The sequence below is a fragment of the Alkalinema sp. FACHB-956 genome, from assembly GCF_014697025.1.
Classification (GTDB): domain Bacteria; phylum Cyanobacteriota; class Cyanobacteriia; order Leptolyngbyales; family Leptolyngbyaceae; genus Alkalinema.
This window is the reverse complement of sequence record NZ_JACJRC010000009.1, coordinates 115344-172837: the sequence shown is the minus strand read 5'-3', so window position 1 is coordinate 172837 and position 57494 is coordinate 115344. Positions and strand designations below refer to the sequence as shown.

Annotated in this window: 56 protein-coding genes (1 of these 56 only partly in view); 19 read left to right on the top strand and 37 right to left on the bottom strand. The window is 50.9% G+C overall.

Annotated elements, in window-relative coordinates:
- Positions 1-113 precede the first annotated feature (113 nt).
- Positions 114-1379 carry a dicarboxylate/amino acid:cation symporter gene (locus H6G21_RS12520; protein ID WP_190573742.1) on the top strand — a complete coding sequence of 422 codons (1266 nt, stop codon included), beginning with the start codon at positions 114-116 and terminating at the stop codon, positions 1377-1379.
- 163 nt (positions 1380-1542) lie between these two features.
- Complete coding sequence (locus H6G21_RS12515; protein WP_190573741.1) at positions 1543-2850, top strand: dicarboxylate/amino acid:cation symporter; 1308 nt, start codon at positions 1543-1545, stop codon at positions 2848-2850.
- Between the two features lie 40 nt (positions 2851-2890).
- Here H6G21_RS12515 and H6G21_RS12510 read toward each other — a convergent pair whose 3' ends face one another.
- The 8 genes from H6G21_RS12510 to H6G21_RS26230 all read right to left on the bottom strand — a co-directional run bounded on the left by H6G21_RS12510 (position 2891) and on the right by H6G21_RS26230 (position 8960).
- On the bottom strand, positions 2891-3661 hold the full coding sequence (locus H6G21_RS12510) for an HAD family hydrolase (RefSeq protein WP_190573773.1): 771 nt from the start codon (positions 3659-3661) through the stop codon (positions 2891-2893).
- A 298-nt stretch (positions 3662-3959) separates the two neighbouring features.
- Positions 3960-4388 carry a hypothetical protein gene (locus H6G21_RS12505; protein WP_190573740.1) on the bottom strand — a complete coding sequence of 143 codons (429 nt, stop codon included), beginning with the start codon at positions 4386-4388 and terminating at the stop codon, positions 3960-3962.
- 235 nt (positions 4389-4623) lie between these two features.
- Positions 4624-5586, bottom strand: coding sequence for a DUF1517 domain-containing protein (locus tag H6G21_RS12500; protein WP_190573739.1), 963 nt, complete (start codon positions 5584-5586; stop codon positions 4624-4626).
- Between the two features lie 186 nt (positions 5587-5772).
- A complete protein-coding gene (gene thiS, locus H6G21_RS12495; protein ID WP_190573738.1) occupies positions 5773-5991 on the bottom strand; it encodes a sulfur carrier protein ThiS in 219 nt (72 codons plus the stop codon).
- Positions 5992-6209: 218 nt separating this feature from the next.
- Positions 6210-6962 (bottom strand): phycobilisome rod-core linker polypeptide, encoded by a 753-nt coding sequence (locus H6G21_RS12490; protein ID WP_190573737.1) that lies wholly within the window; start codon positions 6960-6962, stop codon positions 6210-6212.
- Between the two features lie 365 nt (positions 6963-7327).
- The gene (locus tag H6G21_RS12485) at positions 7328-8419 is read right to left on the bottom strand and encodes a thiamine phosphate synthase (RefSeq protein ID WP_190573736.1); all 1092 of its coding nucleotides are present in this window, start codon (positions 8417-8419) and stop codon (positions 7328-7330) included.
- Between the two features lie 59 nt (positions 8420-8478).
- Positions 8479-8787 (bottom strand): element excision factor XisI family protein, encoded by a 309-nt coding sequence (locus H6G21_RS12480; RefSeq protein ID WP_190573735.1) that lies wholly within the window; start codon positions 8785-8787, stop codon positions 8479-8481.
- On the bottom strand, positions 8772-8960 hold the full coding sequence (locus tag H6G21_RS26230) for an element excision factor XisH family protein (RefSeq protein WP_199307180.1): 189 nt from the start codon (positions 8958-8960) through the stop codon (positions 8772-8774). Before H6G21_RS26230 ends, H6G21_RS12480 begins: the two co-directional genes overlap by 16 nt.
- 169 nt (positions 8961-9129) lie before the next feature.
- Here H6G21_RS26230 and H6G21_RS12470 point away from each other — a divergent pair, with 169 nt between their 5' ends.
- Positions 9130-11073 (top strand): DUF1565 domain-containing protein, encoded by a 1944-nt coding sequence (locus H6G21_RS12470; RefSeq protein WP_190573734.1) that lies wholly within the window; start codon positions 9130-9132, stop codon positions 11071-11073.
- Positions 11074-11131: 58 nt separating this feature from the next.
- Entirely contained in the window at positions 11132-12436 is a 1305-nt protein-coding gene (locus H6G21_RS12465; protein WP_190573733.1) for a hemolysin family protein, read from the top strand.
- Positions 12437-12574: 138 nt separating this feature from the next.
- Here H6G21_RS12465 and H6G21_RS12460 read toward each other — a convergent pair whose 3' ends face one another.
- The 3 genes from H6G21_RS12460 to H6G21_RS12450 all read right to left on the bottom strand — a co-directional run bounded on the left by H6G21_RS12460 (position 12575) and on the right by H6G21_RS12450 (position 16308).
- Positions 12575-14452 carry an iron uptake porin gene (locus H6G21_RS12460; RefSeq protein WP_190573732.1) on the bottom strand — a complete coding sequence of 626 codons (1878 nt, stop codon included), beginning with the start codon at positions 14450-14452 and terminating at the stop codon, positions 12575-12577.
- A 260-nt stretch (positions 14453-14712) separates the two neighbouring features.
- Positions 14713-15459, bottom strand: a complete 747-nt coding sequence (gene fabG / locus H6G21_RS12455; RefSeq protein WP_190573731.1) for a 3-oxoacyl-[acyl-carrier-protein] reductase — start codon at positions 15457-15459, stop codon at positions 14713-14715.
- Between the two features lie 126 nt (positions 15460-15585).
- Positions 15586-16308 carry a Uma2 family endonuclease gene (locus H6G21_RS12450; protein ID WP_190573730.1) on the bottom strand — a complete coding sequence of 241 codons (723 nt, stop codon included), beginning with the start codon at positions 16306-16308 and terminating at the stop codon, positions 15586-15588.
- 180 nt (positions 16309-16488) lie between these two features.
- Between H6G21_RS12450 and H6G21_RS12445 the strand changes: the two genes are divergently transcribed.
- Positions 16489-18570, top strand: a complete 2082-nt coding sequence (locus H6G21_RS12445) for a chromosome segregation ATPase (RefSeq protein WP_190573729.1) — start codon at positions 16489-16491, stop codon at positions 18568-18570.
- Positions 18571-18601: 31 nt separating this feature from the next.
- Here H6G21_RS12445 and H6G21_RS12440 read toward each other — a convergent pair whose 3' ends face one another.
- From H6G21_RS12440 to H6G21_RS12430, 3 genes are all read right to left on the bottom strand, one after another.
- The gene (locus tag H6G21_RS12440) at positions 18602-19411 is read right to left on the bottom strand and encodes a hypothetical protein (protein WP_190573728.1); all 810 of its coding nucleotides are present in this window, start codon (positions 19409-19411) and stop codon (positions 18602-18604) included.
- Positions 19412-19877: 466 nt separating this feature from the next.
- A complete protein-coding gene (gene crtD / locus H6G21_RS12435) occupies positions 19878-21386 on the bottom strand; it encodes a C-3',4' desaturase CrtD (protein ID WP_190573727.1) in 1509 nt (502 codons plus the stop codon).
- Between the two features lie 30 nt (positions 21387-21416).
- Positions 21417-21554 carry a hypothetical protein gene (locus H6G21_RS12430; protein WP_190573726.1) on the bottom strand — a complete coding sequence of 46 codons (138 nt, stop codon included), beginning with the start codon at positions 21552-21554 and terminating at the stop codon, positions 21417-21419.
- Positions 21555-21584: 30 nt separating this feature from the next.
- On the opposite strand from H6G21_RS12430, the gene H6G21_RS12425 reads away from it, so the two are divergent.
- The 4 genes from H6G21_RS12425 (at position 21585) to H6G21_RS12410 (ending at position 23778) form a co-directional block, all read left to right on the top strand.
- The gene (locus tag H6G21_RS12425; RefSeq protein WP_190573725.1) at positions 21585-22076 is read left to right on the top strand and encodes an NUDIX domain-containing protein; all 492 of its coding nucleotides are present in this window, start codon (positions 21585-21587) and stop codon (positions 22074-22076) included.
- A gap of 23 nt (positions 22077-22099) precedes the next feature.
- On the top strand, positions 22100-22621 hold the full coding sequence (locus tag H6G21_RS12420; protein WP_190573724.1) for a photosystem I assembly protein Ycf3: 522 nt from the start codon (positions 22100-22102) through the stop codon (positions 22619-22621).
- A gap of 73 nt (positions 22622-22694) precedes the next feature.
- A complete protein-coding gene (gene gatC, locus H6G21_RS12415; RefSeq protein WP_190573723.1) occupies positions 22695-22988 on the top strand; it encodes an Asp-tRNA(Asn)/Glu-tRNA(Gln) amidotransferase subunit GatC in 294 nt (97 codons plus the stop codon).
- Between the two features lie 577 nt (positions 22989-23565).
- A complete protein-coding gene (locus H6G21_RS12410; protein ID WP_190572732.1) occupies positions 23566-23778 on the top strand; it encodes a hypothetical protein in 213 nt (70 codons plus the stop codon).
- Between the two features lie 383 nt (positions 23779-24161).
- Here the strand turns inward: H6G21_RS12410 and folE are convergent, their stop codons facing one another.
- The 6 genes from folE to H6G21_RS12380 form a co-directional block, all read right to left on the bottom strand.
- Complete coding sequence (gene folE / locus H6G21_RS12405; protein ID WP_347278012.1) at positions 24162-24803, bottom strand: GTP cyclohydrolase I FolE; 642 nt, start codon at positions 24801-24803, stop codon at positions 24162-24164.
- A 136-nt stretch (positions 24804-24939) separates the two neighbouring features.
- Positions 24940-25659 carry an SDR family oxidoreductase gene (locus H6G21_RS12400; protein WP_190573721.1) on the bottom strand — a complete coding sequence of 240 codons (720 nt, stop codon included), beginning with the start codon at positions 25657-25659 and terminating at the stop codon, positions 24940-24942.
- Positions 25660-26111: 452 nt separating this feature from the next.
- Positions 26112-27092 carry an acetyl-CoA carboxylase carboxyltransferase subunit alpha gene (locus tag H6G21_RS12395; protein ID WP_190573720.1) on the bottom strand — a complete coding sequence of 327 codons (981 nt, stop codon included), beginning with the start codon at positions 27090-27092 and terminating at the stop codon, positions 26112-26114.
- Positions 27093-27244: 152 nt separating this feature from the next.
- Positions 27245-27526 carry an antibiotic biosynthesis monooxygenase gene (locus tag H6G21_RS12390; protein WP_190573719.1) on the bottom strand — a complete coding sequence of 94 codons (282 nt, stop codon included), beginning with the start codon at positions 27524-27526 and terminating at the stop codon, positions 27245-27247.
- 72 nt (positions 27527-27598) lie between these two features.
- The gene (locus H6G21_RS12385) at positions 27599-28630 is read right to left on the bottom strand and encodes a long-chain acyl-[acyl-carrier-protein] reductase (protein WP_190573718.1); all 1032 of its coding nucleotides are present in this window, start codon (positions 28628-28630) and stop codon (positions 27599-27601) included.
- Positions 28631-28724: 94 nt separating this feature from the next.
- Positions 28725-29420, bottom strand: coding sequence for an aldehyde oxygenase (deformylating) (locus tag H6G21_RS12380; RefSeq protein WP_190573717.1), 696 nt, complete (start codon positions 29418-29420; stop codon positions 28725-28727).
- A gap of 368 nt (positions 29421-29788) precedes the next feature.
- On the opposite strand from H6G21_RS12380, the gene H6G21_RS12375 reads away from it, so the two are divergent.
- The 3 genes from H6G21_RS12375 (at position 29789) to H6G21_RS12365 (ending at position 32351) form a co-directional block, all read left to right on the top strand.
- Positions 29789-30550, top strand: coding sequence for an ABC transporter permease subunit (locus tag H6G21_RS12375; RefSeq protein ID WP_190573771.1), 762 nt, complete (start codon positions 29789-29791; stop codon positions 30548-30550).
- Positions 30551-30752: 202 nt separating this feature from the next.
- Positions 30753-31136, top strand: coding sequence for a transposase (locus tag H6G21_RS26225; RefSeq protein ID WP_190573716.1), 384 nt, complete (start codon positions 30753-30755; stop codon positions 31134-31136).
- Between the two features lie 144 nt (positions 31137-31280).
- Positions 31281-32351 carry a hypothetical protein gene (locus H6G21_RS12365; RefSeq protein ID WP_190573715.1) on the top strand — a complete coding sequence of 357 codons (1071 nt, stop codon included), beginning with the start codon at positions 31281-31283 and terminating at the stop codon, positions 32349-32351.
- A gap of 38 nt (positions 32352-32389) precedes the next feature.
- On the opposite strand, the gene H6G21_RS12360 is transcribed toward H6G21_RS12365, so the two are convergent.
- The 3 genes from H6G21_RS12360 to H6G21_RS26030 form a co-directional block, all read right to left on the bottom strand.
- Complete coding sequence (locus tag H6G21_RS12360) at positions 32390-32716, bottom strand: hypothetical protein (protein ID WP_190573714.1); 327 nt, start codon at positions 32714-32716, stop codon at positions 32390-32392.
- A gap of 176 nt (positions 32717-32892) precedes the next feature.
- Positions 32893-34611, bottom strand: coding sequence for a serine/threonine-protein kinase (locus tag H6G21_RS12355; protein ID WP_190573713.1), 1719 nt, complete (start codon positions 34609-34611; stop codon positions 32893-32895).
- A 131-nt stretch (positions 34612-34742) separates the two neighbouring features.
- On the bottom strand, positions 34743-34970 hold the full coding sequence (locus H6G21_RS26030) for a helix-turn-helix domain-containing protein (protein WP_190573712.1): 228 nt from the start codon (positions 34968-34970) through the stop codon (positions 34743-34745).
- A gap of 130 nt (positions 34971-35100) precedes the next feature.
- Here H6G21_RS26030 and H6G21_RS12345 point away from each other — a divergent pair, with 130 nt between their 5' ends.
- Complete coding sequence (locus tag H6G21_RS12345) at positions 35101-35271, top strand: hypothetical protein (RefSeq protein WP_190573711.1); 171 nt, start codon at positions 35101-35103, stop codon at positions 35269-35271.
- A 131-nt stretch (positions 35272-35402) separates the two neighbouring features.
- Here the strand turns inward: H6G21_RS12345 and H6G21_RS12340 are convergent, their stop codons facing one another.
- The 5 genes from H6G21_RS12340 to H6G21_RS12320 all read right to left on the bottom strand — a co-directional run bounded on the left by H6G21_RS12340 (position 35403) and on the right by H6G21_RS12320 (position 38650).
- Entirely contained in the window at positions 35403-35558 is a 156-nt protein-coding gene (locus H6G21_RS12340; RefSeq protein WP_190573710.1) for a hypothetical protein, read from the bottom strand.
- A gap of 31 nt (positions 35559-35589) precedes the next feature.
- A complete protein-coding gene (locus H6G21_RS12335) occupies positions 35590-36780 on the bottom strand; it encodes a TRC40/GET3/ArsA family transport-energizing ATPase (RefSeq protein WP_190573709.1) in 1191 nt (396 codons plus the stop codon).
- Positions 36781-36923: 143 nt separating this feature from the next.
- Positions 36924-37331: a DUF2358 domain-containing protein gene (locus H6G21_RS12330; protein ID WP_190573708.1), complete on the bottom strand. Its 408-nt coding sequence runs from the start codon at positions 37329-37331 to the stop codon at positions 36924-36926.
- Between the two features lie 71 nt (positions 37332-37402).
- On the bottom strand, positions 37403-37981 hold the full coding sequence (locus H6G21_RS12325; protein WP_190573707.1) for an NUDIX domain-containing protein: 579 nt from the start codon (positions 37979-37981) through the stop codon (positions 37403-37405).
- Positions 37982-38083: 102 nt separating this feature from the next.
- On the bottom strand, positions 38084-38650 hold the full coding sequence (locus H6G21_RS12320) for a hypothetical protein (RefSeq protein ID WP_190573706.1): 567 nt from the start codon (positions 38648-38650) through the stop codon (positions 38084-38086).
- Positions 38651-38868: 218 nt separating this feature from the next.
- Between H6G21_RS12320 and H6G21_RS12315 the strand changes: the two genes are divergently transcribed.
- A complete protein-coding gene (locus tag H6G21_RS12315; RefSeq protein ID WP_190573705.1) occupies positions 38869-39093 on the top strand; it encodes a hypothetical protein in 225 nt (74 codons plus the stop codon).
- Here H6G21_RS12315 and H6G21_RS12310 read toward each other — a convergent pair.
- Together H6G21_RS12310 and H6G21_RS12305 are read right to left on the bottom strand one after the other, a co-directional pair.
- Entirely contained in the window at positions 39090-40565 is a 1476-nt protein-coding gene (locus H6G21_RS12310) for an ABC transporter substrate-binding protein (RefSeq protein ID WP_190573704.1), read from the bottom strand. The two genes, H6G21_RS12315 and H6G21_RS12310, sit on opposite strands and share 4 nt — an antisense overlap.
- A 473-nt stretch (positions 40566-41038) precedes the next feature.
- The gene (locus H6G21_RS12305; RefSeq protein ID WP_190573703.1) at positions 41039-42277 is read right to left on the bottom strand and encodes a DUF4912 domain-containing protein; all 1239 of its coding nucleotides are present in this window, start codon (positions 42275-42277) and stop codon (positions 41039-41041) included.
- Positions 42278-42703: 426 nt separating this feature from the next.
- Here H6G21_RS12305 and H6G21_RS12300 point away from each other — a divergent pair, with 426 nt between their 5' ends.
- Entirely contained in the window at positions 42704-43489 is a 786-nt protein-coding gene (locus H6G21_RS12300) for an MlaE family lipid ABC transporter permease subunit (RefSeq protein WP_190573702.1), read from the top strand.
- 3 nt (positions 43490-43492) lie between these two features.
- Here H6G21_RS12300 and H6G21_RS12295 read toward each other — a convergent pair whose 3' ends face one another.
- Both H6G21_RS12295 and H6G21_RS12290 read right to left on the bottom strand, forming a co-directional pair.
- Positions 43493-43792 (bottom strand): YiaA/YiaB family inner membrane protein, encoded by a 300-nt coding sequence (locus tag H6G21_RS12295; RefSeq protein ID WP_190573701.1) that lies wholly within the window; start codon positions 43790-43792, stop codon positions 43493-43495.
- Between the two features lie 247 nt (positions 43793-44039).
- On the bottom strand, positions 44040-44960 hold the full coding sequence (locus H6G21_RS12290) for a hypothetical protein (RefSeq protein ID WP_190573700.1): 921 nt from the start codon (positions 44958-44960) through the stop codon (positions 44040-44042).
- A 404-nt stretch (positions 44961-45364) separates the two neighbouring features.
- Between H6G21_RS12290 and rnhA the strand changes: the two genes are divergently transcribed.
- Positions 45365-46303 (top strand): ribonuclease HI, encoded by a 939-nt coding sequence (rnhA, locus tag H6G21_RS12285; protein ID WP_190573699.1) that lies wholly within the window; start codon positions 45365-45367, stop codon positions 46301-46303.
- Positions 46304-46339: 36 nt separating this feature from the next.
- On the opposite strand, the gene H6G21_RS12280 is transcribed toward rnhA, so the two are convergent.
- The 3 genes from H6G21_RS12280 to H6G21_RS12270 form a co-directional block, all read right to left on the bottom strand.
- Complete coding sequence (locus H6G21_RS12280) at positions 46340-47659, bottom strand: serpin family protein (RefSeq protein WP_190573698.1); 1320 nt, start codon at positions 47657-47659, stop codon at positions 46340-46342.
- Positions 47660-48031: 372 nt separating this feature from the next.
- Entirely contained in the window at positions 48032-50566 is a 2535-nt protein-coding gene (locus H6G21_RS12275; RefSeq protein WP_190573697.1) for a mannose-1-phosphate guanyltransferase, read from the bottom strand.
- Between the two features lie 169 nt (positions 50567-50735).
- The gene (locus H6G21_RS12270; protein ID WP_190573696.1) at positions 50736-51599 is read right to left on the bottom strand and encodes an Rpn family recombination-promoting nuclease/putative transposase; all 864 of its coding nucleotides are present in this window, start codon (positions 51597-51599) and stop codon (positions 50736-50738) included.
- A gap of 128 nt (positions 51600-51727) precedes the next feature.
- On the opposite strand from H6G21_RS12270, the gene crcB reads away from it, so the two are divergent.
- Positions 51728-52147 carry a fluoride efflux transporter CrcB gene (crcB, locus tag H6G21_RS12265; protein WP_190573695.1) on the top strand — a complete coding sequence of 140 codons (420 nt, stop codon included), beginning with the start codon at positions 51728-51730 and terminating at the stop codon, positions 52145-52147.
- Positions 52148-52353: 206 nt separating this feature from the next.
- On the opposite strand, the gene H6G21_RS12260 is transcribed toward crcB, so the two are convergent.
- Entirely contained in the window at positions 52354-52581 is a 228-nt protein-coding gene (locus H6G21_RS12260; RefSeq protein ID WP_190573694.1) for a hypothetical protein, read from the bottom strand.
- A 1004-nt stretch (positions 52582-53585) separates the two neighbouring features.
- Here H6G21_RS12260 and H6G21_RS12255 point away from each other — a divergent pair.
- The gene (locus H6G21_RS12255) at positions 53586-55247 is read left to right on the top strand and encodes a SulP family inorganic anion transporter (RefSeq protein ID WP_190573693.1); all 1662 of its coding nucleotides are present in this window, start codon (positions 53586-53588) and stop codon (positions 55245-55247) included.
- 164 nt (positions 55248-55411) lie between these two features.
- Positions 55412-56827, top strand: a complete 1416-nt coding sequence (locus H6G21_RS12250; RefSeq protein WP_190573692.1) for a cation:proton antiporter — start codon at positions 55412-55414, stop codon at positions 56825-56827.
- Between the two features lie 352 nt (positions 56828-57179).
- Here the strand turns inward: H6G21_RS12250 and H6G21_RS12245 are convergent, their stop codons facing one another.
- Positions 57180-57494: the 3' portion of a carbon dioxide-concentrating mechanism protein CcmK gene (locus H6G21_RS12245; RefSeq protein ID WP_190573691.1), read on the bottom strand. 21 nt of this gene lie beyond the right edge of the window; only the last 315 of its 336 coding nucleotides appear in the window; the start codon falls outside the window, past its right edge; it ends in the stop codon at positions 57180-57182.

The following is a 57494-nucleotide window of genomic DNA, read 5'->3' as shown; positions in this document are numbered from 1 at the left end:
TCCACCGATCGCGATTGCAAGGTGTCTGTTTGAAAAAATCTGGAAAACTTGCAGTATCTTGAAATCAAGTTCCTCAACGGATCATCCTTCCTGCTCTGCGATCGTAAGTTCCCATGAATCTTTCTACCCTGATCCTATTGGCCATGGGCCTAGGGATTGCCTTTGGTGCAACCCTCCATGAGTTTTTTCCAGCTTGGGTTCTTTCCTTAGATCACTACTGCCTAGCCCCCTTAGGCCAAGCCTTTCTGCGGCTGATTCAATTCGTCGTCGTCCCGATCGTCTTTTCCTCCCTGATCCTCGGCCTCACCCGCGTCCAAAATGCCGCCCAAGTGGGCCGCTATACCGCCAAACTCTTACTGGGTTATCTTCTGACCAGCGCGATCGCCGTTACCCTGGGCATGGGAACCGCTGCTATTTTGCAACCAGGCAGCGGCATGATTGGCTTCACCTTAGAAACGGTGAATACCAGCACCACTGCCCCCGATTTGATTGACTGGATGGTCAGCCTGATTCCCACAAATCCCTTACAGGCCCTCAGCACTAGCAACCTGTTGCAAACCATCATTTCCGGCGCACTAATTGGCATCGGCATCCAACAAGCTGGCGAGAAAGCGAAACCCTTTATCGCCTTTGTGGAAAGTGTCTACAGCATTAGTGAGAAGATTCTATTTTTCATTCTCAACTTTGCTCCCGTTGGTGTGTTCTCGCTCATGAGTTCTGTGATTGCCATTCAAGGTTTCGGCATTTTAACCCGTCTGTTGACCTACATGGTGGGGACTGTGTTCGCGATCGGGTTGATGATTGGAGTCTATGGGCTGTTGTTGGGGTTGATTCAGGGCAAACCGATTCATTTTTTCCGTAGCTTTTTTCCCACCCTATCCCTCGCCTTCGGTACCGCCAGTTCCAACGCCGCCCTACCCATCGCCCTCAAAGACGCCCAGGAAACCTATGGCCTCTCAGCCCCGATCGCCAGTTTTGCCATTCCCCTCGGCACAGCCCTCAAACGCGATGGCATGGCGATCGGGCAGGGATTTAACGCCCTTTTTGTGGCGCAGTTGTACGATGTCCCCATCACGACCAGTTTGCTGTCTGCGATCGCCCTGAGTACCTTACTCGTGTCCTTCAGTACTGCTGGAGTTCCCGGCGCAGGCATTGTTATGATGACGACGGTACTAACCGCTGCGGGGCTGCCCATTGAAGGCGTGGCGATCGTAGCGGGCATCGATCGTTTAATGGATAGCTTTCACACGATCTTGAACGTGGTGGGCAATACGGCCAATGCGGTATTTCTGGAACGCTGGGAACAAGGACAGCCCTCTGGAGAAGCAGCCCAGGAAGCCACCGCCCAAGCACGATCGGAAGAAACCCAACCGCACTAGCCATGATGCTGAGCACGTCGAAACGTCCACCCCCCCAAACAGGACCAAGGCCCCTGGAACGCTGCTTGATCTCTATCAAAACTTATCCATTGGACACAATTAAACCTGTGGAACTTAGATAAATTAGTGGGGTGGTGAATTTTTGGGAGCCCGATCGCAGACCATGACACTTTCAACGCTAATTTTGCTGGCATTGGTGGGAGGATTAGCCTTTGGAACAGCCCTCCATGATCTTTGTCCTGCTTGGGTCGGTTTAATAGACCACTATGGTTTTGATCCCCTAGGCCAAATCTTTCTGCGGTTAATTCAGTTTGTCGTCGTGCCCCTCGTCTTCTCTTCGTTGATTTTGGCGATGGCACGCATCCGCAATGCGGCTCAAATGGGGCGATATACCCTTCAGCTCTTGGGCGGCTATTTACTCACCAGTTCCCTAGCCGTCGCCCTTGGTATGGGCACCGCTATTGTGCTGCGATCGTCTGTCCAGATGACCGAGCTTGCGATCGCGCCTGTCCTAGAAACCCCCCAAGCTCCCGACCTCTTGGCATGGCTGATTAGCCTCGTCCCCACCAATCCCCTCACTGCCCTGGCAACGGGAAATTTATTGCAAACCATTCTCTCCGCAGGATTGATTGGATTGGGGATTCAGCAAGCGGGTAATCGGGCTCAACCCTTTGTGCAGTTTGTAGAGAGTATTTATGCAATTAGTGAAAAGATCTTGTTTCTAGTGCTTTACGCATCTCCGATCGGGGTGTTTGCGTTGATGAGTTCCGTCGTAGCCAATCAAGGTTTAGGCATTATTGCAAAACTATTTAACTATGTTGTAGGGGATGCTATTGCCATTCTCTGGATGATTGCGATTTACATTGCCATTCTCCTTGCATTTAAACTTTCTCCACTGAAGCTCTTTCAAAGCTTCTCTCCTAGCCTATCCCTGGCCTTTGGCACCGCCAGTTCTAATGCAGCCTTACCCGTTGCTCTCCAAGATGCCCACACCCAGTATGGAATGCGCGATGAGATTGCCAGTTTTGCCATTCCCCTGGGTACCGCCCTAAAGCGGGATGGTTCAGCCATTATGCAGGGTTTCAATGCTGTTTTTATTGCCCAATTATTTCATATTCCCCTGACGCCCACTTTGCTATCCGCTATCTTTCTCAGCACTTTTCTCGTCTCCCTCAGTACCGCTGGAGTGCCGGGGGCTGGCATTATCATGATGACAACCGTACTGACGGCTGCGGGCTTACCCGTGGAAGGCGTGGCGATCGTGGCAGGGGTCAACCGCTTGGTAGACGGCCTATCAACAATGCTCAATGTATTGGGAAACATTGTCCATGCAGCAATACTAGACAAGTTGGAAAGGAATTATTTAGAAACAATTGCTGGAGTAACACAGGAAGTAACAACACAAGAAACAGTTGCTATAGCAATGCAAGCGACCGCAGGTTCTTCGCTTAATCAATCCCCTGTAGACTAGGAAGCTTCTAGACTAATGAGCTTCTAGAGCAATGAGCTTCTTATGCAGACTCGCCTATCCATCGATCGCAGGGCTGGTGAAATTGGTCTAAAGACAACAGCTTGAGCCGATCGCTGTGCTGGGCAATCTCGCGATCGCGGGACAGGTTATAGCCCCAGTCTGCCAAAAACAGTTCCACATTGGTCAGCTCAGGATGCTGTTCAATCATTTGCAACGTTTTGAGCCGATCTTCAATAAACCAAATCGTTTCATACTGCGGTTTGAGTTGGCGCAGAATTTCATACTTAGGCCGTTGCTTCTCTTTGCCAAACAGTTGCTCGTCCTGGATATCAATTCCCTGCTGTTGCAGTAATTGGCGGATAAATCGCGCTTCTTTAGTACTAATAATCACAAAATTTTCAGTCGCCTTGAGCCGATCGATCACCCCTGTATAAAACCGATGTTCCCCCAACCAACTGGACAGATCCTGCACAATCCAACGATCGCGAATCCCATCCACGATCGCGCCCACTTCCTTCGGATTAAGGCGGTGGTGATGCAATAGTTCTAACGCTAGATTCGGCCACTCTTGCAAAATTGCGGCTTCACTAAACCCCGACTCTAGGGCATGGATCAACACTGGCATTTCCCAACCCGTTTCCACCACAGGCCGCAAGCGATAGAACGTTTGTGCGAGTTCCTCCGTCGGGGGCGTATTGTCTGGATGCCATAACTGGCAATAGGCTCGCCAAGCGGTTTGGAAATATTCCAACAGCCCATCACAGATCACACCATCAAAATCTAAGGCCAGCAAATTAGGAGTCTGCATAATCAGAGGAAGTTACCACAAGGGAACAGAGGGGACGTTGTTCTAGAGTAGCCTAAGCGGTTCTTCTTGCTGAGTAATTTGGCAATCTCTCCCGCTCGCCTCGCCTTTAATAGGTATTCTCCAGGACCACCCATCCCCCAGAACTGTCTCAGAGACCTAGCACAATAGCACTACATTACCTACACATCACCCTACACATACGTCACCTACACATACGTCACCCTACACAATTAATGGCGCTCCTAATAGTTTAATGGTGCTCCTAATAGTTTAATGGTGCTCCTAATAGTTAATCGTGCTCCTATTTTGCCTGCTTTCGCTGCTTCAGCGCCCTCAAATGCTGTTTTACCAGCTCTGCGGAGGGTCGATCGTCTTGAACTAAATACAACTCCGCTGCCTTCACAAAACTACGGGTTGCTTGATCATCCTGTCGTAGGTTGGCCAGACAGAGGCCACGATCGTGGTAGGCTTCAGCCAAATCCGCCTGGGTTTGCAGTACTTGATTAAACGCATCCAGGGCACGCCGATAATTCCCCGCACAATAGGCACTTACCCCAGTCTGAAATAAATAATGCACCGGATCAGGCAAGTCCGGTGGCGCAGGCATCACTTCTGGAAATAGAACAGCCACACTGCCTGCCCCTTTGTAAGCCCAGAATAGTGATCCTGCACCGATCGTGGCAATTCCACCCAAGGCCAGCAATCCAATTCCCAAATGTGCGTTATCCATAGCGCTTCAGCCTTACTAAGGTCAACTAGCAGATCAATCCATAGATCAGTCAATAGGTTAATAAAAAGTCAATCATTTAAAAACAAAATAGTAATTGATTTATCAACATAGAACAAAGCTGAGGAAAACAGCTAAATTCAAGAAAAACAATTAAAACTAAATTTAATGAATTGTAGTGAACAAAAAAGGATGCGCCATCGACAACGCATCCCCCATACAAGTCCAACAATCTAACCTACACCAGCTTCAACGTAGGATAGCTGACAATCATGTCATCACTGGTGAAGACATCCCCTTCTACCTGCGGCGTCCACAGCACTTCCAAGGCCATCAGCCGATCGCTGGAGACACTTCCCAAGGCGCTCAGAGCCTTGCGCACATCGTCCGCACTGGTAATTTTAGGTAAATCGACTTTACCTTCGGCACCGACCACCAAGGTCACCACGATATATTCCCCCGGTGCTTGGGTCGCGAGGTCTCCCTTCTGAGCAACCGTCAGAGAACTGCTATCGGCTTGCTTCAACTGACCGCTCACATTGGAAAGCGACTCGCCTTTAAACTTGCTGCGTTCCGCCAGGGCAATGCGGTTGAATTCCGCTTCCGCCGCCGTCAGTCCTGCATTTTTGGTTTCTCCACCGGCATAGACCCAGTATTCCGGGTGACGCATCAACGACAGTGTGGATTCCTGTAACACCTGCGCCAAGCCTGCGCTGGAACTGGTATCCGCCCGTTGCGCAATGCGATTCAGGTCAGACTGTAATTCCCGAGCCTGGGCCAATAGCCCCACTTGCAGCTTGGTCACCGAAACCGTGGATGCTCCTAAGCTTTCCCCGTCACCGGACTGGGCATTGCGCAAAGCGCGGAAGGCGAAATTCGCGATCGCGACAAAAATCAACACGGTGAACAGGCCCCCAAAGGCACCACCGCCACCCCAGAAAAACATCCAAGGGGAAGGGAAGAAGAAGAAACTGCTGCCACCGCCGCCATAGTAGCCACCGCCGCCATAGCCACCGCCGTAGGAACGGGGTGCGCTGTAGGTTCGGCTAGGGGCTGATCGAAAAGATCCCCCACCCATCCGTCCCCCATAGCTCGCCGCTTGGGCTTGATCCACCGCACCAAAAAAGAGGGTAAAGATCAGTGCGATCGCGAGAATAGGTTTCAAAAGGGGTTTCAGAAAATGAGTAAATCGAGTTTTCATAGCAGCATCCCGCAGAAGTTAAGTCGCATGGCTCAGGCGGATTGGCCGGATGAGACGACATGCTTCGCTCTTTCTACTTTATCGTTTGCGTCTCCGTTCGGGAATGCGAACCCGGCGTGACTTCAGGTCGGGATTCCCGATCCAACGGGGATTTCGCTTGAATTTCCCTTGAATTTTTCCGTCAATCTAGCCGCCACCCACGATCGTGACCACTTCCAAGCGATCGCCTGCCTGCACCTCCGTGTTCTCCCAAAACTGACGATGCAAAATTTCACCGTTGTATTCCACCGCCACCAAACGCGGATTCATCCCTAAATGTTCTAACAGTTGCGGCAAATTGAGCTGAGAGGGACAGTCTTTAACTTCGCCATTCACGTGTAGAGTAATCGTTTCCATGGGGTTCATACCTTTCGCGTCATTTTCTGCATCATTGCAGATTACAACCTTCGCATTGCAACCTTCGATCGAATCATCTTGCGGGCAATCTTACCAGCCTCAATCCAATAAAAAAGCAACCAGGTGGATAGCGTCTGGTTGCTAGAAGTTGAGAGGGCAAACTTGCTTGAAAAACTTTGAAATTACACAATTGCTGCAAAGCGCAACAATGGCTCGCGAAACATTACCTACCAGCCAAAGATCAACCCTAACAGGGGCAAGGTGAGGAATCCGGCGCTGGCGAGGATGACCCCATACCAAATTTGGGCATAGCGTTGGTCAGCCCCCCGTTGCCAAGCCCAGCGATCGCTCCGACCGATATTGGTCACCCGATAGGTGCTGGCAGAGACGCCGTAGGCACTCGTCTTCGGCAGTTGCGCCAAGTGGAATTCATCGTAGCGAGCCATGCGCGCAAAGGGCAGATCCCCAGTGGTGCGCTGCTGCACCACCCGCCGCCGTTGGAAGGGCACGGTGTGATCTCCAAAGTTCGTCAGATATTCTTCAGACTCCAACAGATCGCTAATAAAGCCATTCAACCCTTTGGTCGCCAGTACCGTAGACCAGGCAAATTTTTCCCGATCGTTGTAGACTTCCCGGCCCAGCAGCCGCTGGATACACATTTGCACAAACCGATAGTTATTGTTTGTGTCGTAATTGCGTGTACGGAAGATCTCGGAAGTGGCCAGACCTCGAATGAACTCTCGAACCGTCATTTGACCCGAACGCAGTTGCGACTCCAAATAGGGAATCCGCGAACTACTCGTCATCTGTTGTTCATTCAAGATTTGGCGATAGGCAGCCTGGATAACCGCATCCATCTCCACAGCACTCAAAATGGCATCCGTACTGAAGGCCCAAGCCTGTTCGTCACCTGGGACTTCAAAGCCTGCAACCCGTTGATTTTGAGAGGAAGGCGCGTACTCAAGCAGAGGAAGAGACATTGTAAAAATTCTCCTAACAGATCATTCACACCATGTTCTATCGCAAGTGAATCTCAACAAAGCAACAAAAATTCACACTGGTTTGTTCCTTTGCTAGTGGCTTGCTAATAGGTAAAAAAGCTTAGTTCGATCCTAGGCTAGGCGATCGGATTACCACTTCCATCATTCAGACATGAACTGTAATATCTTGATCAAGAAACTTCACACTTGACAGTTCGTCTAAATAGATGCAACTCAATCTCAATTACAAGTTCTAGTCGATTGGAAAACGCGGTCTCCCAGCAATTCCAAGCCTATTGCCCCGCCCCGGCGCTTTGATTTTCTAGGCCATTTTTCTAAACCATGACTGTCTAAACCCTGATTTTCTAGGCCATTAATCGAGCCAGAAATTGCTGCGTTACGGCTTGGGGGTTCTCCGCTTCCATCACAGCTCGCACCACAGAAACCCGCCGCGCTCCCGCATCAATGACCGCTTGCACATTACTCAGATCAATCCCCCCGATCGCAAACCAGGGCATCGCACAATTTTCGGTGGCATAGCGCACATAGTCATAGCCTGCGGCGGCCTTGCCTGCTTTCGTGGGCGTTTCATGAACTGGGCCAACCCCGATGTAATCGGCTCCTTCCTGCATCGCTCTCGCAAATTCTTCGGGATTTGTCGTCGATCGACCAATAATTTTGTCCGGCCCTAGGATCTGCCGAGCGACCCCATAGGGTAAGTCCTGCTGGCCCAAATGCACCCCATCCGCATCCACCGACAAAGCCAAATCGACCCGATCGTTGACAATAAACAAAGCACCGTATTGCTGACAGAGGGCTTTTAACTTCTGGGCCCGATCGAACCGGAGTCCATCGTCAGTATTTTTATCGCGATACTGTACCAACGTCAGCCCGCCTTGCAGCGCAGATTCCACCACCTCAATTAAGCGATCGCAGGGTGAAGTCACTAAGTACAGTTGCGCTTGATGGAGGCGATCGTGGCGGGAATGGGTCATGGTTGGCCGTTCTGGTAACGTTTCTATTGTGTAGGTTTGCAACTTAGCGGGGGACTGGCCAGTTTTTGAGTTGGTTTGCAACTGGCTATCTAAGGTGTAGATTTTATAGCGCATTTGCTTCATGGCAGCGCCCATCTCGGCACTATGCACCTTGCCGTATTCCTCCAGCACCCGCAGCGATTCTTCAATCCGACACAAATTCGCCTGCAAAACCTGGGCAATACTATCCCGCTGCGCCTCCTGGGGATGGGTCATTTGGGTACCCAGATCCCCCGGCGTATCTCGCGCTGCCCGAAATTCCGGTAGGTGCCACTTTGCCAATTCCTGCCGCATCGCTTTACAGTGCTCTGTCCATTCCGCCTGATTGAGGCCAAAACGACACCATTCCTCCACCACTCGCAACCCTTCACGGGCGCGATCGAGATTGGCGTCCAGAATGCGATACAGCGCAGCAGAACTCATGGGAACCTTTGAAAAACCTCAATTATCCTAACGTTTCCCTTGAGCAGTGGCTAGAGACTTTATGCTGTAGCCCTAAGATCCTCGTGCCGTATATCCTCATTTCGAACTCCACTCGCAATGAGCAATTGAGTTAAGCTCTCCTCAAAGTTATCTTCCTCAATGAAGATTTGCTGCCCCACTAAACGAGCATGAAACAAGATAGTGTCCATCCAGCGTTGTTTGTCCCAGCCCGTTGCCAGAACCAAAAAATGACCGGACTCAGTGTCACACACAGAATAGAGTTTAATTTCCTGCAATCGGGGTTGATTGACCACCGCTGCTCGCACAGTCTTTTTTAGAATGTCCGCATAACTCAAGGTTTGATCCATTGCAGAATGACCTCCTGGCTAGGTTCATAAACTAGAAGGTTGATCTTATTACGCTGCACAGCTAGCTGAAAAATCGGTTTTTGGAAATGCTTGATGTAGATATCTTGACTCACCGCCCAGAATAACTCGCGCTCTGGCTCCTGTTCTTCCAAAGCCCATTGATAGAGAAACAATTTCAGCGATCGTCCATCTAGTTACTGGTGGATCTGCTGTAATCCTCAACCCCTTGCAAAAATTTTCAGGAACAGGAAAAATTGTTCAGATCCGGTGCATCAGACCAAGAAATTTCGAGTAAGCTACAAGTCCAAGAATCCTATAAGCCGTGAATAGGAGAGTTCTACCGTGACCCCCCAGTTTAGTCGTCACCTCGATCGTCCACTGCGCCAATTTTCTTTGTGCTGTGTTCCTCATCCCACGCAGATTTTACAAATGAGTCTCCTGGCAACCCTGGGGATCAGCGGGCTGAATACGCTACCCGCGATCGCTCAGCCTAGCCAGCCCCAACCCTACCAAATCGCCCAGGCCACCCCAGCGGCAGATTACAATCTTGTCTTCGTCAATCCCCAGGTGGGCAACGATGGCAGCAACGGTAGCGACCAAGCACCCCTGCGCACCATTACCAAGGCGCTGCAACTCGCCCAACCCAACACGATTATTGTTCTCTCCCCTGGCACCTACAGCACCGCCACTGGGGAAGTTTTTCCCCTCAACCTCAAGCCCGGTGTGACCTTGCAAGGCGAACCCCGCGATCGGGGCCAGAACATCGTTATTCGCGGTTCCGGAGTTTTCCTAAGCAAAAGTTTTGGGCGGCAGAATGTGGCGATCGTCGGAGCTAATCGGGCTGGACTGCGCGGCGTCACCGTTTCCAACCCCACCCCCCAAGGCTACGGCGTTTGGATTGAGTCCAGCAGCCCCGTCCTCAGCGACAATACCTTCACAGGCAGTGATCACGATGGCGTGTCGATCGTCGGCAACAGCGCTCCCGTTTTGAAAAATAACTATTTCTACGAAAACGGAGCCAATGGCGTCACGATCTACGGCACCTCTCGACCTGAATTGCGGGAAAACATTTTTGAGAAAACCGGATTTGGCGTCAACATTGCCCAAAATGCCGCTCCTCGCCTGATTGGCAACCGCATCACCCAAAACCAAGATGGAGTCGTCGTTCAGGGCAATGCTCGCCCCATTTTGCGGGGCAATGTGATCGACGGTAACGTGCGGGATGGCCTCGTCGCGATCGCCAATACCCAACCGGACTTAGGCACCGTGGGCGACTTGGGCAACAATACCTTCCTCAGCAATGGCCAGTCCGATGTCAACGCTAAAACCAGCAGCCAAATCATTCCCGCAGCGGGGAATCAGTTTTCCACCAGCAGTGGACGCCTAGACCTAAATGCCACGACCGTTGCCGCTGCCCCTGTGGAAAGCCGGGAACCGCTGCGGCTAAGTACCGCACTCCCCGTGCGCACGACCGCATCGACCCGTCCAGCAGCAAATCTTCCAGCCCCAACGGCCTCTACCGCCATTCCCATTCCGGTACCTGTGGCCACTGCGACCATGCCAACGGCGATCCCGGCCACCTCGGAACAACCCGTGCGGGAAATCACCTTTTCGCGGCCCACCTCTGGCAATCCTTTGCGCCCTGCGGCCAGCCCCACCCCGATCGCAGCTAGACCCGCGCCAAGACCCGATGTCGTGGTACCTACCAATGCATCGAGTGGTATCCCCAATTCCATGCCCAATTCCGTGATCGTGCCCGTTGCCGTTGCACCCGTCAGTTCCGGTGGTCGATCGCTGCCCTTACCCAAACAGGCAAAGAGTAGTAGTGTGACCACAGGGACATCTAGCCCTTCTAGCCTAGCGGCCAATCCCAGTTTAAATAGCCCTTTAAATAGCCCTGCCCCGCTCACCTTTAATGCCTGGACTTCTACCCCAGCAGCGCGTCCCAGCAACGTTCTGCCCGTGCCCGGTTCCAGCATCCCCCTCGGCAACGTTGGCGATATGGCATCCGTTCCAGTCTGGCGGGGAGGCAAACGATCTAGCGTCGGAAGTCCTCCCATTCCTCCAACCCGATCGGGAGCCCCCGCTGCGGTTCTGCGCGTGCGGGTCGTGGCTCCACTCTCCGATGAGCGTGCCTTACGCACAATTGTGCCCGATGCGTTTACAACTACATCCCGAGGCCAAACGGTCTTACAAGCTGGAGCCTTTAGCGATCGGGCCAAGGCTGATCAACTGTTGCAAAGTTTAACCAGCTTGGGAATTCAAGCGACCCTAGAGGAGTTTTAGGCGATCTTAGCTTTCTCCGATAAACTAAGACAGTCATCTCTCGTCATCCCCAGGGGACATGTCTTCCTTCGCCACCAACTTTCTCATCGTTCTGCTCCTGATCATTGCCAATGCCCTGTTTGTGATGTCAGAAATGGCGATCGTGTCTGCCCGCAAAGTGCGGTTGCAGCAGGCCGCCAACCAAGGCGACAAAGGTGCCAAGTCTGCCCTCCACCTCGCGAACAATCCCAATAACTTTTTGGCAGCAGCCCAAGTTGGGATTACCTTAATTGCGATTATTTCTGGGGCGTTTGGGGAACAGGTCTTCTCGTCGGTGTTTAAGCCCATCTTGGAAGATATTCCGATCTTCAAGGCTTACAGCGAGGGCTTAGCCTTCGGTTTGGCAGTTTTGACCGTGACCTATCTCACCCTTATTCTGGGGGAACTGGTGCCTAAACGGCTGGCCCTCAACTCCCCCGAGGGCATTGCTGCAGCAGTGGCAGGGCCGATGAGTTTGTTGGCCAAGGTGGCTTCCCCGATCGTTTACTTGCTCAGCCAATCCACCGATATTGTGCTGAAAATTTTGGGCATTCGGCCTTCCGATGAGCCGCAGGTGACTGAGGAAGAAATTCGGGTGCTGATTGAGCAGGGGACTGAAGCAGGCATGTTTGAGCAGGCCGAAGAAGACATCATGAAGCGGGTCTTCCAGCTCGGCGATCGGCGGGTCAGTGCGATTATGACGCCTCGGGTGGATATCCTTTGGTTAGATCTAGAAGATTCCGCTGAAGAAAACCGTCGCGCCATGCATGAAGGCTCCCACGCTCGCTTTCCGGTCTGCCAAGGGGGCTTGGATAACTTGTTGGGGGTAATCCAAGTTTACGATTTGCTGATGGAATCCTTGGAAGGAGACCAACTCGATTTTACGAAATCCCTACAAAAGCCGGTTTTTGTTCCGGAAAGTACCCGTGCGCTCAAGGTTTTGGAATTGTTTAAGCAAACGGGAAATCAAATTGCCTTTGTTGTTGATGAATACGGTGTAATTCAAGGCTTGGTTACACTGACGGATATCCTACAAGCATTGGTAGGTGACCTACCCAGTGCGGAGGATTTAGAAGAGCCCCAGGCAATTCAGCGGGAAGACGGCTCTTGGCTGCTGGACGGGATGTTGCCGATTTATCAGTTCAAAGAATTACTAGAAATGGAAGAGCGGGAACTACCGGGAGAACATCGCGGTAGTTACCAAACGCTAGGAGGGTTTGTCGTAATGTACCTAGGCCGGATTCCCATATCCGCCGATCATTTTGTTTGGGATGGCCTGCGGTTTGAAGTGATGGATATGGACGGCAATCGGGTCGATAAGGTGCTGGTGATGCCAGAAAGCTAGGTGATGCCAGAAAGCTAGGTGATGCCAGAAAGTTATCCAGAAATATCCGCCAGGAACCCTCCAAAATTGACTTGCAAGTGCTTTGTTGGAGGGAATCTGGGGGATTAAGTTTCTAGGCAATCTGGAAGAAGTTGGCGTTTAGAACGTAAACGTTGTCCGAATAACAGGCACGATCGCAGTGGGGTTATCCTTAAAGCCTTCTGGGTTAAAGATGACAAACACCCCTGGCGTAATGCTGATGTGATCATTCACTCGATAGTTAAAGTAGCCTTCCAACTGGTAGGGCTTGGTATCTTCCGGTCTGACAGCCAATCCACCCACGAAGGTGCGTGCTAGGGGTTGACCAAAGATTAACCCTGCTGAGTTGCCCTTTTGACCAATATCTTTGGCGTGAATGCCCACCAACCAGCTCATAAAGTCGGTGGAAGCGTTGACATCCACCAGATCGCTAAAGATGTAGGAGAAGGAACCTGCCAGCGTAATCGTCGGGTTCAAACGATAGGCCGCCGTCACCCCGATCGTGTCCATCTTGATGCCTTGGTTGGCGAGATCCCCCAAAGAGGTGGCGGGAAAGAGAATTGCGCCGATGTCCGAGCTGCTGAGGCCAGTACCCAGAATGTTGATCTGGTGGTAGCTGTGGGCATAGTTCAACCCGATATCCAGATTGGCCGAAGGCTTCACCGTCAACTGCGCTGCCGCAATGTAGCTACCGTTGAAAATGCCTGCTCCCAGCGGCGTTCCCGGAAAGCCCTGATTTTGGGGCAGGTTAGAGTTGACAGAACCATAGAGGGCACGGAAGTCGATCGCATCCGAAATCTTAAAAATTACCCCCGCCGCTGCCGCCAATCCCGTTTGGGAAGTACCGCCGGAGACCCGATGGGCCGCTGGTAACGTTGCGAACCGGGAAAGCGCTCCCTGGCCTTCTCCCGCAAAGGGCAGAATGGACGGAAAGGCATCGGAGACTTCTGCATTGGTGCCGACAAACGCTGTTAAGCGATCGGCCACGGGGAAAATGTATAGCAGTTTGTAGAGTTCTAGGCTGTTATTGCCGCCCTTGGGTTGGAGGGTTTGGGGATTGAGGGTGGGAAACTGCGGTTCGTAGCCTAGGCGGACGTTACTGTTGTTGCCGAAAATCACATCCCCATACCCCAAAGTTCCAGCCAAGCTAGACCCGTTATTGAAGCCAGGAAAGGCGGTACTGGGGCCACTGCCAAAGTTGTAGGCTTGCAGTCCGGTAATCAGCAAGTCCTTGCCGGTAAAACTGGTGTTGAGATTGAGCCGTACCCGGTTATTCAGGGTGATATTGGCATCCCGTCCAGCGGTAGGAGTTGGGAGGAGGGCGATCGGGGTTGTGGGTGGCGCGAGAACCGCCGCATTGGTGTTGTTGATAAATGCGAGGTTACCCCCGTCGTAGGCTCCGTAGGCTCCCGCTAGACTGAAGATGACTTCGCCTTGCAATTTGGTGGTGGTGGAAAACTGCTGCTTTTCCAGGGTGGCCGTTTTGGCTTCTAGGGCATCTACCCGACCGCGCAAGGTCGCCAGTTCAGCGGCAAACTCTTCTTGCAATTTTTGCAGCGTGGCCAAGTCTTCTTTCTTGACCAAATCTGCGGTGGCTGCGGCAATCAGCTCATTGACCCGATCCATGCAGGCATTCAAGCCAGCGGCAAACTCGTAGCGGGTCATGGCCCGGTTACCACGATAGGTGCGATCGGGATAGCCCGCAATGCAACCGTAGCGCTCAACGAGGGACTGCAACGCCTGAAAAGCCCAGTCCGTGGGTTTGACATCGGAAAGCTGGGACACTGAAGTGACTTGCCCCATAGTGACTTGCCCCATTTCCGAGCTGGGGGTGTCTACGGAAGCGCCGTCGATCGCCCCCAGGCTTAAAGCTGACTGGGTTAAGGTTGCTTGGGAATTGTGCTGGACAGATTGCGCCTTAATCTCTGCTGCGTTTGAGGAAGCAGCGCCCCCTAGAAGAACTGCCAACCCCAGGGCAGGCAGACTCAAGGTAGTCATGAAAAAAACTGCTAGGCGGGACATAGGGGCTTCCTCCGAACATCAGGGATCAGGTCAACGAGGATTCAACGTCCTCAACGAATCCCCCAAATCCTATCGGTTCTTAGCGACTCAATTGAAGCCCAAAACCTTCAAAAAAGTCAGCAGAAGATAATAGAAAACCCTTATGCCATCAGCCTTTGAAAAATCTAGGTGTTACCCATAGAGTCTACTGAATCGTTTTTCCAACGCCTCTCGGTAGATTCTTTGTGCTGGTATTCCTAGGCCATCACCATGCCGCCATCAACGTTAAAGACCTGTCCTGTGACATAGGCGGCTGCCGGGGAAGCCGCTAGGAATTGAATCATGCCTGCGACTTCTTCCGGCTGACCATAGCGATTGAGCGGAATCATTTGCAGAATGGGTTCAGCGTTTAAATCACTGGTCATATCCGTGGCGATAAATCCAGGGGCCACTGCATTCACCGTAATGCCCCGGGGAGCGAGTTCCCGCGCCACCGTTTTGGTAAAGCCGATGACGCCCGCTTTGGCCGCGCTGTAGTTGGCTTGACCAGGGTTCCCCATTTGGCCCGCGACGGAAGTGATGTTGACAATCCGACCGGATTTTTGCTTCAGCATAATTTTGCTAACCGCTCGGGTGCAGAGGAAAACCCCCGTCAGGTTCAAATCGATGACCGCTTGCCAATCTTCTGGCTTCATCCGCAGCAGCAAGGTATCACGGGTAATGCCTGCATTGTTCACTAAGACATCAATGCGGCCAAACTTGGCCATTGTCGCTTCGATCATTTGATCGACTTCTTCCGCCTTGGAGACATCCGCTTTCAGGGCGATCGCGGTTCCTCCCGCTTGCTCAATTTCGGCAACCACTGCATCAGCAGCCCCGCTGGAACTTGCATAGTTAACGACCACCGAGGCTCCTTCCGAGGCGAGGGCCAATGCGGTGGAGCGTCCAATGCCCCGCGATGCTCCGGTGACGATCGCAACTTTACCTTGCAAGTTCTGTGCCATAGCGCTATCTCCCTTGAAATGTCTCCCGCTCAAACCGATTAACCATCATATCGGCAAAGGGGACACTGTTTTAGCGAGACTCATCTTTGGCAACCTGCTCAAGAGATTCGCTCCGCCAGCAAGCGACTAGATCTGATGGGGGTCAATTCCTAATTCTCGTAATCGATCGGCCAGACGACCAGCTCTTGCTTCAATTTCTGCTAATTTTTGCAGAGCTTGCTCTTTTTCTTGGCGTTCCTGTTCAAGCTGTTGAGCAATTTCGGTATAGCTCTGGCAAACAACACCATCAGGATGATAAAGCTGTAGAACATCCTGCGTCAGGTCAAAGCGAATGCCTAACCGAGGACTGATCCATTGATCAATCGTAATAATTTCGTCGAAATAGCCATCGACCCTAAGCCAACCTCGGCACAGATTGTGATCTGGATCGTAGAGATAGTATTCTTCCACGCCATAGCGTTCATAGAACAACAACTTACGCTCCATTTCCAGGGAGGTATTGCCAGGAGACAGGATTTCAAACACCACGTGAGGCGGAATATTATCCTCTTGCCACTGCTGGTAGGAACCTCGTTCTCCTTTAGGCCGACCGAAAACCACCAAGGCATCCGGTGCAATGCGAATTTTCGGGTTACCCTCTACCGGATACCACAGCAAATCTCCAGCAACAAAGACATTCGGCTCTTTAACAAAGAGTAGATCCAGATTTTTCTTGATTAAAACGATCCACTCAAACTGCTTCGTATTATCCGCTATGGGCTGGCCGTCGCTGTCCGGGTAAACGACTTCCCATAAATTTTCACTCGGAACCGTGACTTCGGTTTGGGCAGACGGTTGAAGGTTCACCATAACCCCAAGAGTCCGATCGAAGGGACAGGTTCAACCTAGCATAATTTTTTCGAGAGCTCCCCACAACACGATCGTGACTCAGAAAAAATTTGGTTTTTTCAACATTGGGGGTTAGGATGTCATCAAAATTCTGCTGTCCCGGAGTGATGGTAGAACGCAACTGCTGTTTCTGAGTTGACTATGACGAGAAAACAGGGAATTCCAAATCGTCCAGATCGTCCGGCGGATGCCGCCAATCGGCTGCGTCAACCGTCCCAAGGCAAGGGGGCTCCCGCCCGATCGAGGAATTCCTCTGCACCAGAAGCAGCGGCATCCCCTGAGTTAGCACCTCCTCGATCCCCGATCGCCCAGCAACAATCGAGATCGGAGGCATCGAATTCCACCGATCGTCCCGTCCAACGGCGTTCTGGTCGGCCCCCATCTGCCGATCGGCAACAGCCTTCCGATAATGCCAATTCCAATAGCGCCAAGACAGTCTTTTGGGCCAATTTGCAACGGCGTTTACTGGATTGGCGGTTCATCACGATCGTGGGATTACTGCTCAGCGGTGGGTTAACCGTGCTGTCCCTAGCGTTTCTGTTTAAATTGCCAGCAGTGCCCAACTGTCCTTCAGTCTTCTGGCCTTTAGCTCCGGCTTCGTTGCGGCTCCACTGTGCCCAAATTGCTGCCGGAAAGGAAACCGTTAAGGATCTCCTAGAGGCGATCGAATTGGTCAAGTCGTTACCCAAGGATCACCCGCTCTATCCCGAAGCCAGTCGGTTAATGGAACAATGGGCAACGGATTTGCTCAATCTCGCGGAAAAGAGTTTCCAAGAAGGCAATATCCAGGAAGCCATCGGTGCAGCCCGCAAGGTTCCCCAGGATTCTTCGGCCTCCAAACTGGTGGAAGAACGGGTCAAAACCTGGGAAAAAATTTGGTCAGAGGCCGAAGCGATCGCCCAGAAAGTTGAAGATTTGCTACGGAAACAAAATTGGCGACAAGCCTCCCTGGAAGCTACTAAACTCCTGGGGTTAGAGAATGAATATTGGCAAACGAAAAAATATCCAGAAATTACCCAGCTCATTGCCACAACGCGGGACGACATTACCAAATTGGGACAAGCGCAACGGGCGATCGATCGGGGAACTGCCGACGACCTGATCAAAGCGGTGGAAAACGTCGCCAGCATTAACGAGAAGAGCTATGTCTATCAAGACGCCCAGGACATGCTGCCCCGCTTGGGTAAACGCTTGATGGAACTGGCGGAATATGCAGCGGAACGGCGCAACTTTGATGAAGCCCTGCGCATTGCCAATCGCATTCCTGACCAACTGAGGCTGAAGCAGGATGTAGACGACTTTGTAGTGTTAGTCGGCGCGCAATCGCGGGCAGCCAAAGGCTTGGAAGTGGATTTGGAAGATGCGATCGCCCAGGTGCAGCGCATTGGTGCCGGTCGTCCCCTGTACGATCGGGCACAACGGTTGGCCAGCCGTTGGCAAGCGGAACTGACCGCCCTAGGCCAACTGAATCGTGCCCGTCAACTAGCCAAGAGCGGCAATCCCAACGAAATTCAACAGGCGATCGCGGAAGCCTCGCAAATTGATGCATCTACCGCGCAGTATGGCGATGCCAGAAAACTGATTGAAGAAGTCACCAGCCAAACCCAGGCAGCGGAGGATCGCCCAATTTTAGATCAGGCCGATCAACTGGCCGCAGCGGGGGATGTGACTTCGTTGCAAGCGGCGATCGCCCAAGCCCAGCAGATTCAGTCCAATCGATCGCTGTATAAACAAGCGCAGGAAAAAATTCGGCGCTGGAGTGATCAAATTGCCCGGACTCAGTACCAGCCCACTCTCGATAATGCTGAGAGTTTGGCGGAATCTGGCGATTTGGAAGCCGCGATCGCGCAATTGGAGCAAATTCCACCGGGCACTTCTGCCTACGACACCGCCCAGGCCAAAATTGAAAAATTCCGCAGCCGTGCCCAAGCCGAGCAGATCCTGCCCAGAGCGGTGGAGCGTGCCAGTGGCGGGACTCCCGATGCCTTGGTGGAAGCCATTGGTCTCGCCCGTCAGGTTCCAGGTTCCAGTCCTTTACGATCGCAGGCATCCCAAGCTGTCGATCAATGGAGTCAACAAATTTTAGACATTGCCCTGGGTCAAGCCAGTGCTGGCGATTTTCCCGGCGCGATCGCCACGGCGCAAAAAGTGCCATCAGGGACAGTCGCCTACGGCCAAGCGCAGTCACAGATCGGGCAATGGCGCAGACTCATGGGCCAATAATGGTTCCACCCCTCAGTCAGTAAGAACCCCGTCAATCTTGATTTTGAGAAACTGGGGTGTTGGAACTGGGGAAACTGGAACTAGGGAAACTGGAACTAGGGAGACAAGGATAGGTTTGCGGAGGATGGCTGTCCCCAAGACAAGCTAAGCAATGCTGAATGTTATAAAACTCCTCAAACTGAAAATCGCTCAATACTTGATAAATCGGTGACTTCATCTCAATCCAGAGGCCCCACCGTCGGCTAGAAATTGTGAGCAGGGCTGCAATTTGCCGACTGAGCAAACCGCACAGGATGGGATAGGCGTAGCGCTTGTAATGGCCTTCAATGTTGTAAATCAAGCCGTACAGCTCATCTTGATATCGCAACCCTTCTTGAATGCCCTGGTGATGGAAAAATTTAAACTGACTCGTGAAGGCTTCAGTCAGCAGTGGAGGCGTTGTTGACAGTACGGGTTGGCGAGGCAGTTCTAAAATACTCAAGATACTGCTTTCAACTTCCTCCAGGCTCATACTCATCGATCGGCCTTGTAGGATATGGCTCCGAGCTAGCGTCAACACTTCCAGCCGCTGAACGTATTGATAGCGATCCTTGGGGGTGGGATAGAGGCAAAGCAACAGGACATTGAGATCAACGGCTTCCAGATTCTGCAAGTTTAGCGTTGGCTCGGATACATGCTCTAAACGGCTATTGACGAACTTGCGTAGAATTTTCCGGATTTGATATTGCGCAACCGTAGACAGTGTTGTGAGATCAGAGGTTCGTAAGCTACTGGGTCGGTAGGGAATCGATGCAGGTAACAAATCCTTGGAAGACCGCTCTGTCGAAGGCCAACTTTGCATAGAACACACTGACTTGATGACTAGAGTATATTCGCAGAACAGAAACCGTCTGTCAGTGAACCTATCAGTCAATCTCACGCGGAGACAGGGAGTTCGATCGAGGGGGTTATCTATTCCCCCTAAACAGATACATCGCTTAATGCAGTCATGTTTTTTCAATTCAATTGATAGATCCCTGACATGGGTCTTGTATGAATATGCCCTATCGCCTACCTGTTCACCCATTTGAGGGAAAGAAACAGGGATAAAAAGCGTGATCCAGCGGATAAATATTGCACGAATCTATGAAAGATCAGAATTCATGACCCACAATTAGAAAATAAATATTACAAATTTGGCAATTGTCTCAAACTGTTTGAGTCGTTTTATTCTTGATAAAACAGTTTTTGCTCAACTTTTTTTTAGCAGAAATTCCGATCGGGGCTGCAATTTTCAACTGCAATTTTTCAACTGCAATTTTGTCGCCTTAATTTTCAGCTGCAATTTGCCGCGCGACCGTCAAGGCAGAGTAACTGACGCCTGCGGTACCTTCGCCGGGATGGGTGGAGTCACCCACGAGCCAGAGGTGCGGGACAGGGGTGCGATTGGCAAAGCCAAAGGGGCCAAAGGTCGATAACCGCATCCCCACGCCTCCCACGAAACCCTTCTGTCGTGCGGTGTAGCGCCAAAAGGTCAGGGGGGTGGCAGCTTCTTGATAGACGATCGTGCCTTCTAGGTCAAAATGCTGGGCCAGTCGGGCGATCGCGGTGTCGGTATACGCCTGTTTGCGGGCTTGGTAGGCTTCGGGTTGATCTTTCAAGGCCCACCAAGGGGTGGCATCGACGAAGGATGAAGCGATCAGCGTGGCTTTGCCCTCCGGCGCACGGCCATCCCCTGGTTTGCTGACGGAGACAAAGAGGGAGTTATTTTCTCCGATCGGGCCGTTGTAGTCGTACAGGAATTGCAGGTGGGGTGGGCAACTCTTGGGGATGGCCGCTTGATCCACGCCCAGGTAGACGACGAAGGCTCCCGAAGGATCGGTGAGTTGGTTGACCCGCTGACGGTAGCCCGCCGGGGCCCGATCGCCCAGCAGTCGCACGGCGTCTTGAACCGTCACGTTGGCCACAATGTGATCGGCGGGTTCGAGCCAAGTTTCCCCGGTTTTTTGATTGCGGACGGTGATGCCGGTGGCCTGGGTGCCGTTGGTGTGGATGGCTTCGACGGTGTGGCGCAGGTGCAGACTGCCCCCGTGGGTTTCCAGGGCGGTGGTGAGACGATCGCTGAGGACTTGCAAACTGCCCTGCAAATGCCAGAGTCCGTAGGGTTCCTGGGAAACCGCTAACGCAGTGGCAGCGTAGAGGAGGGCGGTTTCGTCGGCGTTGACCTGGGAATAGAGCTTGAGTTGGACATCGAGGAAGGTTCGCAAGCGCCGATCGTCATACAGGCCGAACCATTTCAGCGCATCGCCTACGGTGGACAGGGCAAAGGGGGCGGTGATTAAGGTGTCGGGGCGGAGGGCTTGCAGGAGTTGGCCCAGATCCCACAGGTTGCGGGGGGGCAGAACTGGATCGCGGCCTTGGAACTTCCAACTGGCTTCAAATAAGGTGTTGAGCAATTGCCAGAAGGGTTCGCTGCCGGGAAATTGCCGTTGGCGTTCGGCTTGCCATTGCGCCCGATCGCGCCACATTTGGATCGGTTCTGCCTCGCCCGGTAGCCAGACGACACAGGCCGGATCGCAGAGGGTGGCGGCGGGGAGATCGATGCCGAGTTCCGTAAAGATGCGATGGTGAATGCCGCCCGGTTCCAATCCAGCGACTTGGGTGGCTCCGACATCAAAGGTGAAGCCCCGCCGCTGGAAGGTGGATGCACAGCCACCGGGCACGATCGCCTGATCGAAAATTTTGACCTGATAGCCCCGTTTTGCCAGCAATGCACCGGCGGTTAAGCCTCCGATTCCGGCTCCGATGACTGCAATGGATTTTGCGGGACTTATCATATCGTTACATTTTGTAATATTTCTTTCATTTTAAAAGGAATTTGGGCGATCGGGGATGAAAATTCCGGTCAGGGGGGTGGAATGATCAATTGCAATTTTTTGGCAATGGCAGAATTCATGGAAAACGGTGTTTAACCCCATGCCGAGTTGGGGAAACTTCGTTAGCATAGTTGCTCGATCGTTCATCCCACTGCCGCTATGAATCTTTCCCCTGCCCCATCGGTGAAACGCAAAGTTCTGGCCTACATCACCCACCAAGAAGAACTGTTAGTGTTTCGGCAGGAAGATTATCCTTACTTTGGCATTCAGGTTCCCGGAGGATCGATCGAGTCGGGAGAGGCGATCGTCGATGCCCTGCTGCGGGAGGTTTATGAAGAAACGGGGTTGAAGGCGGTTCAGGTTGTGGATTATCTCGGCAGTTTTTGGAAGGTGGGACAGGCACGGATGCGGGAATACCATGCCTTCCATTTGCAATTGACGGCCCCTGCGCCCCGGCGGTGGCGGCATTATGAGGAATTTTCGGGGGCGCGCAAAGGCCCGATCGCCTTTGATTTTTTTTGGGTGCCTTTGGGGAATGCGGATTGGACGCTGTTTCGGGGGCAGGAAATGGTGCCTTGGTTGCGGCGATCGTTTCCTGCGGCATTCCCCCAACCCGTGATACCCCAAGCCCTTACAATGGGAGCTAGATAAATTGCTGCTTTAACGAGACAGTCATGCCTAGATCCCAACGCAACGACAACTTCATTGATAAAAGCTTTACCGTGATGGCGGATATCATCCTCAAGGTGTTTCCTGCCAGCAAGAAGGAAAAGGAAGCGTTTGCCTATTATCGGGATGGGATGTCTGCCCAGGCGGATGGGGAATATGCAGAGGCGCTGGATAACTATTTTGAGGCGCTGAAGCTGGAGGAAGATAGTAACGATCGTAGCTTTGTGCTCTACAACATTGGCTTGATCAAGGCGAGTGTGGGTGATCAGGCAGAGGCGCTGGACTATTACCACCAGGCGCTGGAACTGAATCCTCGGATGCCCCAGGCGTTGAACAATATTGCGGTGATTTACCATTACCAAGGGGAGCAGGCCAAGGAAGAGGGCTTGGATGAGGAAGGGGAAGCGCTGTTTGATAAGGCGGCGGAGTATTGGAAGCGGGCGATTTTGCTTGCGCCGAACAATTACATCGAAGCGCAGAACTGGTTGAAGACGACGGGCCGATCGACGATCGATGTCTATTTCTAATTCCGGTCTGTTTTTTGGGATGGCGATTTCTGAGCTAGAATAAACGACGGTTTTCTGGAGGCAAGGTTGAGATATGTCCCTCGATCGCGAACAGGTTCATAAGGTGGCGACGTTGGCTCGGTTGGCGCTGACGCCGGAGGAAGAGGAAAAATTTGCGGGGCAGCTCACGAGCATTTTGGATTATGTGGAGCAGTTGAATGAGTTGGATGTGGCGGATGTGCCACCGACGACTCGGGCGATCGATGTAAGTAATGTGACGCGGGTGGATGTGCAGCGGGCCTACGAAAACCGGGAGGCGATTCTGAGTTCTGCGCCCGATCGGGAAGATGATTTCTTTAAGGTGCCGAAGATTGTAACGGGTGACTAATTCGATTGCTTATTCGATTGATGAACAGTTAGTCAGTTGCAATAGAAGTCAATTATGAAACAGCGACGATCGTGTTGAGTGCGATCGTCGCTGTTTTTGTTGAATTGCTTGCTGCATAAATGCTTGCTGTATTTGGTTGACAGTATTAATTCACAACAATACAAATTAAGCAGTTTTATAAAGTGGGATTGACAGGTATGGGCGTTTATTTGTACTGTGTTCAGTCATAGCGATCGCCATGGACATCCTTCTTTCGTGAGACGGTTTGGCATGAAGCATGAGGTCGCTGGGATCCTAAAAATTTAGGGCACTACCCTTTGTTGGTGAGACAACTCCGGGTAGCTATTCCCCCGCGCTGTGCGAGCAGCAAGGAGGCTTGATGAGGATTTTAGCATCTGACCGAGCCACTCTTGTTTGTGATGTCAAACGGGGTGGCTCTAAATTTTTGGGCTTTCTTCCGCCCTCATCCCCGGCCTTTCTCCCGCAGGAGAAGGGAGCAAGAGATCGGGTTCCCTCTACCTCCGGGAGAGGGTTAGGGTGAGGGCAAAGACTCACTACAAACAGGAGAAGCTCAATTATGGCGAAAGGTTCTAGCGATCGGAATGATCGCTCGATCGAACAGTTGCATCCATACTATCGGTTACAACTTTTCGGCACTAAGGAAACGGTAGAGTCAATCATTAACCGATTGCATTCGATCGGGTTTGTGGACAGGGTTTACTGGGGGAAACCCATGCCTGTGCCTGGGGTAGAAGGCGAATGGGTTAGCGTGTTGCAACGCCGTTGGTAAAGGCTGAAGGGCAGGTGTTCCGCAGGTTTTCGGATTCTCGTCCTTCTCGTTGCTGCACCTGCTCCACTAACGCCTGATTAATTGCTTCCCACACCCCGAGGCGAACCCACAAAAAGTCATCGTGAGAATCGCTGATCTCAAAGACTAACGATGCAGTCCGCCTCGCTTTTACCCAAATGCAGCGATCGCCGCTGTGTCAGCGACCCCGATCAGCAGCCCTTCCATTTCCCGTCCCAATAAAATTTCCCATCTCAATAAAAAAGGTATGGCGATCGCCATACCTCTTGTCTATTCAACTTTTGTTCATTCAGCCCATTCAGTAAATCCGTCAAAATCTATTTCCTAATGTCATAGCCCGACGTTAGGAAGCACCGTGAATGCCCTTAGAAAAAGGCCGGTTGATGGCGGATCAAATTCAAGAACTCTTCCCGCGTCTTGTGGTCTTCCTGGAAAGACCCCACCATGGCACTTGTCACCGTCCAAGAACCCGGCTTTTGCACCCCACGCATTACCATGCACATGTGAGTTGCTTCCATCACCACTGCCACACCTCGGGGCTGCAATACATCCTGCAACGCTTCCGCAATCTGACGGGTCAGACGTTCCTGAACCTGCAAACGGCGAGAATACATTTCCACAATCCGAGCCAGCTTACTCAGTCCGACAACCTTTTGGTTAGGAATATACGCAACGTGGGCACGGCCCATAAACGGCAACATATGGTGCTCACACAGACTAAAGAAATTGATGTCGCGCACGAGCACCATTTCATTATGTCCTTCGTCAAAAATTGCCCCATTCAGCAACTCCTCTAGGGATTGGCTATAGCCACTCGTGAGGAACTGCATCGCCTTAGCCACCCGCTTCGGTGTCTTAAGCAACCCTTCCCGATTGGGATCTTCCCCCACCCCAATCAGCATTTCTCGAACAGCAGATTCCATGGAGGCAAAATAATCGGCATCGCCTTCTTCACGCAGGGTGTTACGGGTCAATTCTGCTTCGAGACTGGAGGTTAGGGGAGACATATCCTTTGCAAGCGTCATAATGAATTGAGGGTAGAGTGTGTAATCAAAAACTGACCAAAGCCCTTGCTGAACAATGTTGGCTCAAGCATTTGCCCAAGCGTTTAATCAAACAAGAGCCATCCTGCCAAACTTGAACCTAAAATGTGCCAGCATTCGGCATCAGGACAAGTTCTTCCACAACTGCGGTTGAGGGCATTTGCGCCATGTGCAAAATCGATTGAGCCACCACTTCCGGAGTCAGCATGGCAGTACGATCGAAATCTGCCTCTACCGTTTCCGTATCCCACAGTTCCGTATTCACGGAGCCAGGGGAAATGGTGACCACCCGAATTCCATGGGTTCGCTCTTCCGCTGCCAGCGTTTTTGAAAGCGCCAGTAAGCCAAACTTGCTGACACAGTAAGCGCCCCAATTGGGGAACGTTTGGTGTGCTGCAACGGAAGCAACGTTAATAATGGTGCCGCTGCGCTGCGATCGCAGGACGGGTAAAACTCCTTGGATACATTGGAATACGCTGGTCAGGTTTAAATCGATCACTTGCTGCCAATCCTTCAGAGAAGTTTCTGCCAACAAGCCGGTATATCCCATTCCAGCATTGTTCACCACAATGTCGAGGCGCGGTACCGAACTAGCAATGGTATTGACCTGCGGTTGGATTCCTGCCAGGTCAGCAAAATCCAGGCTGTATACCTGAACCTCCACACCGGATTGACGGGCGATCGCCGCCACCGCTTCCAACTTTGCCAAGTTGCGACCCATCAAAACTAGATGAATCCCTGCCTCAGCAAATGCAAGCGCCGTAGCCTTACCAATTCCACTACTGGCTCCAGTAATCAGAGCGTATCGCGTTTGAGTCAACGTACTGTTCTCGCAATGAGTTAAGAAAGTTGCCTAAAAAACTACGATCGCTGCGTCACTCTTGTTCTTCACAAGCGTCTGTTCATGGAAAACAAAAGCAGAGTGCGATCTTAAAAAAAGATGTAAACAATTGTTACGACTTCAAATTATAGCATTTGTTGCAGATGGGTAGGGGAACAAGTATTAACGGAATCACGGCGACGGATTGATTTTTCTCTATTCCCGCATCTTCTCAAGGGGTATCCTTTCAGCAGACTGTTCTGCACATCTGGGGTGGGCTGCTACTATCCTGACAGCCAATTCTCACCCTTGGATTAACCTTGCCTAAAAATTGGCTTCATCAAAACTGGGTCAGAAACTGATTCAGCATCGTTGCTGGGAACCCTGAGGGCTCCCTGGTTGGTATTGAAAAAGGCATGGAGAATAACACCATGCCCAATCCTTAGAATTGCTTAGACGGTTGCTTCTGTAAATTTGCCCATGTTCCGGAACTTGCGATAGCGTAGCTCTCGTCGCTGTTGACTGGTGAGCTGATCTAACTCATGGAGGTTGCGTAGTAGGGCTTCCTTCAGTAGTTCAGTGGCTTGTACCGGATCAGAATGGGCAGCTCCCGTAGGTTCTTTCACAATTTCGTCAATCAAGCCCAAGTTTGCCAAATCCTCTGAGGTGATTTTGAGGGCTGCTGCGGCTTGGGGGCCTTTAGCGGCATCCCGCCAGAGAATGGCAGCACAGGCTTCGGGGGGAGCCACACTGTACACGGCGTGTTCCAGCATCATTAAGCGATCGCCGACGCCAATCCCCAAGGCCCCACCGGATCCCCCCTCGCCAATTACAGTACAGATAATCGGCACCTCAAAGCGGAACATCTCCCGTAAATTAAAGGCGATCGCTTCCCCTTGCCCAAATTCCTCCGCTTCCAGGCCCGCCCAAGCCGCAGGGGTATCAATAAAGCTGAGAATCGGCATACCAAATCGATCGGCATGTTCCATCAATCGGATAGCCTTGCGATAGCCACCGGGCGAAGCCATGCCAAAGTTGCGGGCAATATTATCCTTTGTATCCCGCCCCTTTTGCTGACCCAGCATCATCACAGGCCGACCATCCAGCCGTGCCACACCGCCCACCACGGCTGGATCGTCAAAGCCACCACGATCGCCATGCAATTCGATCCATTCGTCACTAATGGCTTGGATATAGTCCAGGGTGCTGGGGCGACGGGGATGGCGCGCCACTTGTAGCCGCTGCGTTGGCGTCAGGTTGCCAAAAATTTCCTGCCGCAGTTGTTGTGCCCTGGCTTCCAACTGCCGAATTTGTTCGCCGACATCGACTTCGTTTTCGTCGGCTAGGTCACGAATTTGTTGAATGCGGCCCTCTAGTTCAGCGAGGGGCTTCTCGAAGTCGAGCAAAACGGGTTTGCGATCGGGCGTTGCCATAGGGATTCAGAATGAAACGGACGGGCGGAGAGATCAAACTCCTTCAATAAGCATAAAGCTAAGGGGGAATCTCCTTGGAACCTCAATCATCGTGAAAACCGAACCGGGGCGATCGCTGGGGGGTTCCCCGCGACAGCGATTGATAAATTGCCTTACAAATCGCCCGCCTCAAGCTGCTCCAAATAGAGAAACTCAGGAGCCTTCACCCCGGCTTCTTTGCGAATTTGCACGAGTTCAGGGGACTCAAAGAACCGTCGGGCAGCGTCGATCGAAGTCCAGACCGAGAAATGCACAATGCGGTTGGCATCATGCTCATATTTGAGAACCTGGTACGATCGTTCACCCGCTGCCTTGCGCATGGAGGCAGCGGCGTCGAAAACCCGCTTCCACGCTAGGTAGTCTTCAACTTCATGAATGATCAGAACGTATTGCATTCAGGGCTGGGGATTGCAGGGCATAGGACGGGCTAGCTGTGGGAGCGCAACACAGAACACTCGCGAAAAAAGCTAACTAATGCCTGACAACAGCAAAGGCCGGAACCCGTGCTTGACCGATGCGGCTCCGATTTGTTCCATTTTTTCCGTGGAAATCAAATTCCGTCCCCAGGAGAAATTGGTATACCATTTCTCAAACTCCAGCAGCATGGATTCCGCAAAGCAAGCAAATAGCTGCCGTTGGGGCACATCCATGTTGACGATGTTCATGATCTTCCAGTCAATGTCCAGGGAATGCTCCACAATGCCGCCATTCAGCACATGAACCCCAGGATGCTGGATCTTGTTACCCAAGTTCTTGGGATAGCCGCCATCAATCAAGAGACAGGGTTGCTTCAACTGAGTCGGGTCGATCTCCACCCCCTTGGGCATACTGGCGACCCACACAATAATGTCTGCTTCCGGTAGAGCTGCTTCCAAGGGCATAATTTTGCCGCGGCCTAGATCCGCTTGCAGGTTCTCCAAACGCTCCTGGTTGCGGGCAATCAGCAGCAGTTCCTTCATATCCGTCCGCTGGTTCAACCAGCGACAGACGGCGCTGCCGATATCCCCCGTTGCCCCACAAACCGCGATCGTGCAGTCTGAAAGCTTCATCCCCAATTGTTGCGAAGCCTGTTCCACCTGGCGGGCGATGATGTAAGCCGTGTGGGTGTTGCCGGTGGTGAACTTGTCAAATTCCAGCGTGACGTTGCGAATTTGCCGGAACTGTGACAGGTCAAAGTTCTCAAAAATAATCGAGGAAAAACCGCCGAGTGCTGTGATGTTTAACCCGTTTTTTTGGGCGTGGGCCATGGCATTGATGATTTTGCGAGTCGCTGCCTTGAACCGCCGAGTCGCCAGCATTTCCGGTAGAAAACAGGACTCCACATAGCGACCCTCAATCACCTGTCCCGTTGCGCTGGTGACCTTAATCTCATCAACAATCTGGGGCGGTGCACTGCACCAAAAATCAAGATCCTGGTCGGCATACTCTGGGTAACCCAGATCTCGGGCAACGGATTGGGCGTGTTGAAGGCTTGTGAGATGACCAATGAGACCAAACATGGGCGTGACGGGAGAGGGTTAGATAAAAGGATCCCAGACAAGTGGATTGGGGGCGCGATCGATCGCGCCCCCAGTGGCTCAAATCATGAACGCTCTATACAGCAGCAAGTCCGTAGGCCGACATCCGCATGATATCGCGGGTGGAAAAACCGATATTAGCGAGGGCTTCACCGTAGGAAATCATAAAGTCTTCTACGAGGGCTTCCCGCTCCATCCCCAGCTTTTTGGCATCTTGTTCAACTTGGTTCAGCATTTTCCAAACCAGGGGAAGATTTTGCTTGTTAGCGTCCTCTAGTTCAGCGCGGGAGGCTTCAAAGTTTGCCTTCAGCCATTCTTCACCGTAGTTGAGGTGGAGATATTCATCCTTGACAACCCCTTCGGTGATCTTGCGTGCAAAGTCATCGGCCACAGGGATGTAGATGTTGTAAGCCGAAATGGCGAAGCACTCAATGATCAAGGACTGGATCAGTAAGCAAGTCACAATTTTGCCGGCGGCTGCGGCTGCTTGAAAGTTCCCATGCAGCTCTGCAAAGAATTCCTTGGCAAAAAGCAGATCGGGGTTAACCTCTAGGTTTTTGCCACAGGCTTCAAACCCTTTCTTGTGTCTGAACTCCATTTTTGCCAGCTTTTGGAGTTCAGCGGCATCGTCGGGCATGAGTTCTGCCAGTTGGTTGTAGTTGCTATACGCCTCTTCTTCGCCTTCGATTACGATCGCGTTGATGCGGCTATAGGCATCTTTGTAAACTGGACTCTGATAGTCGAGTTCTGGCATCACCTCAAGTTGCGGCATAGACTCGTCATCTCCTCATCATGAACATGCTGGGAGCTACCAGCTTCAGATTATCCCTTCTATGTAAAGAAAAAGAATCAAGAAGTTTTGTGAATTCCCACTCTACACTTTAACCTGTATGGTCAGGCATCGTGTCATCTGATGAGCAAATTCCCTGAATCGCCTTTGCTTATATAGCGTTCTGCTATGGTATGCCGTCCATGTAGGGCTATTAATAGAGTCAGAAGACTTGTCCTGATTGATTGGAAGTAATGCTAGGCCGGAGATTGCCGATCGTCATGCAAAGGATCACCTCGATTGTTAAGTCCATAGTGATGCCAAGCGGGGTGACGCCAAGCGGGGTGACGCCAGTCGTTTTGCAGTCGGTCATGAAAGCGATCGGGCTTGGCGTTGGAGCGGCGATCGTTCTGGTGCCGCTGGGCTTGGTGTTGTGGGTGTCGTTTCAGGGGGCTGAAGGCTGGTCGCTGGCCAATTATCAGGCCGCCTGGCAGCAGGGAAATTTTTGGGTCGCCTTTGCCAACTCGACGATCGTGGCGGTGGGGGTCACGGTTTTCCAGATGATTACGTCGGCGCTGGCGGGCTATGCTTTGGCGCGACTGCGGTTCTGGGGCAAGTCGCTTCTTTTGTTAATTATTCTGGCGACCTTAATTATTCCGTTACAAATCCTCGTGATCCCCATTTTTTTAGTGCTGAAGACAGGGCATCTGATTAATACCTACGGGGCGTTGATTTTGCCGTCGGCGGTGAATGGCTTTGGAATTTTTCTGCTGCGGCAATATTTTCTGGCGATTCCGATCGAACTGGAGGAAGCGGCGGCTTTGGATGGAGCCAATCGCTGGCAAATTCTCTGGCAGATTTTGTTGCCCTTGGCACGACCGGCTTTGGTGACGCTGTTTTTGTTTGCCTTTATTGGCGAGTGGAATGACTTGTTTAAGCCGTTGGTCTTCACCACTCGACCGGAGTTGCAAACGGTGCAGTTAGCGCTAGCCAGTTTTCAGGAGCAATTTACGAACAATTGGGGACTGATGATGGCAGCCGTGACGATCGCCACAATTCCGATCGGGGTGATTTTTCTTGTCAGTCAAAAGCAATTCATTCGCGGAGTTGCGGCCACTGGGATCAAAAATTAGGTTGTATAGAGAGCGGTGGCTGAGGGCATTCACTGATTTGAGTATGGTGTACCAAACCATGCCTTATGGATCCATTAAAACAACGGATAAACGAGAATACCAACTATTAAAATCAATTCCTGAACAAACTCTAGCGTTCTAGCAAGTAGTTAAGGTTAAGCCTCTAATTCACTAAAGCTTGACCTTAAAACTACTAGCCTCAATGTTTCCACAGACTGAAGATGAGTGCATAAAGCATTTAGAGCAAATTCGCTGGGGAGGAAAGCCCCAATGTCCATACTGTGGATCGACAAGATCCAGTGCATACACACATACCCATCGGTACCACTGCAAAGACTGTTTCACCTCGTACAGTGTTACAGTTGGAACCCTATTCCACAAAACCCATCTTGATCTACAGAAATGGTTTCAGGCAATTCACCTAATCTTCAGTACGCCATCAAATATCACTGTAAGACAACTTGCTCAAGCACTTGATGTCAATAAGAATACAGCGCTTTACATGCGTGCCAGAATCTATAAGTGTTTACAAGAAGATCCAAACTTGTTAAGAAAATTAACTCAAAAAGATTTGCCTCATGAATAATATGATATTAAGACTTATTTGCTAAACGCTTTCTGAAGCAAGCTATAGCCAACAGTTTTTTGTCTTATCTAATTCGATGGGACTACAGTAAACAATACTGGAATCCTCGGGTTCCAATCAATAAAATATGGTGAGCAAATAGCTATGAAGGCAATTCCTAATAAGAAAAAATCACCCTGGCAACGAAGAATTGGTAAATGGAGACCTGAAAGTTTTCAGTTGGTAGCAGCGCTTCTATGTATCTCAATTGCTGGTTGTTCATTTTGGTTTGGTATGGCTGTGCAACGCTCTATTCAAGAGCAAGCTCCACCAACACCCAAAGAGAAAGCTGCATCACCTCCTAATAATCAGCCCTCCAATGTTACCCAATTTCTTACTCCTATCATTTTTCCTGTAGTTGTGGAGTTCGGACTAATTAGCTTTTTCCTACTCTTCACTAATAAATATGTGATTGAAAGAATCAGTGAATGCAAGAGAACTCAAGAGCAACTGGCTGAACATGAAAGGGCAAATTTACTTCGACAAGTAAATAATAGATACCGCTTGGAGCAAGAGCTAGAGTTCCTGGATGTTCTATACTCTGCAGGTGGTGAAAAAATTCCCAGCTATTTTAGTCGTGCAGTATTCTGTGAATATATTCAACACATATACCAAAAATCACCCGAACATCTTGAAGATGAAATTAAGAAATTTAATCAAGACTTGAGGGCTCGCAAAGAGGCAGAGAGAGGTTTGATTGAGGGCTTTACGGAAGACAAAGACCAGCAATCTCCCTTTTATCATCTAGTAGGGACAGCTTGCAATGAAGCTTTAGGAATAACAGGAACTGCAAAGTTTTGGGCTCTCCCATTCTATGATGATGTTACATCTTATCTCAAAGCGTGGCTCATCTGTAGTATTAGGCACGGATTCCCAATCCCAATTGAACCTTTTTATGTTCGCTCTCTAGAAGAAGAAGGCAAGGCGCTTTATAAAGGAAAGGACTCTTACGTAACAGCTCTCAAGTACATTATAAAAGTTGTATCTCAATATCCTGTACTTCCTAAAGTTGAGAGATATCTAAAAACACCAGAGTCTAGAGAAGTTGTTGTGACGTACCTTAAAAGACTAGTTGTGATGTTTGAAGGTGATTATCCTAAAGAAGAAGACATGCTCTATTTAGAGAAGCTAGTTTCACAGCTTGAAAGAAATTACAACGTTCCCTTCAGTATATAAAACCACTAACTAGCTCTCCTCTAGTTTTAACGTGCTGTTTAATCTGGGATGTCAAAAGCACCTGTCGGGTTATAAGACTCCAGTGGAGGTTTGTTTTTACGCGAATCAGCAAGGGCATTTGCATAATCAATTACAGCATCAATATCAATTACAGTATCAATGTTGAATTGATTGTTTCTGCAAATTTTTTCTATGTTTGCCCGCAGATCTCCCCCTTCTTCAAGTGCTTGTTTAACTACTACACACGGCTCTTCAGGTATGCGTAAGTGACTACTTGCATCCATTGTTTTGCTCTCCTTGCTGATGGATCTAAATATCTGACCAACCAAAAACAGAGCGTCCAAGAGAGTGGTTTGTGAAGCCATAGCTGTACCATATGTGGGTGAATATGCAAGCTATGCTATCCGTCACGCAGCCATGAATCCATATCACTAACTAGGACACCACTCGCGAATAAAGAACACTTGATTAGATAGTACATTTGTTCTTTATTCGTGTCAATGATGAAGTGGCCTAAATTGGAGTGCCGGGTGAATGCTCCTTAACGCCGATCGCGGGCTGCTCGATCCAGCACCGTTTCCGCAATTTGGCACCATTCCTGCCGCAGTTTGGCATCGCTGGCATCCCCGGTCAGGGGCCTGCCGACCCGTTCCGGGTAGCGATCGTAGAATTCCTGATTCACCTGTCGGTAGAAGTCCTGCTTGGTTAAGCCGACCTGTTCATAGCGAGTAAAGACACTATCAGAACAGGTTTTGGGCTTCTCGGCGGCGGGGTTGGGGAGTTGGATATCGGGCAGCTTGACTTCCGGTAGCTTAACTTCCGGGAGTTTCAGCTCCGGCATTTTGATTTCAGGAAACTGCCAATTCGGTGTCAAATCTAACTTCCACAGAAAAGACGCGATCGCACTGCCCACCAGTAGCACCCCGATCAAAATGACCCGCCACACCCAGGTCATCACCCAATCAACGGTTTTAAAGCCAAACCCGAGGAGTTTGAAACAGCCTTTGAGTAGGCGGAAGGGCAGAGCGAGGATCGACCACATCCAGGTTCCATCCGTAGCGGGTGCAGAGGTGGTACGGCTGGGGCGAGGATTACCGGGGGCTGCCACGATCGTGCCGGATGAGGTTTCTGCCGATCGAATCGGTAGGGAACTGGACTGTGGGGTAGGTTGCGGCTTGGCTTGGGGGGTGGCGGGGTAGGGCGTTGCGGGAGAAATGGCCACCGTGTTCATGCGGGAGAGCGGATGGGAGGCAGGGGTTGGGGGAGTCGAGGTGGAGGGTTGGGGAGTGGGAGAGTAGGGAGGTTGGGCGTGGGGAGGTGGGGAGTTGGGACTTGGGGAGTGGGGAGTGGGGATGTAGCTGGCGCGGGGTTGGGGAGAGGGGTTGGGGGGGATCGAGTTGGCTGGGGTCGATCGCTGTGGGAGGGACTGTAGGAGGGTTTGGACTTCGCGGGCGGAACTGTAGCGATCGCGGGGACTGTGGGAGAGAAGGCGATCGAGTAAATTGCCGAGGGCAGGGCTGACTGGGACGAACGATCGCCAATGCCATTGGGCTTGGTGGTCGTTGTAGAGTTCCATGGGCGATCGACCCGTCAGCAGGACGAGGGTGGTGACGGCGAGGGAATAGAGGTCGGTACTGGGAAAGACTTCGCCACGTAATTGTTCGGGCGGGGAAAATCCGGGTTTGTGGATTTGGGTGCCCATACCGGGACTGCCGGACAGTTGCAGGGCGGTTGTGGCGACTTGGCGTACGCTGCCGAAGTCAATCAGGAAGGGTTTGCCGCTGGTTTGTTCGCGAATCAGGTTGTCGGGGGCGATGTCTCGGTGGATGACGCCGCGATCGTGGATGTAGCTGAGGATGGGCAGCATATCCAGCAGAAACTGGATGGCCTCGGCTTCGGTGAAGCGGTTGCCACGATCGACCCAGGTTTCGTAGGACTGGCCTGCAATATATTGTTCGACGAGGAGAAGGGCGTCTTGGCCTTGGTAGCGGATGGACAGCAGGGCTCGGAATTCTGGGATTTGGGGGTGGCGCAGTTGGTAGAGGGTTCCGGCTTCCCGTTGGAAGAGTTCTTCGGCTTTGCGCAGGATGCTGGGTTCGCTGATTTGGGGCGCAAATTCCTTGAGGACACAGAGTTCGTTGAAGCGGTGACGATCGCGGGCGAGATAGGTGCGTCCAAATCCGCCGTAGCCCAGAAATTGTGCGACTTCGTAACGGTTTTCAAGAACGAGGCCAGTGGAAAGAGGTGCGAGGAGCGGCATGGAGTCAGCGATAAATCACGGGATGACTGACGAACAACTTCACAACTTTGTGTCGTGTTTCCGTGGGTCGTGCTTCCGATCATGGCATAGAAGACTGCAATTGGCAGCGATTGTGTACCAACGATCGTCCCCTAGGGATCCGTGGCATCATCCCGATCGGGCTTGTATTCGATTAAGTCGCTAGGGGTGCAGTTGAGGTACTTGCATAGGGCGTTTAGTGTATCGCCTCCTAGATGAGGCATGTTGTCCTGTTTTTTCAGATTAGAAATTGTGTTGGGATGAACGTTCATCAAGTCAGATAACCGCTTGTTGGTCATCCGCTCCCTTGCCATAATCTCCCGTAGTCGCCACCGAATCACCCAATCAAACCCTAGAAAACTTGTTTGAATGCACAGAAAACTTGTGTGATATGATTTGAATCAATAAACTAGAAGCCAGTGCGTCCCGTGGAAAGTTCTGCACTGGCTAGTTCCAACTTGCATTGGAGATGTGAATATTATGACCTATCGCGATCGCATGACGCGATGGCTGGTCGTGCGCTTGTTGCCAAACATGCAACGAGTGACGATCGCGCGTTTCGCCAAAAAATCTGACGCCGACGGCTACGCCAAAGTCCTGCGACGGGCTCGAACCCCAGCACCAATTTATTGTCCTATTTGATCCAGGGGGCAAACTTGAAGGCTCCACACGTCACCCAAGAGCCCACCCAAGGCAATCCACCAGGTCGATCGCCCTGTCTTAACTTTGTTGCATTAACCTTTTGCATCACCCTTTTGCATCACCCTTTTGCATCACTCTTTTTCAACTATCCAAGCCCGCATTCCCAAAAGTCGGTTGATGGGGTAGAGGGGATAGTCACTCAAATCGATCGTCACCGTTTGGCCTTCCAGTTTCAGGAATCGCCAAGCCGTCCTACTGGTGGTTGCCCCATAGATCAAGCGACTCAATGCACGTCAATGTAGGATCAAGAATGCAGGATCAAGCTCTGGCCGGATCTGCAAAGCGAATCTTGAGATAGTCTTCCTCCATCTTGGCCCCCGCCGGTTGCAGGGCTGCCAACGCCTGCGGCAACACTAAATTGCGGCGATGGTTGCCAATCCGAACATTCAACTCATCTCCCGTTTTACTCAGTTCAATTTGACTCTTTTCAATTCCCGGTAAATACATTTCCAAACTGTACTGGTTGTCCTTCTGCACTACCCGCAAGGTTGTTTCCTTGTAATACACTTGGGTGGGATCTTCGCCGCCGCCAAACAGCGTCTCCTTCAAGCGATCGAGGGCTGCCAAGCCACACATCTCTTCGGAATACAGCGGAACTTCCTTGATGGGCAAAGGCCGGAAATTATCATGAATTTCCTGCTTGTATTGCTGTTGGTTTTCCTTCCAGCGTTGGAAGAAGGGATCCTGAACGCTCTCTGGAATGATGCGATTGGCAATCACTAAATCCGTTGCCACATTGTACAAACTTAAATAAGCGTGAGCCCGTAGCGATTCCTTAATCACCATCTTTTCTGGATTCATGACCAACCGCACTGAAGTTTTAGTCGGGTCGGTCAGCACCTTTTCCAGTGCTTCGATCTGCTCATAAAACTCGTAGGGCGCATCCATGACTTCCTTATCCGGCAAGGAAAAACCCGCGATCGGTCGGAACAACGGCTCCACGATCGGGCGCAAAGCCATGGACATCCCCTGGAACGGCTTATAAAACTTGCGCATGTACCAGCCGCCCACTTCTGGCAAACTCAGCAACCGCAATGCCGTCCCCGTCGGAGCCGAATCAATAATCAGGACATCATACTCGCCTTCGTCATAGTGGCGTTTCATCCGTACGAGGCCAAAAATTTCATCCATCCCCGGCAGAATCGCCAGCTCTTCCGCTTGGACGCCTTCCAGTCCCCGCGCTTGCAATACCTGGGTGATGTAGCGTTTCACCGCGCCCCAATTGCCTTCCAGTTCCATGAGTGCGTCGAGTTCTGCACCCCATAGGTTGGGCCGGACCGATCGCGGTTCGTGGCCCAGTTCCATATCAAAACTATCGGCCAAAGAGTGAGCCGGATCAGTACTTAACACCAGCGTCTTGTAACCCAGCTCCGCACAACGCAGGCCAGTGGCAGCCGCAACGGAAGTCTTGCCTACGCCACCTTTTCCGGTCATCAAAATTACACGCATGGGAGTCTGAATTCCTACTCTGAGCAATGTTTACGTTTTTTAACTTATTTTCATTGTGGCATAGGGATTGGATTTCCGGGCGGTTTGCTGGGGAAGGTAGGGAATGAGGATTGGAGGAGTGGGAGAGTGGGAAGTGGGATAGGTTAGGGGGTGGGGGTGTGCCATGGGAGATGCTGTTGTAGGACAGACCAGCGGGAACAGTGCCAGTAGTCAATATGAGAAATAATTAGTCCTTGGTCGTTGGTGATTAACTCGCTCCAGCCGGAAATGGCGATGCGGGGCTGCCAGGGCAGGGGTGTGGTCCAGTGCAAAGTCCAGTCGGTGCGAATGTGGGGGCCGTCTTGGGTGATCTGGTGTAAGTCCAGCCGTACATCACGAAACCATTGCTGAATAAAACCAATCATCTGGCGATAGCGATCGATCCCTCGAAATTGATTCATGGGGTCTTTGAAAAAGACATCTGCTGCATAAATGCCATAGGTTTGATCGTTGGGAAAGCGATCGTAATCTTCCCGAAGAACTTGCAGTAAATCTAACTGAGCTTCATCCATAACGATCTCAATCCCTCTAGTTCTGCAATTGCATTCTCAATTCAGCCGATCGTAATTAGACCGATCATAAATTAGGCCGATCGCAGTAATCCCGCCACTTGCAAAGCTGGAATAAAATGCGGCATCAAAATCGGTTCTAGGGCAGCTAATTGATCGATCGATTGCCATTGATAGGCCGTGTGTTCACAATTCAAACAAATTTCCGGTACGGTTTGTTCAACTTTGAGGGCAAACATTTCCAAGTGCAATTTGACCGTGGGTTCATCGATCGTATACGTGCCACATTCCCAAAGCTGCATTGTGTCGGATAACTGCGTGTCCGATAATTGCCAACCAATTTCTTCCTGAAATTCCTGGATTAAATGATCTCGGCAAAAATTGGGGCGATCGTGAATCCAATCCACATTGTCGATGTAGCCAGATACCGTACTCCACTTACCGGGAAATTGCACTAAGTTCGATCGCTCTAACAACAAAATGCGATCGCCTTTCAAGACATAGCCCGTTACGCCTACCTTAATCGGGACATGGCGAAAATTCAGCACCCGATCGCCCGTTGCAGGGGCATCACCATCCGCCGCCGCCACGTCCAACAAATAGGAACGCAAGCTGGCACGATTTTGGAAAAAGGTTTTCCGGTCTGTTTTCACAATTTCACCCCTCCACCCAACCCTGTTCTACTGAATTACAACGATTCCACTCCCACCTCAAGGCCGATCGAACTGCTATTCCCATTTCCTCACCCTTGGTTTTTAAGGATCAACCTCAGGCCATAACCGTTCTAACTGATAGCGCCATGCCGCTAGGGTTTGATTTTTAGCATTTTCGCTATCTTCCAAATCTCCCATTACCCCTTCTGTATAGAAACGCTCCAGGGTTTGCAGGGTTGCTTCCATCGTTTGCCCTTGCAGTTTGGCAGCTCGGATGATTTGACGCACTTGTTTTTCGATAAAGGCATTAAACGCCGTATTAAGCCCGTCTTGGAACAGGACAATTAACCGCTGAATCGCGGCCTTGAAATCTTCGGGTGTTAAACTTTCGCAGGTGTGGTGAAACACTGCCCAGAGAACCTCTTGCTGAATGGCATAGCGGGTTTCCTGGGTTTCGTCAAAGTTCGCTTCCAATAATTCCTGCAAAAAGGCTTGTGCTTCCACGGCAGGGGCGATCGGAACCAACATCCGCAACCAAGCTTGGTCATCCGAAAGCAAGACGAGTAGCCGGAATCCATCCTGCTCAATTTGATAGGAACCGGGGGCTAAGGCTTGGACGCGATCGCCAAAAAGCGTGGCTAGAATGTTAGGAATTTCTTGGGGCGTCATAGTGGAAGACGATTCAGACGGAAGGCTACAGGGTCTAGGTTACAGGCCAGAGGGGACATCTCGCTATCCCTCAATCGTGATCACCCGTATGATCGTCCGTGGGAGCGTTTGTGTGAGAGTCTGGGTTCTCCATCGTTCCCGTCCGATCGTCCTTTAGAATCATTAGCGGTGGTTCAACCAGGCTGCCAGTCCATACTCCTTACAGGTGATGATTGAAAATGGCAATGTCCAAAACAGAAACCAAGCAATTACTAGAGCGTGTCATTTTTGATGACTCTACGGCCCAGGATTGGGTGCAGGATGTGTGGGGCTTGAGTCCAATGCTGGGAGACAGTGCGGCGAAGTTGCTAGATGTATTTGAACAACTGATCGAATATTGCCCCGAGGAACCCTTGGAGCATTTACTGCATCAGATTTACCAAGAACAGATGGAATCATCCTAGGGGGATCCATTTGGCGCAGCGATCGCGGGCACAGGGACAAAGTCATAGCCTGCGCCGGAAGCACTTCCCGGTTTCACCGTAATTAAAACCGCTGCACCATTGCGATCGCGGGATGGCAAAAACTGAATTTTGCCTGCTGCACCATTGGCTTCAAAATCGGGTTTTGCCAAGGTTTGTTGAATCTGCGATCGCACCTGATCTCGGAATGCTGCTGGGGGATTGGCGGTTCCGGAACGACGGGGAGCCGTGTGCAAGGCTTGCCCGATCGCTTGGAAGGCATCAAAGGCCATGGCGGTGCGCCAGTTCACTGCTCCACCCCACAGTTGGCGGGCATTGCCAGGGAAGGGATTGTTGGGAAAGGCATCGGGATGCCAGGGAACGGCCAACACGAGATCTTTGATATCCGCTTGTCCCGTCTGTAGCGTCTTAAAGGTAAACAGTGTCGAACTCCCGTAGAGCAGGAGTCGGCCTTGGTTCGCCCGGGCAAACCTCGTGGCCCGATCGAGGCGATCGATATAGGGTGCTAGAAACACACCTTCAGCACCGGAGCTAACCAGTTTGGGAATGATGACCTCAGGATTAAAATCTGGCGCGGAGAGGTCGCAGGGGACATTAATATACTGAGCCTGTAAATCAAAGAGTGCTGCAATAAATTCGTCCCGCGAAGTTTTGGGTTCCTCTGCTTGGGCATCGGCGCAGACTGCCAGTTTGGTTTTGCGATCGGTTTTGACCGCGTATCTAGCAATCAAATTAGCAACCGATCGAACATTGGGGACTGTTCGGAAAATGTGATCGCCAATGTCGGTTAAATTTTTGCCAAAGCTGGTGGGCGAAATCATCACCAACTTTCCGGCTTGGTAAATGGGTGCCCCCGCGAGGGACGCATTACTGGCATTATGGCCTACCACCGCCACCACTTCTGGATGGTTGACCAGTTGGGTGGCAATGGCCTGCACAATTTCGGGATTATTGTCATCATTGGCTAGCAAAATCTTGGTTGCAAAGCCACGATTCTGTTGATTCAGTTCCATTTGGGCCTGGGCGACCCCCCGAAGCATTTCCTTGGCAACGTTTAAGTTACTTCCGATCGGCACACTGACGGCGATGGTAAAGACCGTTCCACCCTGGCGCTCCCCAAGGGTGGCTTTCGCGTTATTTAAATAAATTCGCGTTTCTGGATCATTGGGCTGGGCGGCTAATGCGGTCTCAAATTGAGAGATGGCCCGTGGCAAGTCCCCTTGGCTGAAGGCTTGCACGCCTTGAATTTTGTCTGGACTGGCATTGTCCAAAATCAGCAGTTGGTTGCCAGAACTGAGACGATCGTTGAGATTGCCTGTAGTGAGTTGATTCAGAGGGGTCGGCAGTTGGATTTGCATGCCCGATCGTTGTAGCCACCACAGCCCTGTCCCCAACAATCCAGCGGTAATCAAGAAAGCCAAAACTAAGGCAACAGTATCGTTCTTGCGCTGCATTACTCATCCTACGGCTAACACAACTGTGTTATCAGCCTATAGCAATCTTCCATAGAATCCCAAGTTAAATCCCACGGTGAGAACGCTACCACCAGAACTCGCCTGCTAGGACTGCACCGCGAGAACGCCATAAAAAGCCCCCAGCAATTGCCAGGGGACAGGAAGGGAGAGATCAAACTTGCTAGAGGGGAGCATTTCAGACAATCAACCTGGTTCGTAGAGATTCTTCAACGGTCAGGATTGCTTCTATCAAATCACTGCCGTTGAGATGATCAAGACCGGGTCATCGCTTTCATGTCTTACCTAATGCTCCCTACGCATTGGGAGACGCAAATTCCGAAAAGTTTATTGAGGCTTCATACACGGCCAGTTGCGGGCCTCAATAAACTGTCAAGAAATCGTTAACTAAGAAGTCGTTAACTAAGAGGTCGTTAACCGAGAAACCGTTAACCCAAAAACGACCAATCAACCACCTAGGAAGGGATATCGATCCATTCTTCGATCGCTTCTTCCTTTGTGTTTGTCCGGCGTTCCAAGGTCTCCCGCTCAAAGTGCATGTGGATTGCTCGGTTTTGCTCACCATCTGCTGCCACAGCAAAGATGGGGAAGTTAAGCACACCATCTTGGAAGGACATTTGGAAGCGGAAAGTTCCGTCGGAGTTGAGCTTGATCGGTTTGCCATCGACGTAAACGGTGGCATCTGGCTCGGTTGCGCCGTAGACGATCAGCTCGGCATCGGCGATCAACCAGAACTTGCGAGGACGGGGTGGAGCCGCCGAAGCAGAGAAGCCTGCCCCAGACATCGTGAGACCCGATACGGTGGGAACAGCCCACATCCCGACACCCGAAGGGAAGACATAGGAGCTGAGGCTTTCGATGTGCTGAATCGAGCCTGCCACCGATCCCGGAATGTGTTGCATGGAACCGTAGAGGGATCCAGCAACGCGCTGGGCTTCAATGTCGCCTGCCAAACCAAAGATTTCTTCGTGCGTTCCAACTCCACCCTGTGCCGCCGCAGCTGCCACCTTCTTGCTGGGAGGAACCAATTCTACAAAAGTCTTTCCGGTCAAATCCTCTTCCCAGGAAAGGGTCAAGAAGTGGTCTTCAATCCAATCGGAGGGATAAACCGGAGGAATCCGCACAGCTGCCGATCGCGCTAAGCTCAGCCAGCGACCATCCCAAGCCCGGTAACCAATTTCCACCACGTAATCGCGATCGCTGACTGGAACCGGTAGATACCATTCCCGAGACAGCTCGTCGCAACTGTACTCTTGCAAACTGTGGGGTGCCTGGTAGTTAACATTGATGTCGGTCACATCGTACAGACGCAGCGCTAACTGTTGGCCGCCTTCCCGTCGCAGCTCATCTTTGTGCTCGTTGGGGATATCCCAGTAAGCGTACGCCCATTGCGGATCCCGAGGCAGCAAAACAATTCGACTTTCACCATAGCCACCCGGCAAATCGGCGAGGCTTTCATCAACATCAGCGAGGGTCAGGTCAGCTAGGGGCATTTCAATATTCTCAACAGCGGCAGCTTGCAAACCATACTTAGAAGCTTCGATCGTGGCTTCCTCAGAGCCTTGTCTAGCCACGATCGCAGTGAGTAGCTGATCCTTCCGCATCCGACTATAACGGGAGACGCCTACGGCACTGGCTACTCGGCGTAACTGCCGTAGGGTCATCTCACTCAATGGAATTCCTTCTTGAATCATGGCACCTCCTATTTCTTTAGCCGAATGGGGGATCGCAAACCCTTGAGCCTATAGTGCACTGATTCCCTTTGGGGATCAACCCCTGAAACGATCGTTTTACAAGGGTTTCAACCGTTTTATTAGGGTTTCGGGGATCGTCTTGTCATGAAATCCTGACAAATAGGTATTTATCGAGATCAAACTTGTCATAAAATCTTGACATTTGTCTTCGATCGGGACCCATGGGTCAGATTGATAGGCCAGAGTTATGGGTCGAATGCATGGCCAGTTATGGATTTGACCAACGGTTGAAGCCGCAGTGGGCAAAGAAGCGGGGGGTAAAGATTTCGAATTTGCAGAAACACGGTAAGCTCAAACAGAGACGTTATGCCCAGAGACGTTTTGCTCAGTCCTCCATTCGCCTTCATTCTGGATCTCTGAAGTTCTATGGCTACTAGTTCGCTTGCTAAGTGGGGAAATCGTCTGATTGCTGCCTGTTTTTTGGCGGGTCAGGTGGTGGTGCACCTATTGCAAGGCAAAATTCATCGCCGGAATACGTTGGAACAAATGGTGCTCGTTGGCCCAGAGTCTTTGACGATCGCGCTGCTCACCGCCAGTTTTGTCGGGATGGTGTTTACGATTCAGGTGGCGCGGGAGTTTATTAACTTAGGGGCAGGGTCAGCGGTAGGGGGCGTTCTGGCAATTTCTCTGTCTCGGGAACTTGCTCCGGTGCTGACGGCTGTAATTTTGGCTGGACGGGTTGGTTCTGCCTTTGCAGCGGAATTGGGAACCATGCAAGTGACTGAGCAAATTGATGCGCTTTACATGCTGAGAACTGATCCGGTGGATTACTTAGTGATTCCCCGAGTGATTGCCTGCTGTTTGATGTTACCGTTGCTAACGCTAATGTCCCTTGCAATGGGTATGACGGGTGGAATGTTCATTGCAGATTGGATGTATGGTATTTCCCACCATGTTTTTTTAGATTCTGCCAAAAACTTTGTAAACCTTTGGGATTTATGTAGTGCTCCCATTAAGGGGGTTGTGTTTGGCTTACTCATTGCAATTATTGGTTCTAGTTGGGGCCTAACAACAACAGGAGGTGCAAAAGGGGTGGGTCAATCGACAACCACCGCTGTTGTTACCTCCTTATTAGCTATTTTTATTTCTAACTTCTTTCTTTCCTGGTTAATGTTCCAAGGACCGGGAAGTGCCGTGCTAAATGGATTATGATTCCTACTGTTGATAGGGATCGTGCTGAGCCAATAAGCGTTCTAGTTTGGCTTCATCGATCCGAGACAGTACTTTTTTAGATTCGTGTAAATCTCGGGTGGTTTTCGCTAAGCTGAGGGACGATCCGACGGAAAAAACGAGTCCCATTCCTAAGTATGCGCGTACCCAAGAGTTAACAGGTGCATAGATGATTCCAATCATCGTTGCGGCAATTGAAATGATAAACGATAGCCAAACTTGAGTAACCCAAGCCGTGCTGTGATCGTGACTGGGATTGAGGTTGATAGGTTTTCCTGAAGTCATAGGTTTTGCTGATTTGAAAAGGTTAAAAAATTGAAGATGGTGAACTCAAGCATCATGGTATTCAGTGAACAAGTTTGAGTATTGAGTGAACACGTTTGAGCATTGAGTAAACACGCTGGATCTGTAGGACAGATCCTAATGCTTCTAATTAATGTAAGTAATTGGATGAGGAGCTTATGCGATCGTAAATTCAGGGTGTCTTCTATTCAGACATTCAAGATTCACTGGTATATCCGTGAGCCTGCCTTTATTCCCTCAAAGGATTGTCCTCAAATTGATAGGGGAAGAATTCTGGTTCAAATAAGCCCCGCAAGACGATCGGATGGAGTTGATCATTCCAGTCCCGGAGACGTGCCATGACTTGTAGACATGCAAAGGTAATTTCGATCGTCATGGGTAACCGTTTGACGAGTGGCAGAGAGTCTGCCTGATGGTTGGCTCCTAGCTCTAGCGAATGGGGATGATCAAAGGGGGTGGTGAAATCCTGCTGAGAATACTGTAACTGAACGACAAACCCTTCACCTAAGGCCCAACGACTCAGGCTCCACAATCGTGCGAGTTGGTGGATTTCCGATTGCAACAAGTGAACGATCGCCTGCTGTAGATCACTGGTTGAATGGGCCATTAACCAAAAGTAAATTGAAACAGCACTCCAAGTATGGGTTACGCGATGGAAGAGTTGTTGCGGTAAATCCTGGCTTGGATAATGCAGATGCAAGTTGTTAATTAATGCGGTTTGAATGGCCGGTGCAATAGGTGGAAGCGACACTGTTTGCGGTAAAGATTGCATCCACTCCTGCAAATAAGCTGAAATGCATTCAGCAGAGATGGGATCAACCTGTACTAAATTGGTTAAAACCTGTACAAATAACTCTCGATCGATGCCAATGACCTGATTCGAGAGGTTTAAAGGGGTTGCTTGCCAGGGGCAGCTGTAGCTATGTTCGACAGGGGCAGTAAAATGAGCCAGATGATGATTGAGTTGGACGCTGCTGAGGTAACGATCGACTAGCGTGGTAATGCGTGCGCGAATATGGAAGTAATTGGGATGGGATACCCAGGAACCAGCAATATCTGTGTTTTCGTTGAGCACATTCGGGGATAACTTCTGGGTCAAGTTTTCAGGAACAAGTTCAGGAATAATTTCAGGAACAATCATGGCTGCCATAGAGCATTTCCTCCAAGGGGCTGAAGGAGAGAGGGAAGGGCTTGAAAATCCAGCAGTCTAAGTTGGATGCCCTATCCCTCATCAGGGTGCATACTTCTAGGATGACGCCAAAGTTCCGATCGATTAGCTTAGTTTTTGGCTTAGTTTTTGGCTTAGTTATCTACAGCACTTCCAGGCTGGAGCAGTATCCACCTGGATCATTGTTTCTATGCCTGTGCTTCTCTACCGTGTACAGACAAGTGCGATTAGACTAAGAAAAAGCTCTGCCCCCGATTTTGTATGGAGGTAGTGCCCTGGAGGACAGGTTCTAGGCACAGAATCCGGCATAATAGTTCAGGTGTTCGAGACGATCGCAGCCGGTGGCCGATCGTGAGACATCCCAGATTCCGGATTGAAGGTAGGCTATGGCATCCAGCAAAATCGATCGCATTTATACAGATGGGGCTTGTGCTGGCAATCCTGGCCCCGGCGGTTGGGGAACAGTCGTTTACTTCGCCGATGGCACCGTACAGGAATTGGGGGGAGGCGATTCCCAAACCACCAATAACCGCATGGAAATGCAAGCGGCAGTTGCAGCCCTCGAATTTTTCGCTGCCTCGGAACAAACAACCCCGATCGTGCTCTACACCGATAGCGAATATCTCCGCAAAGGCGTCACCCAATGGCTCGCCGGATGGAAACGCAAAGGCTGGAAAACCGCAGCGGGCAAACCTGTCCTGAATCAAGATCTCTGGGAAGCCCTCGATCGCCTCAACTCGTCCAAAGTGGAATGGCGCTATGTGCGCGGCCATTCGGGGGATCCGGGTAACGAGCGCTGTGACGAAATTGCGCGGGCCTTTTCCCAGGGGAGACCGATATATTTGCAGCAACAAAGCTTCGATCGAACGCCACCAAACGCTAGTCAATTAGAAGCCAGTCAATTAGACGCTAGCCAACCAGAACCCGCGATCGGCCAGCTTACGATTACTGCACTCACTGAACCCACGCCCTCCCCGGAACCCGCAGAAGAGAACACTGTCGAGAATGCTGTTAAACCCTTGACCGTATCTGAAGCGGCGGCGGCTTGGCCACCGATCACTTCTGCCCATCCCACAAACGCCACCCAGCCTGCCCCAGGTGAAGTCATGGATCTCAAAACGCGATTGGAAACGCTGCGCATGGCCGATGAAATCGCCGATCGCCAATACTGCATCACAACCCTGGAACTGGCTCAACTCGTCCAACTCGATCCCACCACGATCGACCAAAAGGACAGCACTTGGGTCTGGCGCAATTGGCAGATCGATCGGGTCACGGGGGCAGAAGGTGAGCAATTCTGGCAACTGCAACGCCTACGCAACTGACCACACCCATCCCTACGGTTCTCCCAGTCCTACAGTTTAGCGACTGGGATCCACGATCGTTCCCATAAAGAGAATCGTCCCGGTTTGACTGTCGTATAACGCGCAGAAGAAAGGCCGATCGACCACCATTTGAAACGGCGGATCTTGGGGGATAGACGTGGTTCGGATCCCGATCGAAGTCACCCCTGCCGCTTCCGTTCCTTCTTCATTCACTTCCACAAAGGTCTTATGTTTTACCTGGCCGATAAATGTGGCGCGATCGCTCAGGTTCCTAAAATCAGCCACCCCAGGAATAAACGCAGACTTCATCCCCAGCGTTGTCAGTGCATCCTTGAGTTCTGTATCGTACTCCAGCTTAAACTTGGGTAGCACAATACTCCCTTCCCGTTTCCCAAACTGTTGCTGCCACCGTTCCCAGGTTTCGGCGGTCAGGCCATCGGCCAAGGCATCCAGCGTTTTACCTTCCTTCGGCAGAAAGACATAGAGACTCAAGCGGCGATCGCTGTAGGGTAGGCTAATCGCTTGGAAATCCTCCGTTTCGGCATAGGAATACTTACCAAACTGCTGCATCATCGGATGCGGTTTGGTTTGACCATTGGCTAGCCGAAACGGCTGCTCCCGCGTCTGTTGTTTGTTAAATGGTTTTTCCCAACTCCCTTTGAAGTAAATCGCATTCATCAAATACAACACATCTTGGGGATTGAGCCGATCGACGATTTTTTCAATCCGTCCGTTGGTATTGCGTTTCACCCAGTTATTCATCACCTGTGGCGATTGGGGATCGGCAAAATCCAAGGATGCAACTTTAGCCTGATAAAACCTCTGATTACGGCTGAGAAATTCCGGGTTAAATGTCATGCCCTGCTTGAGCCAGAGGGAATTAGCGATCGTTAACTTGACCTTAGCATTATCCGATTCCAGTCGCGTTTTCAACGTCTCATTAGCTGCGTTTACTGCGTCTAGGCTTAAGTCTTGCAGTTGTAATGCTTCTGCCATCGCCTTTTGAGTTTCCCCAGCAGCTCCGTTGTACAGCATCGACAGCGCGATCGCTACGCTGGAAGGCGAAATAAACACATTGCGCGATCGATCCTGTTGCCGCACGGCAGCCAATAGATTGAAGCTAAAGCGGTTGTTCGCAGCGATGAGTTTGGGATTCACGGGTTTTGCAGGCGTCGAGGGCGTGGGGGATGGGCTGGCAACGGGGCGGGTGGGGCTGGCTTGGGATGGGCGCGGCATACTGGACGGAGAACCCGGCAGCGATGGGATGGGCGCAGCCTGGGAACAACTGACCATGCCAACCCCCAACCAAAGGGTCAGGAGTGCGGTACTGAGTAGGGTAGAGGGATGGGAAGTCATAGCAGATTTTCAAAGGGTCCTAGCGTTTTCAGTGTCCTAGCATTTTCAGGGTTCTAGCGTTCTGAGGTAGAGCGTTCTGAGGTAGAGCGTTCTGAGGGGGATCGGGCCAGATATTGCTACCTACAAGCTATGACTCAGCGACTACTGAAAAGTTGCGATGAAAGTTGCGACAGCCATGGGCCGCTTTTTCAATTGGTCATACCCAATTAATTTGTGATTGCAACCCATAACGATCCCCAAAAATCTCCCTTAATAAGGGGAACTTTGAAAGAATCTGACTGAATTCCCTCCTTTTTCAGGAGGGTAGGGGGGATCGGATCTGTCGCATTGATAAATCAATTTGGTATTAATCATTCCACCCCTGGTTAAAGATTAAACAACTTGCCGACTCTCTTCGATGCCCTGCTGCTGAATCACAAATTCCTGCACTTGCAAGCGATATTCCCGCAGCGTCTCATCCACCCAAGCCCGATCGCGGCCATTGGCACAAATATGAATCTGGGGTTCGCTGGCATCCGGCAAGACCAACACCCAACTGTCATGCTGGTTATTGAAAATCTTGACCCCGTCGATTAATTCCAAATCATCATTGGCGTGGGTTTCCACCAAATGGCGCATTAACGAACCTTTCATGCCCCAGGGACAGCGCACCGTATAGGTTTTGTGGGTGATGCGGGGACAGGAGGCCCGGATTTCCCCCAGGGTTCGTTCCTGCATCGTCAATAACTCAATCAACTTGGCAATGCAAAACATCGCATCAAAGCCGGGATGGAGCTGCGGAAAAATAAAACCCATATCGCCACTGCCGCCTAAGACAACATTGGAATTGTTATAGCAGGCTTCCATTAAAGCTGTTGGATTGGCCTTGGTACGGATCACTTGGGCGTCATGGCGACGGGCAATATCTTCGATCGCGCTGGAGGTTTGCACCGGAACCACCACGGCACTGCGAGGATAGGCATTTAACATCAGTTCCACCACCAATGCCGTTAGCGTTTCCCCACGGATGGGACTTCCCGTTTCATCGACCAGCACCAGCAATTCCCCATTGGCCGAAACCTGCACCCCAAAGGTGGCCCGCAACGCTTCCACCACATGGCCCAGTTGGTTGAGCAGGGTTTCCCGATCGGCCTGGGTGGGGGCATTTTGGGTCAAACTCGCATTCAGCACCACCGCATCACAGCCAAACTTCGCTAACAACTGCGGCAGAACCGCCCCCGAAACAGCATAGGCATAGTCAATCACAACCTTGCCACCGCTGTGTTGCAGCACTTGTACATTGAGGTTTTGGGAAAAGACGCGACTGTAGATATCCAGGGCATGGTTCACTTCCACCACATTGCCAATTTCCGTAATCGAAGCACGGCGAAAATCTTCCTTGAAAAAAGCACCTTCAATTTTCTTTTCCATGACTTTGGAAATATTGATGCCTTTATCATCGAGAAATTCAATCAAGATGTAGTTCGATCGCTCTGGATCAAACCGCACATGGATGCCCCCCGCCACACCCAGAATCGGCACCACCGATCGGGATACGGGAATCGCCGTCGCTTCTAAGTTCTGCACATTAATGCCCACGGACATTAACCCTGCAATCAGCGATCGCGACACCATCCAGGAAATGCTGCGTTGATCCCGCGAAACCGTGACTTGCGATCCCGGCTTCAGGGTAGACCCGTAGGCCGCACCCAATTTCACCGCAAATTCCGGAATGATGTCCACATTGGCAATGCCCGCCACCCCCCGCTGCCCAAATAGGTTGCGGTGGGCCGTATAGCCCCAAATCAGGTTGCTGTTCAGTGTGGCCCCCGGTTCCACATCTTTGCTGGGCCAAATGCGGATATTGGGGCTGATTTTGGCTTCTTCGCCGATCGTGCAGAGGGGGCCGACGATCGACCCTTCCAAAACATGGGCACGACGGGCCACCCGCACCCCCCGCGCTAGGACACAGGCCCGTAAATGGGCTTCTTCTCCAATCACAGAGCCATTCCAAATGATCGGGCGTTTCAGATCGGCATCCGATCCGACAATCACGTTATCCCCGACGATCGTCCCCGCTTCCACGTAAACCCGCGACCCAATTCGGCAGTTATTGCCAATCAACACCGGTGCTTCCAGCCGTGCACTGGGATCAATCCAAGTGTCTTCACCCACCCAAATTCCCGGCGATCGGCAGGTGTAGTCGATTTGCAGTTTCACCTGTTGGGAGAGGGCCGCGTATTGCGCTTCCCGGTAGGCATCCAAGTGGCCAACATCACACCAATAGCCATCCGCCACGTAGCCATACATCGGCTCATCTTTTTCGAGGAGCAGGGGAAAGAGATCCTTTGAAAAATCTGTTTCACAATCCCCTGGCAAATAATCTAAAACCTCTGGTTCCAGGATATAAATTCCCGTATTTACGGTGTCGGAAAAAATTTCACTCGTCGATGGTTTTTCCAAGAAGCGGCGGATGCGTCCTGTTTCATCGGTAATCACGACGCCAAATTCCAAGGGATTGGGCACATGGGTCAGGACGAGTGTGGCTTTTGCCTGTCGCTGATGGTGAAAGGCGATCGCGGCTTGGAGATCAAAATCGGTAACGCTATCACCACTGATGACGATAAAGGTTTCGTCCAGCAATTCTGAAATATTTTTGACGCAACCCGCTGTTCCTAGGGGTTTATCTTCTTCGACGGCATAAATCATCTGAACGCCAAAATCGCTGCCATCTTGGAAGTAATCGCGCAGTAGGTCAGGTAGGTAGTGCAGCGTGACGATGATTTCGGTGATGCCGTGGTGTTTCAGCAGATTAACGATATGCTCCGCGATCGGGCGATTCAGGATCGGCACCATCGGTTTGGGTAAATCACAGGTGAGGGGGCGTAGCCGAGTTCCTGAACCTCCAGCCATCAATACTGCTCGCATACCGTTGTCCTCTGCACAGGTCTTCTTTCTACATTTCAACCTGTGTTTTGCAGTTTGGGGGGGATGATCGTAAAAATTAAGAGTTTGCAACAGTTGCAATCAATCGTTGCAGTCAATTGGGACGCACGATCACTGGCCCGAAGATTACGCTGGTGTATCAGCTTGGGCTTCATTGGGCTTCAGGTGAAGGTGCGGCTGGGGCGTCGCCCTGGGCCTGGGCTAACCAGGTAACTAACTCCTGTAAATTTTGCCAATCCAATAATAGTTCTGCCATTTCCTCCAACTGCACGATCGGCAGCCCGGAGATTTGCGTCACGATCGCCTCGGGTAACTCCCCAAACCGCCGTCTTAGCTGCTTAAGAATAACGGTTGCTCCCCCATGTTGCTCTCCAGCTTGCTCTCCCTCTGCAAAAATACTGCGATAGATCGGTGTATTTTCTAGCGTAATTCCAATCATTGCTGCGACCTCGTCACGGGTAAGGTTAGTGAACTTGTAGACCATGATGGTGGAAATCATTTCTATTATTGCACGGTCATTTTGGGTCTGCTGGACTAGGGTTCTGGCCGCTGTAATGGCTGCTGTTTCCTCCAAGGTTGTCAAGATCATTAATTGGATGCCGATCGAAAGGTCTGCCCACGATCGCACCTGATCCAGATAAATGCGCGTTAATTTGCCTGTGTCAATTAAATATTGGTGGGGTTCACAGTCCGCTTGTTCTGTGGCTGTGTCTGGGTAAATGGCAACCAGTTTCCAGTCCCGGCAGCGATCGCGATTGCGGTAAAAATACAAAGCAGCTTCGCAGACTAGGCGTTCATACAGCAAGGGATCGTGCTGAAATTGCACTTCGGCGAAAAAGACAACGCCGGATGGGTCGGGAGGTAGAAACACCCCATCAATGCGAAAGCTGGTTTCCTTGACCTCGATCGAATCAAATTTATAGGCATCCGCATTGCTGGGTGCTTCAGGCAAAAGATCAAACAATAGTGCAGGCGATTGTTGAAACAGTTTGTAGAAAATCGAGTCGCGACGCATTACAGCAAAGTCCTAGATCACATTTAAACAACCGTATTACTAACTCAATTAGAATTTCAGTCCTTTTAAGAGTTCGATCGTCAGTACTATCATACCTATATCCATCAGCCTGAAATACTGAAAAGATAATGACGCTAGATCCTCAACTCCGTGCCCCGATCGCCATTGCCCTAGGTGCGATCGCCGGGGCTTTAGCTCGGTACTATTTAACCCTATGGTGTACTCAGCGTTTGGGCGCAGATTTTCCCTATGGCACTTTTTTCATTAACGTTAGCGGTTGCTTTTTCATGGGCTTAATTGCAACTTTGGCGTTGGATGAACGGTTTATTGCTCCGGAGATGCGGCTGTTGCTGACCACAGGATTTTTGGGAGCCTACACGACGTTTTCGACCTATGGGCTGGATACGGTCAATTTAATCCGTCTCGATCGACTTGTGATTGCCGCAGGCTATGGTTTGGGGAGTGCGGCGTTGGGGTTGCTGGCGGTGCAAGGGGGCACGATCGTGGCACAACAGATCCTCCCCTGGCTCCACCGTTGGGGTAAATAATGGGCAAGAAGGGGTAGCTCCAAAAACCCTTGGGACAACCGATCGATCGATCGACCTCATACCCAATCAACTTGTGATTGCAACACATAGCGATCCCCCTAAATCCCCCTTAATAAGGGGGACTTTGAAAGAATTTGACTGAATCCCCCCCTTTTTAAGGGGGGGAGGGGGGATCCTCACGCATTGGGACAACCGATCGATCGACCTTACTCCCCAGCCCGATCGCGTTCCATCATGCTGATGTATTTCCAATCGGAGCCAAGGACGGGGATAGGTGGACTCCAACGAATGCGCTCGCAAAACCGCACTACTTGTAGTTGGTTAATGGTGGTTTGGATTTCTTCGCGGGTGCCGAGCAGGTAGATTTGGAAGGGTCTGCGGGAATCGTCGATCGAAGTTTCTGGGCGATCGTTGCCGCCAAAGCCAGTAAACATGGGATTTCTCCTAAATGGGGTGATGGGAGGAAATCCCAAAAATTAAAGCCACCCTTTTGCGCAGGACAAGTAGGGTGGCCCGATCGAATGCTAAAATCCGTGTCAGACCGCCTAGCTGCCAGACTCAGCTTGGGGTTTAGCTACCCTTTGTTGCTTGGAACCAACGCTGGGTAGCGCCTTAATTTTTGGGGTCGTAGCTGATGCCAAGCGGGACTTTGCGACACGATTGCATTCAGCTATGAAAAATAAGCCTAGGGGGAAAGTGAGGCGCTGTCAACTATTTTGCGATTGCTTGCAATCCTGTGATATTTGGCAACAATAATTTGTTGAATATCCATCCATCAACTTCTTGAAGATCAAGCAATGCTGTTTCTCTATGGATTCATGCGAGGACTCCTCTCGGGAATCGACCTTGAGAACTTATGCAGTTTGGTATGAGTCTTGCCCACCTAGCAGGATTCATACAGCAGTTATTCTGATCGTATCAAAAGGTTGATCATGCAACTTCTCGCAACCTGTATTACAGCTACCCATATTATAGTTACCCAATAATTCTTATAACGCTTTATTATCTTTTGCTTCGTGTTGCTTGGTATAGGCTTGATTTATGTTAGTTCCTATCAACACAATAGATTACAAACTAAGTTCATCAAAACTTTCCACAAACTTCTATAGCTAGAATAGAAGTTTCCTATGGAAGAAATGGTTTTTTCTGCATTTTTAGAAACCATTAAGTCATAGATTAGCGTAATGTAATAGACATCATAATTCTTATGCTATTGCGCAAATCTAAATGCGTTCCCCGGCTGTCAACCTTACAACCTCTCTGACCTTGAAACGAAGAGAGCCTTTGTAATAGCATCGAGTGTTTTATGACATTAGATGTTGGGTGATATCCAGCATGGTTGCGAATTTTATTTGCATCCAGCCTTAGCGTATTTAGTCATCTTAAGCAAGACAACTCGCTCTCAATCAGGATCTGATTTACTGTTCATTCACCATCCATGAAAGTCACCAATCTGATTCAGTTTAATAACCTGCGAGGGGATATCTTTGGTGGTGTCACTGCCGCGATTGTTTCCTTACCCTTAGCCCTAGCTTTCGGGGTCGCATCTGGTGTCGGCCCAATTGGAGGATTGTATGGCGCAATTTGTGTCGGATTGTTTGCTGCCTTATTTGGCGGTACACCCACACTAATTTCCGAACCGACTGGCCCAATGACCGTGGTTATGACCGCGATCGTGGCCAGCATGACCGCGAGCAACCCAGAAAATGGGTTAGCCATGGCCTTTACCGTGGTGATGTTGGCGGGGTTATTCCAAATTATTTTTGGGGTCTTCAAGCTAGGAAAATACATTACGCTGATGCCCTACAGCGTTATCTCCGGCTTTATGTCTGGGATTGGGGTGATTCTCATCATCCTGCAAATTGCACCCTTTCTAGGTCAATCTGCCCCTAAGGGTGGCGTTGTCGGAACGTTCCTGGCAATTCCGCAGCTTGTTGCCAATGTCAATCCACCAGAAGCCATTTTGGGTGCACTGACCTTGGCCATTATCTTTCTAATGCCTAAAAAGTGGAAGAAAGTGGTACCGCCGCAACTAGTTGCGCTCATTGCAGGAACGGTCATTTCTCTCACGCTGTTTCAAGGTGCAGAGATCCGGCGAATTGGCGAAATTCCTGTCGGCCTGCCTCCGTTGCAATTCCCGACCTTTAGCCCCGGTCAAATAACGGTCATGTTTGTCGATGGGGTTATGCTCGGGATGCTAGGTTGTATTGACACTCTGTTAACTGCTGTGGTGGCAGATAGCCTGACACGGACAGAGCACAAGTCGAATAAGGAGTTGATTGGTCAAGGCATCGGTAACATTGTATCTGGGCTGTGTGGTGGTTTGCCGGGTGCAGGGGCCACGATGGGAACCGTTGTGAATATCCAAACGGGCGCTACATCAGCCCTTTCTGGGATTACACGAGCACTGGTTCTTTTGGTGGTCGTCTTAGGCGCAGCGAAATTAACCCAACCCATTCCAATGGCAGTGTTAGCGGGGATTGCTCTCAAGGTCGGGATTGATATTCTGGACTGGAGCTTCTTAAAGCGATCACACAAAGTCTCCCTCAAGGGTTCCATCATTATGTATGGAGTCTTACTCTTGACGGTTTTTGTGGATTTGATTGTAGCAGTTGGGGTAGGGGTCTTCATTGCCAATATTCTGACGATCGAGCGATTGAGCGAAATGCAATCTTCCGAAGTCAAGCTAATTACGGATACGGATGATGATATTCGGTTAACGGATGAACAAAAGTATCTGCTGGACAAAGGACAAGGACGTGTTTTGCTCTTTTGCCTCAGTGGCCCCATGATTTTTGGGTTATCTAAGGCGATCGCGCGCGAGCATAATGCGATGAAAGAGGCCGATGTCTTGATTGTCGATCTGAAAGAAGTTCCCACCATGGGAGTAACAGCGTCCTTAGCGATCGAAAATGTGATTCGAGATGCTGTGGATAAAGGACTCCAAGTGTACCTTGTGGGAGCGAGTGAGAAAGTTCAGCATCGCTTGAACAAGCTAGGACTTTTGGAGATGATTCATCCAGAGCATGTGATCGGAGATCGAACCGAAGCGCTCCGCCAAGCAGTCGATCAAGTCTATTTGAAGGGTACAGCAATCTAAGTCAATACCAAGTCCAGTGACACTCAGCGCAAGTGATACTCAGCGATCGTGCGCTTGCTAGCCCTTTCATCCAATGAGAAAGATAACCGATGCTCTATTCTATGATTTGTGCATTCGGTTGTCTTTTTTATACTATTCATCCTTTCCCTGATCACCGTTGGACTATGATTTTGAACAGTTTTCTTTCCCATTGCAATCTTGGTATTGCCTCCCTAATACCACCTTGGCCCGTACTAGCCGTTGTTGCTGAGGATTCACCGATTATTCTGTCTGGCGTATTGCTGACGCTGGTGGTTATTTATCTCGCTAGTAAACTGGGCGCAGAAGCGGCTAGACGCTTTGATTTTCCGCCCGTGTTGGGGGAGCTAGTTGCAGGGGTGATTGTCGGTGTGTCGGCATTGCACCTGGTCATTTTTCCCGAAGGCGGCCTCGCGGCCTCTGACTCGCTGATCATGACCGCTTTGCAGGGGTTAAACCCCCTCACGCCGGATGCCGTAACGCGAATCTTTGAGTCCCAAAGTGAAATCATTTCAGTGCTCGCTGAAATTGGCGTCATTATTCTGTTGTTTGAAATTGGGCTAGAGTCTGACCTCCGGCAGCTCAAGGAAGTCGGCATTCAAGCGACGGTGGTTGCCTGTGTTGGGGTAGCAGTACCTTTCGCAGCCGGTACCGCAGGAGCCATGGTGCTATTTCATGTGGCAGCAATTCCAGCGATTTTTGCGGGGGCAGCGTTAACCGCGACCAGTATTGGCATTACCTCTAAGGTGTTGTCCGAGCTAGGACAGCTTAAATCGAAGGAAGGTCAAATCATCGTTGGTGCGGCGGTCATTGATGATGTGTTGGGAATTATTGTTTTAGCCGTAGTAGCCAGTTTAGCCAAAACGGGTGAAATCGACGTTACCAATGTCATTTATTTAATTGTGGGTGCGACGGCCTTTTTGTTTGGCTCAATTGCCTTGGGTGGCATTTTCAACAAAAGTTTTGTCGCGATCGTCGAGAAATTAAAAACCCGTGGAAACGTGGTTATTCCAGCGTTTATCTTTGCCTTTTTCATGGCATTTTTAGGGAATGCGATTCATCTTGAGGCGATTTTAGGGGCCTTTGCTGCGGGATTGGTGCTGGATGAAACCGATGCCCGGAATGAATTAGATGAACTTATCAAGCCGATCGCAGATTTGCTAGTGCCGATTTTCTTTGTGACGGTGGGAGCACGCGCGGATCTGACAGTGCTCAATCCAGCTATCCCCGAAAACCGTGCTGGCCTGCTGATTGCAGTTTTTTTAGTGGCAGTGGCAATCGTCGGCAAACTCGTTACAGGTTGGGCGGTGTTTGGGCAACCGGGCATTAATCGCCTCGCGATCGGGGTGGGTATGATTCCTCGGGGCGAAGTGGGTTTAGTCTTTGCTGGCATTGGTTCAGCCAGTGGCATTTTGGATAAGCCGTTGGAAGTCTCCATTATCATCATGGTGATTTTGACCACGTTCCTAGCGCCTCCCTTTCTCCGGGTGGCCTTTGGAAATACGAACGGCGAGACACCAGCGATCGAAGCATCACCTTCAGTGGAATCAGCTAGTAAATAACAGCCTGTCGAAATAACAACCTGTCGAAATAACAACCTGTCAAACAATCTGTCACAACTAATGACTGGACAGTTGTAAAGAATTGACTTGACCCTGGCTTAACGATCGGCATCCTTGGGGCTAACCTGAGGATGCTGTTTTTTTTGATGCAGTCACCCTGAGGGCGACTGAGAGACACTGCGCAATGGTGGAAATCGGTAACCGTGGAAATCGGCTCTAAACACAACAAAAAAACCTAACTCCTCGCTTCAAGCAAGCAAGGAATTAGGAAACTGAACTTTCGAGGAGATCTGAAAGGAATCAAACTTTAGGGGACTCGAAACACCCTCAAGACCTAGGAAAACCCATCATCCTAGAACGTTCCAAACCCCTCCACATTCCGCCGGAAACCTTCAACCTTATCGTTGTACTTAATACTCAGCACCGCCTCCACATTCTCATGGGGACGTGGAATCACGACCCAGGTCACCAAATGGGCACCCGGCGTATTTTGCGCTGCTTCGACTCCCGCTTCCATGGCCCGTGCCACCTCCGACACGTCCCCACGGATGTTAATCGTAAACCGCGCACTCCCAGCCCGGACATAGCTCACCAGCGTCACCCGGCCCGCCTTCACCATCGCATCGGACGCCGCCAGAACCCCCGGCCACCCGATCGTCTCTAAAGA

Coding starts and splice junctions, on each gene's coding strand:
- H6G21_RS12300 (WP_190573702.1), top strand. CDS start 42,704: ATGGCTACTAGTTCGCTTGCTAAGTGGGGAAATCGTCTGATTGCTGCC.
- H6G21_RS12365 (WP_190573715.1), top strand. CDS start 31,281: ATGAAGGCAATTCCTAATAAGAAAAAATCACCCTGGCAACGAAGAATT.
- H6G21_RS12515 (WP_190573741.1), top strand. CDS start 1,543: ATGACACTTTCAACGCTAATTTTGCTGGCATTGGTGGGAGGATTAGCC.
- gatC (WP_190573723.1), top strand. CDS start 22,695: ATGTCCCTCGATCGCGAACAGGTTCATAAGGTGGCGACGTTGGCTCGG.
- H6G21_RS12480 (WP_190573735.1), bottom strand. CDS start 8,787: ATGGATCAAACCTTGAGTTATGCGGACATTCTAAAAAAGACTGTGCGA.
- rnhA (WP_190573699.1), top strand. CDS start 45,365: ATGGCATCCAGCAAAATCGATCGCATTTATACAGATGGGGCTTGTGCT.
- H6G21_RS12360 (WP_190573714.1), bottom strand. CDS start 32,716: ATGGCTTCACAAACCACTCTCTTGGACGCTCTGTTTTTGGTTGGTCAG.
- H6G21_RS12355 (WP_190573713.1), bottom strand. CDS start 34,611: ATGCCGCTCCTCGCACCTCTTTCCACTGGCCTCGTTCTTGAAAACCGT.
- H6G21_RS12410 (WP_190572732.1), top strand. CDS start 23,566: ATGGCGAAAGGTTCTAGCGATCGGAATGATCGCTCGATCGAACAGTTG.
- H6G21_RS12390 (WP_190573719.1), bottom strand. CDS start 27,526: ATGCAATACGTTCTGATCATTCATGAAGTTGAAGACTACCTAGCGTGG.
- H6G21_RS12440 (WP_190573728.1), bottom strand. CDS start 19,411: ATGCAAAGTTGGCCTTCGACAGAGCGGTCTTCCAAGGATTTGTTACCT.
- H6G21_RS12430 (WP_190573726.1), bottom strand. CDS start 21,554: ATGCTAACGAAGTTTCCCCAACTCGGCATGGGGTTAAACACCGTTTTC.
- H6G21_RS12380 (WP_190573717.1), bottom strand. CDS start 29,420: ATGCCGCAACTTGAGGTGATGCCAGAACTCGACTATCAGAGTCCAGTT.
- H6G21_RS12420 (WP_190573724.1), top strand. CDS start 22,100: ATGCCTAGATCCCAACGCAACGACAACTTCATTGATAAAAGCTTTACC.
- H6G21_RS12315 (WP_190573705.1), top strand. CDS start 38,869: ATGGCAATGTCCAAAACAGAAACCAAGCAATTACTAGAGCGTGTCATT.
- H6G21_RS12270 (WP_190573696.1), bottom strand. CDS start 51,599: ATGCGTCGCGACTCGATTTTCTACAAACTGTTTCAACAATCGCCTGCA.
- folE (WP_347278012.1), bottom strand. CDS start 24,803: ATGTCTCCCCTAACCTCCAGTCTCGAAGCAGAATTGACCCGTAACACC.
- H6G21_RS12275 (WP_190573697.1), bottom strand. CDS start 50,566: ATGCGAGCAGTATTGATGGCTGGAGGTTCAGGAACTCGGCTACGCCCC.
- H6G21_RS12295 (WP_190573701.1), bottom strand. CDS start 43,792: ATGACTTCAGGAAAACCTATCAACCTCAATCCCAGTCACGATCACAGC.
- H6G21_RS12505 (WP_190573740.1), bottom strand. CDS start 4,388: ATGGATAACGCACATTTGGGAATTGGATTGCTGGCCTTGGGTGGAATT.
- H6G21_RS26225 (WP_190573716.1), top strand. CDS start 30,753: ATGTTTCCACAGACTGAAGATGAGTGCATAAAGCATTTAGAGCAAATT.
- H6G21_RS12385 (WP_190573718.1), bottom strand. CDS start 28,630: ATGTTTGGTCTCATTGGTCATCTCACAAGCCTTCAACACGCCCAATCC.
- H6G21_RS12500 (WP_190573739.1), bottom strand. CDS start 5,586: ATGAAAACTCGATTTACTCATTTTCTGAAACCCCTTTTGAAACCTATT.
- crcB (WP_190573695.1), top strand. CDS start 51,728: ATGACGCTAGATCCTCAACTCCGTGCCCCGATCGCCATTGCCCTAGGT.
- H6G21_RS12465 (WP_190573733.1), top strand. CDS start 11,132: ATGTCTTCCTTCGCCACCAACTTTCTCATCGTTCTGCTCCTGATCATT.
- H6G21_RS12260 (WP_190573694.1), bottom strand. CDS start 52,581: ATGTTTACTGGCTTTGGCGGCAACGATCGCCCAGAAACTTCGATCGAC.
- H6G21_RS12520 (WP_190573742.1), top strand. CDS start 114: ATGAATCTTTCTACCCTGATCCTATTGGCCATGGGCCTAGGGATTGCC.
- H6G21_RS12445 (WP_190573729.1), top strand. CDS start 16,489: ATGACGAGAAAACAGGGAATTCCAAATCGTCCAGATCGTCCGGCGGAT.
- H6G21_RS12490 (WP_190573737.1), bottom strand. CDS start 6,962: ATGTCTCTTCCTCTGCTTGAGTACGCGCCTTCCTCTCAAAATCAACGG.
- H6G21_RS12450 (WP_190573730.1), bottom strand. CDS start 16,308: ATGGTGAACCTTCAACCGTCTGCCCAAACCGAAGTCACGGTTCCGAGT.
- H6G21_RS12425 (WP_190573725.1), top strand. CDS start 21,585: ATGAATCTTTCCCCTGCCCCATCGGTGAAACGCAAAGTTCTGGCCTAC.
- H6G21_RS12375 (WP_190573771.1), top strand. CDS start 29,789: ATGAAAGCGATCGGGCTTGGCGTTGGAGCGGCGATCGTTCTGGTGCCG.
- H6G21_RS12255 (WP_190573693.1), top strand. CDS start 53,586: ATGAAAGTCACCAATCTGATTCAGTTTAATAACCTGCGAGGGGATATC.
- H6G21_RS12330 (WP_190573708.1), bottom strand. CDS start 37,331: ATGGATGAAGCTCAGTTAGATTTACTGCAAGTTCTTCGGGAAGATTAC.
- H6G21_RS12335 (WP_190573709.1), bottom strand. CDS start 36,780: ATGCGTGTAATTTTGATGACCGGAAAAGGTGGCGTAGGCAAGACTTCC.
- H6G21_RS12305 (WP_190573703.1), bottom strand. CDS start 42,277: ATGATTCAAGAAGGAATTCCATTGAGTGAGATGACCCTACGGCAGTTA.
- H6G21_RS12460 (WP_190573732.1), bottom strand. CDS start 14,452: ATGACTACCTTGAGTCTGCCTGCCCTGGGGTTGGCAGTTCTTCTAGGG.
- fabG (WP_190573731.1), bottom strand. CDS start 15,459: ATGGCACAGAACTTGCAAGGTAAAGTTGCGATCGTCACCGGAGCATCG.
- H6G21_RS12310 (WP_190573704.1), bottom strand. CDS start 40,565: ATGCAGCGCAAGAACGATACTGTTGCCTTAGTTTTGGCTTTCTTGATT.
- H6G21_RS12250 (WP_190573692.1), top strand. CDS start 55,412: ATGATTTTGAACAGTTTTCTTTCCCATTGCAATCTTGGTATTGCCTCC.
- H6G21_RS12280 (WP_190573698.1), bottom strand. CDS start 47,659: ATGACTTCCCATCCCTCTACCCTACTCAGTACCGCACTCCTGACCCTT.
- thiS (WP_190573738.1), bottom strand. CDS start 5,991: ATGAACCCCATGGAAACGATTACTCTACACGTGAATGGCGAAGTTAAA.
- crtD (WP_190573727.1), bottom strand. CDS start 21,386: ATGATAAGTCCCGCAAAATCCATTGCAGTCATCGGAGCCGGAATCGGA.
- H6G21_RS12395 (WP_190573720.1), bottom strand. CDS start 27,092: ATGGCAACGCCCGATCGCAAACCCGTTTTGCTCGACTTCGAGAAGCCC.
- H6G21_RS12320 (WP_190573706.1), bottom strand. CDS start 38,650: ATGACGCCCCAAGAAATTCCTAACATTCTAGCCACGCTTTTTGGCGAT.
- H6G21_RS12290 (WP_190573700.1), bottom strand. CDS start 44,960: ATGGCAGCCATGATTGTTCCTGAAATTATTCCTGAACTTGTTCCTGAA.
- H6G21_RS12485 (WP_190573736.1), bottom strand. CDS start 8,419: ATGAGTTCTGCTGCGCTGTATCGCATTCTGGACGCCAATCTCGATCGC.